Below are 55483 nucleotides of genomic sequence, written 5' to 3'. Positions count from 1 at the left end.
CTGGACTACGCCGAGCACGCGCTGAGCGAGGGCGGCGACGCCCAGGCCGCCGCGTACGTGGAGTGCGCGGTGGACGGCAAGGTGCTGTGGGGCGTGGGCATCGACGGCAACACCGTGCTGGCCTCGCTGAAGGCCATGATCAGCGCCGTCAACCGCTCGCAGCGCGGCTAATTCGAACGGGTGGTGTGCGAAGGGCCGTCCCGCGGGGCGGCCCTTCGCCGTGCCGGCCTGGGGTTGTGTCCTGCGCCACATTTTTTCGAATCGGAAGCCGTTCGAGGTACTGACACGTGCCGGTAACCGTGGCAACATCGATCCACCGGAAAGCCGGGTCGGTGGGACGGCCTCGGTGTCCGGTCGCGTGACCTGCCCATTGTCGAGCAGGCCGCCTGCCATGTCTGGGGAGTGGCGCCGTGACCAGGTTGTGGGGTGTTCGCCCGCGGTGGCGGACTGACGTTCTCGGTGACTTCTTCTGCCCGGGTTGTGGCGGGGACCGCAACTACCGCCGGCAGCACGGCCGGCGGTGGCTGCGGTTGCTGGGGACCCCGGTGGTCCCGCTCGGTCCGGTGATCGGCAGTGTGCAGTGCACCAGCTGCCACGGCCGGTACGGCGTCGAGAGCCTGGAGCAGCCCACCAGCGTGCGCCTCGGCGCGATGCTGCGGGACGCCCAGTACACCATCGCGCTGGCCCTGCTCGCGGCCGGCGGCACCGCCCACCGGGCGGCCCGCGACGCGGCCTGCGCGGCGGTCCGCGAGGCCGGGTTCGAGGACTGCGGCGAGGCCCAGGTGCTGGCCGCGCTCGCCGCGCTCTCCGGGCTCGGCGGCGAACTCCACGACGCCCGGGGGATGTCCGGCGGACTGGCCGTCGAACTGCACGCGGTGCTCGAACCGCTCACCCCGCACCTGGCCCACCACGGCCGCGAGCGGCTGCTGCTGCAGGGCGCGGCGATCGCCCTGGCGGACGGGCGCTACCTGCCGCAGGAGCGCGACGCGCTCGCCGCGGTCGGGGGCTGCCTGGACCTGCCGAAGTCCCGGGTCGGGGCGCTGCTGGAGGCGGCGACCAGGACCCCGTACAAGTAGCGCCGCCCGCAGGCCCGCCCGAGGCGCTGCTCGCCGACCACCTCTCACCGCTCACGATCACCGCTCACGATCACCGCTCACGATCACTGCTCGCGATCACCGGCCACCACCACCGCCCGCCGAGCGCCGTCCGGACCTCCGGAACCCGCAGACCATCTCCGAATCCCCCACAACGGGCCTTGGACTCCCCACCCCGGGCCCGCCGTGACCCGCACCGCATGGCCTCCCCCACGGCCGCCGGTGCGGGCAACACGGCTGTCCGGCGCCGGGGGGCGGTGGGGGAGAATGGTCCCCATGAGTCTTTTCCGGGACGACGGCGTCGTGCTGCGGGCGCAGAAGCTCGGCGAGGCCGATCGGATCATCACCCTGCTGACCCGCAAGTACGGCAAGGTGCGGGCGGTGGCGCGCGGGGTGCGGAAGACCAAGTCCAAGTTCGGTGCCCGCCTGGAGCCGTTCTCGCACGTGGACGTGCAGTTCTTCAGCCGGGGGAGTGAGCTGATCGGCCGCGGATTGCCGCTCTGCACCCAGGTGGAGACCATCGCGCCGTACGGCGGCCCGATCGTCGCCGACTACGGCCGCTACACGGCCGGCACCGCGATGCTGGAGACCGCCGAGCGGTTCGCCGAGAACGAGGGCGAGCCGGCCGTCCAGCAGTACCTGCTGCTGGTCGGCGGGCTGCGCACGCTGGCGGCCGGGCTGCACGAGTCGCACCTGGTACTGGACGCCTTCCTGCTGCGCTCGCTCGCGGTGAACGGGTACGGCGCGAGCTTCACCGACTGCGCCAAATGCGGCCTGGAAGGGCCGAACCGTTTCTTCTCCCTCCCCGCGGGCGGGGTGCTCTGCGGGGACTGCCGAGTGCCCGGATGTGCCGTACCCTCCCCTGAGACACTGGTACTGCTCGGGGCGCTGCTGTCAGGGGACTGGCAGACGGCCGACGCCTGCGAGCCGCGGTACTGGCGGGAGGGCAGCGGCCTGGTCGCGGCCTATCTGCAGTGGCACCTGGAGCGGGGCATCCGCTCGATGAGATACGTGGAGAAGTGAGCACATGGCAGCGCGACGGCTCTTCGGCGGCGGCAAGCAGCGGACGTACGTCCCCCCGACCCCGCACCCCAGCGGCGCACAGCCCCCGAAGATCCCCGGCGAGCTGGTCCCCGAGCACGTCGCGATCGTGATGGACGGCAACGGCCGCTGGGCCAAGGAGCGCGGGCTGCCCCGCACCGAGGGCCACAAGGTCGGCGAGTCCGTGGTGCTGGACGTCCTCAAGGGCGCCATCGAGCTCGGCGTCAAGAACATCTCGCTGTACGCGTTCTCCACCGAGAACTGGAAGCGCTCGCCCGACGAGGTGAAGTTCCTGATGAACTTCAACCGGGACGTCATCGCCCGCCGCCGCGACGAGATGGACGCGATGGGCGTGCGGATCCGCTGGGCGGGCCGGATGCCCAAGCTGTGGAAGAGCGTCGTCCAGGAGCTCCAGGTCGCCGAGGAGCAGACCAAGGACAACGACGCCGTCACGCTCTACATGTGCGTCAACTACGGCGGCCGCGCCGAACTCGCCGACGCGGCTCAGGCGATCGCCCAGGACGTCGCGGCCGGGAAGCTCGACCCGAAGAAGGTCAACGAGAAGACCCTGGCCAAGTACATGTACCACCCGGACATGCCGGACGTGGACCTCTTCCTGCGCCCCAGCGGCGAGCAGCGCACCTCCAACTTCCTTCTCTGGCAGTCGGCTTACGCCGAGTTCGTGTTCCAGGACGTGCTCTGGCCGGACTTCGACCGCCGTGACCTGTGGCGCGCCTGCGAGCAGTACGCGATGCGCGACCGGCGCTTCGGCGGGGCGATCCCCAACGAGGTCGGCGCGCCGGTGCCGTCGCAGCGCTGACGGGCGTACGGTCCCGAGGGCCGTGCCGGACGCGACGGCCGTACCGGACGCGACGGCCGTGCCGGACGAAAAGGAGAGGACCCGCCGGGATCTGCCCGGCGGGTCCTCTCCTTCGTGTCGGCGGCTCAGGCCTTCTTGGCGCACTCCGCACAGGTCCCGAAGATCTCCAGGGTGTGCGCGATGTCGCTGAAGCCGTGCTCGGCGGCGACCGAGTTGGCCCAGCGCTCCACCGCGGGCCCCTCCACCTCGACGGTCGCGCCGCAGTGCCGGCAGACCAGGTGGTGGTGGTGCCCGCTGCTGCACCGGCGGTAGACCGCCTCGCCGTCGGCGGTGCGCAGCACGTCCACCTCACCGGCGTCCGCGAGCGACTGGAGCGTGCGGTAGACCGTGGTCAGACCGACGGAGTCCCCGCGGTGCTTGAGCAGGTCGTGGAGCTCCTGCGCGCTGCGGAAGTCCGCGATCTCGTCCAGGGCTGCCGAGACGGCGGCACGCTGCCGGGTCGAGCGGGCGCGCGGCGACGGGCCTGCGGTGGTCACCGTGGGTCCTCCTGGGGTCGTGGGCGTCTCGCACATCATTGTGCCAGCCCGGCCCGCCGCTCAGGGGTGGTCGTGCCGGACGGCCCGGAGACGGCCTGCCCCGGCAGTTCGACGTCGCACACCTTCGGTCCGTTCTCGCCCGTGCCGCGGTGGCGCCGCCGGGCCAGTGGCGCGGCGAGCAGGCTGAACACCGCGAAGACCGCGATGGCGAGCAGCACGATGGCCGGGCCGGAGGGCACGTCGAGCTGGTAGGAGCCCGTGACGCCGGCCAGCGAGACGACCACGCCGAGCGCGATCGAGGCGGCCTGGGTGGCGGCGAAGGAGCGGGTGAGCTGCTGGGCGGCGACCACCGGGACCACCATCAGCGCGCTGACCAGCAGCAGCCCGACCACCCGCATGGCGACCGTGACGGTGACCGCGGCCATCACCGCGAGCAGCAGGTTGAGGGTGCGCACCGGCACGCCGGTGACCCGGGCGAAGTCCTCGTCCTGGCAGATCGCGAAGAGCTGGCGGCGCAGGCCGACGGTGACCGCGATGACCACCGCGCCGAGCACCGCGATGGTGGCCAGGTCCGCGGGGGCGACGGTGAGGATCGAGCCCCACAGGTAGCTCTCCAGCGAGCCGGCCCCGGCCTGGGCGGACATCGAGACCAGCAGCTTGCCGCAGGCCATGCCGCCGTAGAAGAGCATCGCGAGGGCGATGTCGCCGCGCTGGTTGCCGCGCGAGCGGACCAGCTCCATGGTGACGGCGCCGAGCACGCAGACCAGCACGGCCATCCAGACCGGGCTGGTCTGGAAGATGAAGCCGAGGCCGACGCCGGTCATCGCGACGTGGCCCATGCCGTCGCCCATCAGGGCCTGGCGGCGCTGCACCAGGTAGATGCCGACGGCCGGGGCGGTGATCCCGACCAGGACGGCGGCGAGCAGGGCCCGCTGCATGAAGTCGTAGGACAGCATCTCGGTCATGCGAGCAGCCTCGGCGGGGTCAGGTCGGCGTGCGGGTGGACGTGGTCGTGGCCGGGCAGCGCGTGCAGGCCGGTGTTGGGCACGGGCGGGCCGTCGTGGGCGACGCAGCCGTCCCGCAGCACCACGGCGCGGTCGATCAGCGGTTCCAGCGGTCCGAGTTCGTGCAGCACGAGGAGGACGGAGGCGCCGCGGCCGACCTCGGTGCGCAGGGTGTCGGCGAGCACCTGCTGGCTGGCGGCGTCGACGCCGGCCATCGGCTCGTCCATGATCAGCAGGTCGGGGGAGCCGACCAGGGCGCGGGCGATCAGCACCCGCTGCTGCTGGCCGCCGGACAGGTCGGCCACGCCGTCCGAGGCCCGCTCCAGCATGCCGACGGCGGCCAGCGCGCGGTCCACCGCCTCGCGGTCCTTGCGGCGGAAGGGCAGCAGCCGGTGCTGCGGCAGCCGTCCGGTGGAGACCACCTCCCGCACGGTGGCGGGGACGCCGGAGGCGGCGGTGGTGCGCTGCGGGACGTACCCGATCCGGTGCCAGGCGCGGAAGGAGCGGAACGGGGTGCCGAACAGCTCCAGGGTGCCGTGCTCCAGCGGGACGGAGCCGATCACGGCCTTGACGGTGGTCGACTTGCCGGAGCCGTTGGCGCCCAGCAGGGCGACGACCTCTCCGGGCCGGACGGTGAGGTCGACGCCGCGCAGCACCGGCCGGCCGCCGCGCGAGGCGACGGCGTCACGGAGGCGGACGGCCGGGGGTATCGGGTCGGTCATGGTGCTCGGTCCCGTCAGTTCGCGGGGGCGGGGGTGGCGGCGTCGGTCCCGGCGGGGGCGGCCGGGGCGGTGCCGGCCGGGGCGCCGAGGGCGGCCCGGAGGTTGGCCAGGTTCTGCTTCATCACGGTCAGGTAGTCGTCCTTGGACGGGTCCTTGACGCCCTCCAGCGGATCCAGGACGGCGGTCCTGAGGCCGAGGTCCTTGGCGACGGTCTCGGCGAGCTTGGGGCTGACCAGGGTCTCGAAGAAGACGGTGGAGACGCCGTTGTCCTTGGCGGCCTTCTGCACCGCGGCGAGGCGGGCCGGGGTGGGCTCGGACTCCGGGTCGACGCCGTTGATGGCGACCTGGGTGAGGCCGTAGTGGTCGGCGAGGTAGCCGAACGCGGCGTGGCTGGTGACGAAGGTCCGGGTGCTGGCGTCCTTCAGCCCGTCCCGGAACTCCTGGTCGAGCGCGGTGAGCCTGGTGACCAGCTCGTCGGTGTTCTTCCGGTAGTCCTCGGCGTGGGCCGGGTCGGCCTTGGCGAACTCGTCGCCGACGCTCTTGGCGATCGCCGCGTAGCGGGTCGGGTCGAGCCAGATGTGCGGGTCGCCGGCCGGGTCCTCGTGCTTGTGGCCGTCGGTCCCGTGGCCGTCGCCGCCGTGGTCGGCGTCCGCGGTGTCCTCGTCGAGGTGGTGGTCGACCAGCGGGCTGGCGGCGGTGGCGTCGATCTTGTGCTTGCTGGACGACTGCGCGACGGCCTGGTCGACGGTGGGCTGGAGGCCCTTGAGGTAGATGATCGCGTCGGCCTTCTGGACCGTGCCGACCTGCTTGGCGGTGAGCTCCAGGTCGTGCGGCTCGACGCCGGCGGCGGTCAGGTCGGTGACCGCGACGTGCTCCTTGCCGATCTGCTGGGCCAGGTACTCCATCGGGTAGAAGGAGGCGACGACCTTCAGCTTGCCCGTGCCGCTGTCGGCGCTGCTGCTGCCTCCGCAGGCGGTGAGGACGAGGGTGGCGGCGAGGGCGGTGGTGCCGAGCGCCATGGAGCGGCGGGTCCGGCGAGACAGTCCGAGTCGAGGCAGTCCGATCATCATGACAATCATTCTCATCCCAAATGGAAATGATTGTCAAATCACTCGGGCGGGTGAACGGAAGGTGACGGAGGGTGGGGGCGGCCGGACGATACCGATTTGAATCACGTACCCGTATGGCCGGTAACCTGAGGTATTCGGGTACGCGCAACCAGCCGTGCCCTGACCGTGCCGTACGTACTGAAGAGAGCACTGTGGCCGCCGACAAGATCGACACGATCGTCAGCCTGAGCAAGCGCCGTGGCTTCGTCTACCCCTGCAGCGAGATCTACGGCGGCACGCGTGCCGCCTGGGACTACGGGCCGCTGGGTGTCGAGCTCAAGGAGAACATCAAGCGCCAGTGGTGGCGCGCGATGGTCCAGGCCCGTGAGGACGTCGTCGGACTCGACTCGTCGGTGATCCTCGCCCGCGAGGTGTGGGAGGCCTCCGGTCACGTCGCCACCTTCAACGACCCGCTGACCGAGTGCCTCTCCTGCCACAAGCGCCACCGGGCCGACCACCTGGAGGAGAAGTACGAGGCCAAGCACGGCTTCCCGCCGCCGAACGGTCTCCAGGACGTCAACTGCCCCGACTGCGGCACCAAGGGCCAGTTCACCGAGCCCAAGGACTTCTCGGGCATGCTGAAGACCCACCTCGGTGTCACCGAGGAGGCGAGCGGCCTGGCGTTCCTGCGCCCGGAGACCGCCCAGGGCATCTTCACCAACTTCAAGGCCGTCCAGACCACTTCGCGCAAGAAGCCGCCGTTCGGCATCGCCCAGACGGGCAAGAGCTTCCGCAACGAGATCACCCCCGGCAACTTCATCTTCCGCACCCGCGAGTTCGAGCAGATGGAGATGGAGTTCTTCGTCAAGCCGGGCGAGGACGAGCAGTGGCACGAGTACTGGCTCCAGCAGCGCTGGGACTGGTACGTCGGCCTCGGCCTGCGCACCGAGAACATGCGCTTCTTCGAGCACCCGAAGGAGAAGCTCTCCCACTACGCCAAGCGCACGGTGGACATCGAGTACCGCTTCAACTTCGGCGGCTCCGAGTTCTCCGAGCTGGAGGGCGTCGCCAACCGCACCGACTACGACCTGCGGGTGCACAGCGAGGCCTCCGGCCAGGACCTGAAGTACTTCGACCAGGAGTCCGGCGAGCGGTACTTCCCGTACGTCATCGAGCCGGCGGCCGGCCTCAACCGCGCCATGCTGGCCTTCCTGATCGACGCCTACTTCGAGGACGAGGCGCCGAACGCCAAGGGCGTCATGGAGAAGCGCGTCGGCATGCGGCTCGACCCGCGCCTGGCCCCGGTCAAGGTCGCCGTCCTGCCGCTGTCGCGCAACGCCGAGCTGTCCCCGAAGGCCCGCGGCCTGGCCGCCGACCTGCGCACCGCGTGGAACGTCGAGTTCGACGACGCCGGCGCCATCGGCAAGCGCTACCGCCGCCAGGACGAGATCGGCACGCCGTTCTGCGTCACCGTCGACTTCGACACCCTTGAGGACAACGCGGTGACCGTCCGCGACCGCGACACCATGTCGCAGGAGCGCGTCTCGCTGGACCAGGTCAAGGCGTACCTGGGCGCGCGGCTGATCGGCTGCTAGCAGCCTCCGGCACGGCCCGGGAGCCCTCGTCCGCCCTGGTGGGGCGGACGGGGGCTCCTTGCTGTCCGGGGCAGGGGGCCGCGTGCGGCCGCCGCTACCGCCGTCCCCAGCGCGAGCGCGGGGCCGCGGGCGGGCGGGTCGGGAGGCCGGCGGTGCGCAGGGCCGCGAGCGTGGTGCGGTGGCGGGCCTCGTCGGCTAGCAGCGCGGCCAGCAGCTGCGCGTAGAGCCCGGAACTGCCGGCGCCGTCCAGGGCGGCGGCCAGCCGGACCACCTCGGCGGGCGGGCGCAGGACGGCCAGCTCGCTCAGCAGGAGGGCGGCGAGCGCCGGCGGCAGCCCGGCCGCGAGGTCGGCGAGGTCGGCGGTGGAGCGGCCCGCGGCCTGCCGCAGCAGGGTCCTGACGTCGGCGGACCGGCCGTGCTGCTGGAGGCAGGCGGCCAGGGAGGTCAGCTCGGGCATCGGCGCGGACCCCCACTCCCAGAGCAGCGTCGCGCTGTCGGCGGCCAGCCCGGCCCGGTCCAGCGCGGAGAGCAGGCCGGGGACGGAGGCGGCCGGGTAGCCCCAGAAGGCGTGGAACACCTCGGCCGCCTCCTCGGCCAGGCCCAGTTCGCGCAACTCGGCGAGCACGGTGACGGAATGGTCGGGTGCGGACCGGGCGATGCTGCGGGCGAGGAGGAGCGAGCCGCCGGTCGGACCGTACCTGGCCAGCATGCCGACCAGCAGCGCGGCGTCGGAGGGGGTGAGACGGGCGGCGGCCGCGTCTATCACCCCGGTGGCCTCGGCGAGGGAGCCGGCCCGGTGGAGGGCGGTGATCCGCTCGGTGAGAGCGCCGAGGTCGGGGCGGGCGGGCGCCGGCGGCTGCTGCTGAGGTGGCCGCTGCTGTCGCGGTGGCTGCTGTGCGGGCCGCTGATGGGCCGGTGCCTGTTGGTGCGGCGGTGGCGGCGGTGGCTGCTGCCGCTGTCTGATCCGGCTCTCCAACGCCTCCAGCTGGTCGCTGAGTTGGAGGCAGCGGGCGCCCAGTCCCTCGCGGAGCATGCGGGCCTGGGCGAGCTGGCGCAGCAGCTCCCCGTCCGGCCGCTGGCGGCCCGGGGTGGCCCCGATCGCCTCGTTCAGGCGCCGTTCACGTTGGCCCGCGTAGCGGCTCGCACGGAGTAACTCGTCCAGTTCTGCGCGGAGTTCCTCGGCCTGTTGCTCGCCTTCCGGCCGCTGGCCTGCGGATTGTGCCGTCGGCCGCATGCGCATGATCGCCCCAACCTGTCCATCTGCACCCTGACTGTGTGACATCCTGGCGTCAGTATGTGGCGTGGGAGTTAAGAGTGCACGACCAGTCGTGTCCGAGTGGTGTCAAGGAGCGCGCAGACGGCGGTCGTTGCGAGGAGTGCGCCGGTCGCGCTCCGGAGGAGGGTCGCCTCGTAGTACGGGCCGGGAGCGAGCACCGCGACGGCGTATCCGACCAGCGCGCCCACGAGCGCGGGCGGCAGGAGGAGCAGCGCGGCCCGGCGGACCGCCGCCCCGATCACCAGGAGCCCGGCCAGGGCGGAGAGTTCGGGCGTGCCGAAGGACTGCGCGTAGCGGATCGACAGGGCGGGGACGAGGAACAGCGCCAGTGCCCGGCCGACCGTCCCGGAGAGCGCGGCGGTGTACGGGCCGGGCCGCCCGCGCGGAATCCGGCGCGGAAGGGTACGGGTGGCGACGAGCACCGCCAACGCGGCCGCGGCGGACGGGAGATGGTCCCCGAGCCGGGCGAGGTTGTAGAGCAGCGCGGTGTCGTACAGCACCAGCATCAGCTGGCCGTACGCCCACAGGTCGAGCGCGAAGCGGAACGGGCCGCGGGCGGGCTCGGCGTCCGCTTCGGGTTCGCGTCGGGCCAGCCGGGCGATCATCGGCGGCGTGAGGCAGGCCGCGAGCACCCGCAGGACGAGGTCGTCCACGGTGTACGGGTTCCGCAGGTCCCACTCCACCGCGCAGAACGCCACCGTGTACGAGACGGCGGCGAGCGGGATCAACGGCGAGCGGGCCAGCCGGACGTACAGCGCGCGGTCCAGCCGCCGGACGACGGCGACGAACGCCAGCAGCACCAGCGGCAGTTCGAGGAACGCCTGCACCCGGAGCACCGACGGCGCCAGGAGCTCCGGGGCCGGGAAGCGGGCGGCGAGCGAGTCCAGGCGGGGCACGTCGAACCAGCCGGGCGGCAGGTGGCGGGCGATGAAGGAGACGTCCCCGTGGTGCACCCGGTTCACGTAGACCGCGACGAGCACCTGGTTGAGGTGGATCAGCGCGACGACGGCCGCCAGCAGCGGCTCCGGCCCGTACGTTCCTTCTCGCCGCGGGGGCCGGGCCTTCCGCCGCAACACCCCCGGCGCCAGGAGCAGGGCGGCGGCGGCCGAGGCCACCACCGTCCCGTCCAGCAGCGCAGCGATCGCGCTCATGCGGCCAACCGCGCCCGCGCCTCCATCAGGGCGAAGCCGAGCAGGTTCAACCCGCGCCACTCGGCGGGCTGTTGGGCCCGGATGTCGTCGGCGGCGAGCCCGATGCCCCAGATCCGGTCCAGCGGGCTGGCCTCGACCAGCACCCGGTCGCCCGTGCCCAGGAGGTAGTCGCGCAGCGCCTCGTCCTGTCCGAACTTCGCGACGTTGCCCGCCACCACCAGCTCGAACCGGCCGGCCGTCCAGACCTTCTCGTCGAAGTCCTTGACCAGCCGCCCCAGCTTCTTCGCCTCGGCGGGGGTCCGGGCCGCGAGCACCCGCCGTGCGATCTCCTCGTCACCGAACATCCGGGCCTTGCCGGCCATCATCCAGTGCTCGGCGGAGGTGTAGGTGAGCCCGTCGACGGTGAACTCGCCGGGCCACCACTGGCTCAGGCACTCCTGTCGGGTGCCACCGCCCTTGCGCTCGGTGTGCCCCCAGAACATCACCCACTTCGGCCGCAGCCCGTCGGCCATCAGCGCGGTCAGCTCCTCGCGGCTGCGGACGGCGGCCAGGTCCCCCACGTGCATCTCGCTCATATCGTCAGTCTGACACAAAGGGGTGGTGGCCGCGAACCCGTTCGACCGCGGCGCTCCTCGCGGGATCCCCGCCGTCAGCCCCTGGCCGCCAGCTCCAGGAAGCGCAGCCCGACCTCCGTCACCTCCTCCGCCGTCCACGCCTGCGCCGGCTCGCCGAGGCTGACCTCGGCCACGGCGAGGCCGGGGGCGGCGTCCTCCCAGTGCGGGACGAACCAGACGCCCTCCTGCTCGGCCAGGGCCAGATGGGCGGCGTTCAGGGCCTCGGCCGGGTGCGGGAGCCAGAGTTGGTACTCGTGGGTGGGCGGCACCTCGGGATACAGGCGGGCGCCGGGGAGCGCGGCCAGGGCCGGGGTGAGGGTGGACGCGGCGTGGCGGATCAGGCCGGGGATGCGCGGCAGGGCGGTGTCCAGGCCGTGGAGGGCGGCGATGGCGGCCGGCCACTGCTGGGAGAGCTGGCCGCCGTAGCGGTGGCGCCAGGTGCGGGCGTAGGAGACGAGGGCGGCATCGCCGGCGAGGGCGGCCCCGCTGATCCCGCCGAGGTCCTTGTAGTAGGAGACGTAGACGCTGTCGGCGAGGGCGGCGATCTCGTCGAGCCGCTTGCCGAAGTGGGCCGTGGTGTTCCAGAGCCGGGCGCCGTCGAAGTGCACCCGGGCGCCGGCCTCGCGGGCGGCGGCGACGAGGGCGGTCAGCTCGTCCCAGTCGGGGAGCAGGTAGCCGGGGTCGCGCAGCGGGAGTTCGACCGTCAGGGTGCCGAACGGCTCGCCCAGCGCGCCGAGTTCGCCGGGCGTCGGCTGGCGCTGCTCGGTGGTGGGCCAGAGGCCGCGCAGGCCGGTGAGCTGGGTGTAGGCGTGCCGCTCGTGCCGCTCGATGTGGCTGAGCGGATGCAGGGCCACCGCCGTGTTGCCGGTGCGCTCGGCGTGGTGGCGCAGGGCCACCTGCTGGGCCATCGTCCCGGTGGGGAAGAAGACCGCGTCCTCCTTCCCGAGCAGTGCGGCGGTCCGTTCCTCCAGCTGCCGCACGGGCCCGTCGCTGCCGTAGAAGTCGTGGGGGACGTCCAGGCCGTCCAGGGCGGAGAGTTGGGCGAGGCGCTCGCGGATGCTGAGGACGCGGTCGCCGGAGAGGAAGCGCTTGCAGGTCATGCGGGCCGCGCGGCGCCGCTGGACCGCGCTCTGGTCATCGGTCATCCGACGATTGTCGAACTCGTGGCGCGGTCGGACCAACTGCTTTTCCCCAGGACGGGTCGGGCGCCGGAGAGGCGGTCCGGGCCGGGGCTATCGGGGCTGCCCGTCCGTGTCGCCCTCGTCGGGCCAACGGCCCTCCAGGTGGAGCCGGATGAGCGCGGCGTGGGAGAGCGGGCTGGTGGGGTCGGCGACGTCGCCGTTGGTGGTGTAGTCCAGGAGCACGACCTCGTCCTTCTCCCGGAGCCGCTCGACCAGATCGGCGACGCGGTGTTCGAGGACCCAGCGGTAGGCCGGGAGGTAGACGCGGCGGCGGGCCGTCTCGTAGGGCAGGAGCCGGTCGCCGTGCAGGCCGGTCCGGTGGCCCTGGACGGGGCCGTACCGGCGTACCGTCCGCTTGAGGCCCTTCATCGAGGTGACGCGCAGCTTCGCGGGGTCGACGTCGGCGTCCCGGAAGACCTTGAGGGCCTGCCAGACGCCTTCCGCGGACTCGCTGGTCACGCCGTCGCTCCAGGGGACCGGGATGCCGCCGTGCGGATGGAACGGGCTCAGCCGGACCCACGGGTCCGGCGCCCTGGAGGTGACGTCGATGATCTCCGCGCCGGGGAAGGCGGCGGTCAGCGAGGCCGTCGTGCGGCGGCGGCTCGCGACGTGGATCGGCATCGGTGGTTCCCTCCGGTCGGTGACGTGATCCGCCGAGCTTTCCCGATGCCACTGACACTCGCCCTGTTGGGTTGAACGTGCGTGCATGTCGGCCGGGAGGGGAGACCATGGCGGTGCCTGCGAGTGCCCGGGGGCTCGTCGGAGTGGCGATCTCGGTGTTCACCCTGCCGGTGGTGCTCTTGCTCAGCGCGGACCGTAGTAGGCCGTGATCGGGGCCCGGGCCTCGTCGGGCAGGGCCGGGCCGTCCGTCGGTACCGGCCTCCAGGCGCCCGAGTCGGGGTTGAGCTCGACGAGTTGCGCCGTGGAGAGCGCGTACACGACCCGGCCGAGGCCGGAGCGGAGGATGCCTCCTTCGCACATGCCGCAGGGCTGGCAGCTGGTGTACATCGTGGTGCGCGCGGCGGTGCCGGGGGCCAGTTCGCGGGCGGCCCAGCGGGCGAGCTTCAGTTCGGGGTGGGCCGTGATGTCGTCGTCGCGCCGTACGGTGTTGTGGGCCTCGGCGAGGATCCCGCCGTCCGGGCCGGCGAGCAGGGAGCCGTAGGGGGCGTCGCCCAGGGTGATCGCGTGGGCGGCGATGGCGAGGGCGCGGCGGAGCAGGGCCCGGTCGGCGTCGGTGATCACACGGCCCTCCACCGGGTGGCCACGGTGGTGAGGTCCTGCCAGGCCCGCTGCGGGCGGCGGGTTTCCTCCGGATCGCCGTGGTAGGGGTCGAGGACGACGGTCTCCGCGCCGAGATCGCGCAGGTGGCGGAGGTCGTCGAGGATCTGGTCGACGGTGCCGACGCCGGCGGGCCGCTCGGGGTCGTCGACCGGCGTGCCGGTCGGCCGCAGGGCGATGCGGGGCGCGAACCCCGGCATCGGGTGCTCGGCCAGGATCGACCGCATCCGGGCGAGGGGCAGCCGCAGCGGGTGCCAGGCGTCGCCGAACCGGCGTGCCCGCCGGAGCGCGGCCTCGCTGTGGCCGCCGACCCAGACCGGTACCGACCGGCGGTCGGGCTCCTCGGCCCGGGCGTCGCGCAGGGTGCTCAGGTACTCGTCGGTCAGTCTGCCGCGCTCGCCGAACGGCACGCCGAGGGCGGCGAACTCCCGGCGGGCCCAGCCGACTCCCACGCCGAGGACGAACCGGCCGCCGCTGAGCCGGTCGAGGGTGTCCGTCATCCGCGCCACCAGCAGCGGGTTCCGGTAGGGCAGGATCAGCACGGTCGTGCCCAGCCGCAGGTTCGGGGCGACTCCGGCGAGCCAGGACAGCGTGGTGAAGGGCTCGTAGAAGGGTTCCGGGTACCGCTCGGCGACGTCCGGGGTCACCGCCACGTGGTCCGACACCATGAGGAGGTCGAAGTCGAGGCCCTCCGCGGTCCGGGCCCACTCGCGCAGCACGCCGGGGTCGGTTCCCGGGCCGAAGTTCGGTACGTTGACGCCAAGTTGCATGCTTCGAGGCTATCCCCGCGATCATGGCGGACGGAACGGGGTTCTCCCGCTGTGACCGGCGGATCGCCGTGGTTCTCCCGGTAGATTCGCGTCATGGCCGTGAATCTTGACGACACCGACTGGGCGATCATCGAGCAGCTGCAACGGGAGGCCCGCATCTCGCTCAGCGAGCTGGGACGGCGGGTGTCGCTGAGCGCGTCGGCGACCACCGAACGGGTGCGGAACCTGGAATCGCTGGGCGTCATCACCGGCTACCGCGCGACGGTGGACCTGGCGAAGGTCGGCTACCCGGTGCTCGCCGTCGTCCGGCTGAAGTACCCGGGCAACCGGCACGAGCCGCTGCGGCGGCTGCTCGACGAGCGGCGGGAGATCCTGGAGTGCCTGCGCACCACCGGCGACGACTGCTACACCCTGAAGGTGGCGGCGACGTCCATGGAACACCTGGAAACCCTGGTGGACGAACTGGCCGGCTTCGGCAGCACCACCACGAGCGTCGTCTACAGCCGGACACTGCCCCTGCGGGGACCCGGCCGGCCCTGACGCCTGCGGAGGTGCTCCCTCGATCGGGGGAGGCCGGCCGTCCGCCGCGCGGCCAGACTGGCGATCGTGACCGGGAGCTGTTCCCGATCCCCACGATCCCACAGGAGTTGACCCGTGTGTCCTTCGCGTGTCCGCCACATGGCACTCGCCCTCGCCCTCTCGACCGCCGCGGCCGTCGGGGCGCTGACACCGCCCGCGGCGTCGGCCGCGTCCGCCGCTGCCCCGCCGGACGTCGTGCAGCAGGGCCTGAACGCGCTGGTGCGGACGGACGGGGTGCCCGCCGCGCTCGCGACCGTCCGGGACGGGCGGGGCCGGACCCGCGACTACACGGCAGGGGTGGGGGACCTGGCCACCGGCGCGAAGGTCCCCGTCGACGGACAGGTGCGGATCGGCAGCAACACCAAGACCTTCACCGCCGTCGCCGTGCTCCAGCTGGTGGGGGAGGGGAAGGTCGACCTCGACGCCTTCGTCGACACCTACCTCCCCGGCCTGGTCCGCGGCGAGGGCGGGGACGGACGCGGCATCACCGTCCGGCAGCTCCTCCAGCACACCAGCGGCCTGCCCGACTACGAGGGGCTGCTGGACGAAGCCTCCCTCCGGCACCGGTACTTCGAGCCCCGCGAGCTGCTGGACCTCGCCCTCGGGCAGAAGTCCGTCTCCGCGCCCGGGGAGAAGTTCGGCTACAGCAGCACCAACTACGTGCTGGCCGGCCTGATCGTCCAGCGGGTGACCGGCCGGCCGCTCGCCGAGGAGATCGACCGGCGGATCGTCCGGCGCATCGGGCTGCGGCACACCTACTTCCCGGCCGCCGGCGACCGGACCATCCGGGAAGCCCACCCCAAGGGGTACCGCAAGGACTCCGCCGACGGGCCGCTGACCGACTTCACCGAGCTGGACCCGTCGGCGGGCTGGGCGGCCGGGCAGATGATCTCCACCAACGCGGACCTCGACCGCTTCTTCACCGAACTGCTGGTCCCGGACCGCCTGCTGCCCGCCGCCCAGCTCGCCCAGATGCGCGCCACCGTCCCGGTCGGGGACAGCGGCATGGGCTCCGGGCTGGGCGTCTTCAGCCGGCCGCTCTCCTGCGGCGGGGTCTACTGGGGGCACGGCGGCGACATTCCGGGCTACGAGACCCGGGGCGGCGCCACCGACGACGGGCGCGCCGTGAACATCGCGGTGACCACCGTTCCGGCCGACTACGCCGTCACCCGGCACCTGGAGGACGTGGTGGACGCCGCCCTGTGCCGCTGAGCCGGCCGCCGGGCCGCGAGCCGTCAGGAGCGGTAGTGGTTCCCCTCGTCGCCGATCACGCCGGTGCCGTGGTGGACCGAGATGCTGGAGTACGTCGCCCGCATGCGCGTGGCCTGGGCGGTCCGCTGCTGTTCGATCAGCAGGCCCTCGGCGTCGTCGAACTGGTGCCGGCGAGCGCGTTCCCGGAGCACCAGGTAGAGCGTGGCACCGACGACCGTGCCGACGAGCACGAGCAGGAACACCAGGACGAGAGCCATGACGTCATCTTCCCCCGGTTCGAGTGCGTCTGACTTTTATCTCATGGGCGTTCGGCGGTCGCACTCGAATCGTCCGAAGTCGCCGTACGGCTGTGCGGAACACCGGGCGCGGGCGGCGCGGGGGCGGCGATCGGCCGACCGCTCCGGGTGATCGCGACGCGCTCGCCGGCCCCGCGGGCCGGGGTTCAGCCGATGGAGCGGGGGAGGCGGGTGGTCAGGTGGAGGATGGTGAAGGAGCCGAGGAGCTGGATGCCCAGGCACAGGGCGAGGGCGCGGTCCATGCCGAGGACGGGGGAGAGGGAGAGGTAGAGGGTGCCGAGGGTGGCGACGCCGAGGGCGAGGCTGGACTGCTGCCCGGTGGCGAGGACGCCGCTGCCGACGCCGGCCCGGGCGGCGGGCACCTTGGAGAGGACGACCCGGAACAGCGGGGTGCCGATCAAGCCCTGCCCGATGCCGGCGAGGGCGACGCCCGGGGCCATCCGCAGTGGCGAGAAGTGCGACCAGTCGGCCAGGACGGTCAGGGCGAGGGTGGCGAGGCCGGTGGCCTGGACGACGGCGCCGGCGCTGAGCACCCGGCTGCCCCAGCGGCCGATCAGCCGCGGGCCGGCCAGCGAGGCGCAGAAGTAGCCGACGGCCATCGGGACGAGCGCCCAGCCGGCCGCGACCGGGCCGAGCCCGAGGCCCTGCTGGAGGGCGACCGCGATGACGAACATGAAGCCGCCGAAGCCCGCGAAGTAGGGGAGCGCGATGCCGAGGCCGCGCCGCATCTCCGGGATGCGCAGCAGGGACGGCGGCACCAGCGGGGTGTCCCCGCGCCGCTCGGCGCGGCGTTCGACGGTGCCGAAGGCGACGGCGAGGACGGGGAACAGGGCCAGCAGCACCCAGGACCAGAGCGGCCAGCCGGCGGCACGGCCCTCCATCAGCGGGATGAGCAGGGAGAGCAGCGTGGCGGTGAGCAGGACGGTGCCGGGGACGTCGACCCGGGCGGCCGTGGCGGCCCTGTTCTCCGGGACGTAGCGGACCGCGAGCACCACGGCGAGCAGGGCGAACGGCACGTTCAGCAGGAACACCGAGCGCCAGCCGGTGCCGAACAGGTCGGCGGCGACCAGCATGCCGCCGAGCACCTGCCCGATCACCACCGAGATCCCGCCGACCGCGCCGTAGACGCTGAGCGCGCGGCCGCGCCGGGCGCCCCCGGTGGCGGCGGTGATGGTGCCGAGCACCTGCGGGATCAGCAGTGCGGCCGAGGCGCCCTGGGCGGCCCGGGCGGCGACCAGGGACCACGCGCCGGGGGCGAGGCCGCAGGCCAGTGAGGTGAGGGCGAAGGCGACGGCGCCGACGACGAAGAGCCGGCGGCGGCCGTAGTTGTCGCCGAGGCGTCCGCCGAGGACGAGCAGCACGGCGAAGGCGATGCCGTAGCCGGCGGCGACCAGTTCGAGGACGGCGGGCCCGGCGGCCAGGTCGTGGTCGATGGTGGGCAGGGCGACGTTGACGATGAAGAAGTCGAGCATCGGCAGGAAGGCGCCGAGCAGGACGGTGACCAGCCCGGCGGTGCCGAGGGTGGCGGCGGGGCCGGTGGGAGCGGTGGCGGGGCCGGCCGGTCCCGGGGCGGAGGTACGGGCGGCCGCGGTGCCGGGGGTGGTGGCGGTGCGGCTCGATGCGGGGGCGGCGGCGAGTTGTCGGGTCACGGGTCCTACGATCCGCCGGGTCGTACCCTGGTACCAGAGTGTGGTTATCCGGGTATAAGAAGTACCTGGCAACAGGTTGACGGCTGTCGCATGCTGGGGAGCATGAGCCTCGCCACACCTCCCGCGCAAGCCCGTACCGGTTCGGCCGGTCCGCGCCCGGCCACTCCCGACGAAGCCCGCCGGCACGAGCTGGCCGCGTTCCTGCGCAGCCGCCGCGAGCGCCTGACGCCCGAGCAGGTGGGCCTGCCGATGACCGGGCGCCGCAGGACGCCGGGGCTGCGCCGGGAGGAGGTCGCGCAGCTCGCCGCGGTCGGGGTGACCTGGTACACGTGGTTGGAGCAGGGGCGGGACATCCAGGTGTCCGCCCAGGTGCTGGACTCGGTGGCCCGGGCGCTGCTGCTGGACCCGAGCGAGCGGGCCCACCTGTTCACCCTGGCCGGCACGGACGACCCGGTGCCGGTGCGGGAGTGCCCCTCGGTGACCCCGAGCGTGCGGCTGCTGCTGGAGCGGCTGGCGCCGTACCCGGCGGTGGTGCTCAACTCCCGCTACGACGTGCTGGCGTACAACGCCCAGTACACCGCGATCGTCGGTGACCTCGACCGGCTGGCTCCGGAGGACCGGAACCTGATGTGGATGGCGTTCACGCCCTCGCAGTTCCGCGACGTGCTGATCGACTACCGCACCGAGCGCCTCGGCATGGTGGCCCGGTTCCGCTCGGCGATGGCCGACCACAGCTCGGAGCCGGCCTGGAAGGCGCTGGTGGCCCGGGTGCTCAAGGCCTCGCCGGACTTCGCGGAGCTCTGGCAGCGGCACGACGTGATGCGGCCGGGCAACGGGATCAAGCGGTTCCAGGTGCCCGGGGTCGGGCTGTTGCGCTGCGAGTACACCAACTTCTGGCTCAGTCCGCAGCTGGGGACACGGATGATCACGTACACCCCGCTGGACGACGGGACCCGCGCGCTGATGGACGAGCTGCCGACGCCCTAGGCGGTCCGCAGCGCCGCGTCCCGGCCGAGCCACAGGCACACCACGGCGAGCGGCAGTTCGATGCAGGTGGCCATGACCAGCGCGGCGAGCACCGGGAGGCCCGGCCCGGCGCAGGCGATGTCGGCCAGGGCGTCCCCGGCGAGCAGCAGGGCCACCGCCGCGCCGGCCCAGAGCGCGGCGGGGCTGCGCCGGCGCAGCAGCGCGTCCAGCGAGAGCAGGGCGGCGAACTCGGTGAGGTCGAGCACGACCCAGGGGGTCTCGTGGCAGACGGCGAGGACCGCCAGCCAGGGCAGCAGCGCGACCGCGGCCATGACCGGGAGCCGGCCGAGGCGCGCGGGCGGGGTGTACGAGGAGGTGGGGCGGACGGAGAGGACGGCGGTACTCATGCGATGCCCCGCACCCGCTCCAGCGGCAGCCGCTCGGCCGTCCCGCCCGCCGAGTGCTCGACCCGCACCGCGTCGAACGGGCCCTCGGCCCAGGCGATCCAGAACCGGTCGGCCACCACGGCCACCTCGGCCGTCGACCGCGCCCGGCGGAACGGCCGCCGCCCGGTGAACACCACCGCGGGCGCGGCGCCGTCGGCCGCCAGCCGGCCCCAGGCCAGCACGTGCCGGTTCCGCCCGGTGGACGGGCAGTGCCGGGCCCCGCGCAGCAGGTGCGGGGTGAGCCGGGCGGCGACCAGGACGTCGGTCAACTCCCCGTACTGGTACAGCTCCAGCGCGGCCCGGCCGCGGCCGGACCCGGCGCTGCGGACCGACCAGGGCCCGGCTCCGGCCGGCAGCGCCCCCTCCGGGGCTGCGGAGGCACCTCCGGGGCCGGGCCGCCCGTTCGGCGCAGTGGCGGAGTGCGATGCGGTGCTCGTCATGACCTCAAGCTTTCCGCCGGGACCCCGGTCCTGTCGGTGGTGCTCCACACCGAATCGGGGGTGTATCCAGCTACACCCCCCACCCGGAACCCCCCTTCATGGCGGCCCGTGATCACCGGGCCCTACGCTGTTCGGCATGTCCTCCACCACGTTGCGCCGAGCGCTCGTCAGGAGCCTCCGGCGCCCACCGTGGTCGCCCGAGGTCTGGCGGGACGTCCGCTTCACCGCCGCCGGAATACCCATGGCGCTGCCGGTCTGGCTGGCCGTCACCGAGTCGACGCTGCTCTTCCCGGTGCTCGCCGCCGTCCTGCTCTGCGCCCGCCCGCTGACCGCCCTCCAGCGCGGCCGGCTGCGCGCCCTGCACGGGGTGGAGGTGCCGCCGCTGCGCCCGCCGACGGGGCGTCGGGCCTGGCTGCTGGGGATGACCTGGCGCCAGGCCCTCCACCACTTGGTGGCCGGTCCGCTGCTGGCGGCGGGCGCGTTGGCGGTGCTGTACGCCTGGGCGGCCGCCGTGGTGCTGGCCACCGTGTACGGCTGGATGTGGCTGCTGCCCGCCGGCACGGCGGTGCGCTCCGGCCTGGCCGGGGAGGACGTCCTGCTCACCCTCGGCGGGTTGCTGCTGCTGGCGGTCCTCCCGCCGGCGGGCACCCAGCTGGCCCGGCTGGAGGTGTGGGTGGCCCGGCGGCTGCTCGGCCCGGACCGGACGGAGGCGCTGGAGCGGCGGGTCGAGGAGATCGCCGAGAGCCGGGCCGGGCTGGTCGACGCGGTGGACGCCGAGCGCCGCCGGATCGAGCGGGACCTGCACGACGGCGCCCAGCAGCGGCTCACCTCCCTCGCGATGAACCTGGGCCTGGCCCGGCGCACCCTCAAGGACGTGCCGCCCGAGGTGATGCAGGTGATCGTCGACGCGCACGAGGAGGCCCAGGCGGCCATCGACGAGCTGCGTGACCTGGTCCGGGGCCTGCACCCGGCCGTCCTGGAGGACCGCGGCCTGGACGCGGCGCTGTCCGGCATCGCCGCCCGCGCCCCGCTGCCGGTGCGCCTGGACGTGGCACTCTCCGAGCAGGTCGCCCCGACCGTGGAGGCGGTCGCCTACTTCACCGTCTCCGAGGCGCTCACCAACGTGGCCAAGCACGCCAGGGCCCACCGGGTCGACCTCTCGGTGCGGACGGTCGGCGGCCGGCTGCGGCTGGTCATCAGCGACGACGGCGTCGGCGGCGCGGACGCCTCGCGCGGCACCGGGCTCACCGGTCTGCGCAAGCGCGCCGCCTCGGTCGACGGCACGCTGTCCGTTCTCAGCCCCCTCGGGGGCCCCACCACCATCACCGTGGAGTTGCCGTGCGTGCTGTGATCGCCGAGGACTCGGTCCTGCTGAGGGTCGGCCTGGTCAAGGTCCTGGAGGCGGTGGGCTTCGAGGTCGTGGCCGCCGTCGGGGACGCCACCGAACTGCTGGCCGCCGTCGAGGAGCACCGCCCGAAGGTGGTGGTGGCCGACGTCCGGATGCCCCCGGGCTTCAGCGACGAGGGGGTGAAGGCGGCGATGGTGATCCGCCGGCAGTGGCCGGACACCGCCGTCCTGCTGCTCTCCCAGTTCGTGGAGGAGCGCTACGCCGCGGACCTGCTGGCGACGAACACCAGCGGCGTCGGCTACCTGCTCAAGCAGCGGGTGGCCAATGTCGACGACTTCGTGGACGCGCTCCAGCGGGTCGCCGAGGGCGGTACCGCGCTGGACCCGGAGGTGGTCGCCCAGCTGCTGGTGCGCCGCCACCGGGACCCGCTGGAGAAGCTGACCCCGCGCGAGCGCGACGTGCTCGCCCTGATGGCGGAGGGCCGTTCCAACGCCGCGATCGCGGGCTCGCTGGTGGTCAGCGACAGCGCGGTGGCCAAGCACATCAACTCGATCTTCACCAAGCTCGACCTGCCGCCGGTCGCGGACAGCCACCGCCGGGTGATGGCGGTGCTGCGCTTCCTGGAGGTCGGGTAGCGGTGAAGGGGGCGAAGCGCTGGCGGGCCGCCGGGACGGTCGTGATCGTGCTGGTCATGATCGGGGCCGGACTGCAGACCTGGTCGATGGCGGTGCAGCAGCGGACCAGCACCAGCCGGCCGTACGACGTGGCGATCCACCGGCTCCAGTTGGAGACCGGCAACGCCTCGGTCAAGGTGCGGGCCGGCCGGGAGGGCCACGTGGTGGTCCGGCAGAGCCTGGACTGGCTGGTGCGCAAACCGGTGGTGTCCACCGTCTTCGACGGCGACGTGCTGACGGTCGGGATGCACTGTCGGCTGGTCCTGCCGTTCGTGGACGTCGGCTGCGGCGCCGAGATCGAACTGGAGGTGCCGGCGGCGACCGAGGTGTCCGGCTCGGTGGGCTCCGGCTCCGTCCAGGTGGAGGGGCTGAGCGGGGACGTGCGGATGGAGCTGACCTCCGGCCAGCTGCTGCTGTTCGACACCTCCGGGAACGTGTCCGCGCACGCCACCTCCGGTCAGGTGCGGGGCACCAACCTGAGCACCCGGCGGGTGACGGCGCGGGTCGGCTCGGGTTCCGTGCAGCTGGGCTTCGCGAAGGCCCCGCGCGAGGTGGACGCCACGGCCACCTCCGGCTCGGTGGAGCTGACCGTGCCGAAGGACAGCCGGTACGCCGTCTCCAGTGAGATCGGCAGCGGCAGCGGCCGGATCGACACGGGGCTGGCGGACTCGTCGAGTCCGAACCGGCTGCACGCCGCGGTCACCTCCGGGTCGATCACCGTCGTCCCGGCGAGCTCGGAGCCGCCGGAGCCCGCGGAACCGGCGGACCCGGCGGAGCCCGCGCAGTCCGCGGCGCCGTCGGTGCCGCCGTCGGCTCCGTAACGGGAGCGCCTCGGAGCGGGCGGCGGCCGCTCACCCGGGCGGCGGACGGGTGGGGGACAATGGAGAGTCCCGTCCCCATCACCCGAGGTCAGCCGCGCATGACAGCCACGCCCGCACCCACCGCGTCCGACACCGAGTTCGCGCCGCTCGACATCGGCCCGATCCGGGTGTGGCCGCCCGTCGTGCTGGCGCCGATGGCCGGCATCACCAACGCGCCGTTCCGCACCCTGTGCCGTGAGCAGAGCGGCGGCCGGGGCCTGTACGTCTCGGAGATGATCACCACCCGGGCGCTGGTCGAGCGCAACGCCAAGACCATGCAGCTGATCAAGTTCGACCCGAGCGAGAAGCCGCGCTCCATCCAGCTGTACGGGGTGGACCCGGTGACCGTCGGCAAGGCCGCCCGGATGATCTCCGACGAGGGCCTGGCCGACCACATCGACCTCAACTTCGGCTGCCCCGTCCCCAAGGTCACCCGCAAGGGCGGCGGCTCGGCGCTGCCGTACAAGCGCAACCTGCTGCGCGAGATCCTGCGCGAGGCCGTCGCCAACGCCGGCGAGCTGCCGGTGACCATGAAGATGCGCAAGGGCATCGACGACGACCACCTCACCTACCTGGACGCCGGCCGGATCGGCGCGGAGGAGGGCGTGGCGGCGATCGCCCTGCACGGGCGCACCGCCGCCCAGCACTACGGCGGGACGGCCGACTGGTCGGCGATCGCCCGGCTGCGCGAGTCCGTCCCGGCGCACATCCCGGTGCTGGGCAACGGGGACATCTGGTCGGCCGACGATGCGCTGCGGATGATGCGCGAGACCGGCTGCGACGGCGTGGTGGTGGGCCGGGGCTGCCTGGGCCGGCCGTGGCTGTTCAGGGACCTGGTCGCGATCTTCGAGGGCGACGTGGACTACGCCCGCCCCGACTTCGGCTACGTGGCCGCGGCGATGGTGCGGCACGCGCAGCTGCTCGGCGAGTGGCTGGGCGACGAGGCGCGCGGCGTGGTCGACTTCCGCAAGCACGTCGCCTGGTACACCAAGGGCTTCTCGGTCGGCTCGGAGCTGCGGGTGAAGCTGGCCGGCTCCTCCTCGTTGGCCGAACTGGCCGAAACCCTCTCCCAGGTGGAGCAGTCCCAGGGCTGGCCGGACGGTGCGGACGGCCCGCGCGGACGGACCAGCGGCAACAACCGGGTGGTCCTGCCGGAGGGCTGGTTGGACGATCCGTACGACTGCGCCCGACCGGGTGTGGACGCCGAATCGGACACCTCTGGCGGATGATCTGTACGGACCGGCAAAAACGGCCCGATGGGGCCGACTGCCACTAGGTCCCAGCCCTCTTGTCCATCCTGGACAAGAGGGCTCCTTTTCGTCGTCCGAATGTCACGGAGAGAGCACATTTCTGGACGGTGTGCGACGATCGGCGGAGTCGCTCTACGTTCGACCCGTGAGATGCGCTGGTGACGCTTGCCACATGCGGTGGGGGCTGACGGCCGGTCAGTGGACGAAATGGACAGGTCGGCTGTGAATCGCTTCCCGAAGTCGGTCGACCGGTGATCGGGCGATCCGGGTGCAGGAAATCAAGCCGGGGCAACGCCATCGACCCGCGGTCGCTACCGTGCGTCCGGATCGTGCGATCTTCGGGTTTGCTTGTGTTCAAGAATTGAACGCTTGCTCGCGTCAGGCGGACGATTTCACCAACAGAGGTGAACGCCTTTATGTGCTTTCGATCTAGCGGGTTACCGCTGGGTACCAGCCTCGGGTGGCCTATTCAGGGCAGAGAAGTGCCTTCGAAATGGGTATGTTCTCCGGCGTCAGGGCAACCGCGTACGAGGAGACCGACCCGTGCCGTCCCAGCAGAAGTTTGTTTACTCCTTCACCGAAGGAAACAAGGACCTCAAGGACCTTCTCGGCGGCAAGGGCGCGAACCTGGCCGAGATGACCAACCTGGGCCTCCCCGTCCCTCCGGGGTTCACCATCACCACCGAGGCCTGCAAGGTCTTCCTGGAGACCGGCAGCGAGCCGTCCTCCCTGCACGAGGAGATCAGCGCCCACCTGGACGCCCTCGAAGAGCGGATGGGCAAGAAGCTCGGCCAGGCCGACAACCCCCTCCTGGTCTCGGTGCGCTCCGGCGCGAAGTTCTCCATGCCCGGCATGATGGACACCGTCCTCAACATCGGCCTCTCCGACGTCTCGGTGGCCGGCCTCGTCGCCCAGTCCGGCAACGAGCGCTTCGCCTGGGACTCCTACCGCCGCCTGGTCCAGATGTTCGGCAAGACCGTGCTGGGCGTCGACGGCGAGCTGTTCGAGGAGGCCCTGGACGAGGCCAAGCACGCCAAGGGCACCGTCAACGACCTGGACCTGGACGCCGCCGACCTGCGGGGCCTGGTCGAGGTGTTCAAGGGCATCGTCGAGCGCGAGACCGGCCGGGCCTTCCCGCAGGACCCGCGCGAGCAGATGGACCTCGCGATCCACGCCGTCTTCCACTCCTGGAACGGCGACCGCGCCCGGCTGTACCGCCGCCAGGAGCGCATCCCGAACGACCTGGGCACCGCGGTCAACGTCTGCAGCATGGTCTTCGGCAACCTCGGCGAGGACTCCGGCACCGGCGTCGCCTTCACCCGCGACCCCTCCACCGGCACCCAGGGCGTCTACGGCGACTACCTGTCCAACGCCCAGGGCGAGGACGTCGTCGCCGGCATCCGCAACACCCTGCCGCTCTCCGAGCTGGAGAAGCTCGACAAGAAGTCGTACGACGAGCTGATGGCGATCATGCAGAAGCTCGAGAACCACTACCGCGACCTCTGCGACATCGAGTTCACCATCGAGCGCGGCAAGCTCTGGATGCTGCAGACCCGCGTGGGCAAGCGCACCGCCGCGGCCGCCTTCCGGATCGCCGTCCAGCTCGTCGACCAGGGCCTGATCGACCTGGACGAGGCCCTGATGCGGGTCACCGGCGGCCAGCTCTCGCAGCTGATGTTCCCCCGCTTCGCCCCCGACTCCGAGTCGCAGCAGATCGCCAGGGGCCTGGCCGCCTCGCCCGGCGCCGCGATCGGCAAGGTCGTCTTCGACTCGTACACCGCCGTCAAGTGGTCCCGCTCCGGCGAGAAGGTCATCCTGGTCCGCCGCGAGACCAACCCGGACGACCTGGACGGCATGATCGCCGCCGAGGGCATCCTCACCTCGCGCGGCGGCAAGACCTCGCACGCCGCCGTCGTCGCCCGCGGCATGGGCAAGACCTGTGTCTGCGGCGCCGAGGAGCTGGAGGTCGACACCAAGCGCCGCCGGATGACCACCGCCGACGGCCTGGTGCTGGAGGAGGGCGACGTCGTCTCGATCGACGGCGCGACCGGCAAGGTCTACCTCGGCGAGGTACCCGTGCTCCCCTCCGCGGTGGTGGAGTACTTCGAGGGCACCCTGCACGCCGGCGCCGACGTCCAGGGCGGTCTGGTCCAGGCCGTGCACCGGCTGATGTCCCACGCCGACGGCCGCCGCCGCCTCGCGGTGCGCGCCAACGCCGACAACGCCGAGGACGGCTCGCGCGCCCGCCGCTACGGCGCCCAGGGCATCGGCCTGTGCCGCACCGAGCACATGTTCCTCGGCGAGGAGCGCCGCAAGGAGGTCGAGCACCTGATCCTGGCGGACAACGACAAGGACCGCGAGGCCGCGCTCTCCACCCTGCTGCCGCTGCAGAAGGGCGACTTCCTGGAGCTCTTCCAGGCGATGGACGGCCTGCCCGTCACCGTCCGCCTGCTCGACCCGCCGCTGCACGAGTTCCTGCCGGACATCACCGAGCTGTCGGTGCGCGTCGCCCTCGCCGAGGCCCGCAAGGACCCGAACGAGAACGACCTGCGCCTGCTCCAGGCGGTGCACAAGCTGCACGAGCAGAACCCGATGCTCGGCCTGCGCGGTGTGCGCCTCGGCCTGGTCATCCCCGGCCTGTTCGGCATGCAGGTCCGGGCCATCGCCGAGGCCGCCGCCGAGCGCAAGCTGGCCGGGGCGGACCCGCGTCCCGAGGTGATGATCCCGCTGGTCGGCACCGTCCAGGAGCTGGAGCTGGTCCGCGACGAGTGCGAGCGGGTGCTCGCCGAGGTCGCCCGGTCCACCGGAGTCCAGCTGGACATCAAGCTCGGCACCATGATCGAGCTGCCGCGCGCCGCGGTGACCGCCGGGCAGATCGCCGAGGCCGCCGAGTTCTTCTCCTTCGGCACCAACGACCTGACCCAGACGGTCTGGGGCTTCTCCCGGGACGACGTGGAGGCCTCGTTCTTCACCGCCTACCTGGAGAAGGGCATCTTCGGGGTCTCCCCGTTCGAGACCATCGACCGCGACGGCGTCGGCTCGCTGGTCAAGCACGCCGTCGAGGCCGGCCGGGCCACCCGCCCCGACCTCAAGCTCGGCGTCTGCGGCGAGCACGGCGGCGACCCGGACTCGGTCCACTTCTTCCACGAGGTGGGGCTGGACTACGTCTCCTGCTCCCCCTTCCGGATCCCGGTGGCGCGCCTGGAGGCCGGCCGCGCCGCCATCGAGACGGCGGGCAGCGACTCGCGCTGAGGAGGGTAGGCATCCCCTCCGCACGCGCGGGTACGACTGACCGCTCTCCCTCCCGTCGGGAGGGCGTACACCGGAGCTCGGCGCAGGAGAACCGGCGTACGTGACACGGCCGGGCGGGAACGGACAACGGCGTCCGTTCCCGCCCGGCCGTACGTCGTGCGCCGGCCCGCCGCGCGGGCCGGTGTGGCGGCGGCCACGTGTGCGGTTCCCCCGGGGCGGCCCGGCCGCCTGCCAAGCTGGACCGCATGACCAACCGCAGAAACCCGCTCGTCGTCGTGGCCGTGCTGATCCTGGCGCTCCTGGCCGGGGCCGGGTACCTCCTCGCCAACCGGGGGAGCGGCCACCCCAAGGCCGCCGCGAGCGCCACCGGGAGTGCCGGCGCGGCCGCCGGCACCGGTGCCACGACGTCCGGGTCCGCGGCGCCCAAGCCCTCGGCCCCCAAGCCGACCCCGCCCGCCGGGGGCGCCGGCAGCACCCCGGCCCCGGCCGGCTCCTGGGTCCCGACCGACCCGGCCATGGCCGACGTCTGCCGCACCAAGCTCCCCGGCCAGGCCCAGGACACCCTCGGTCTGATCGCCAAGGGCGGGCCCTACCCGTACAACCGCGACGGCATCGTCTTCGAGAACCGGGAGAGCCGCCTCCCCAAGAAGACCGGCGGCTACTACCACGAGTACACCGTGGTCACCCCGGGCTCCAACGACCGCGGCACCCGCCGGGTGGTGACCGGCGACTCCGGCGAGCAGTACTGGTCCGCCGACCACTACGCCACCTTCCAGGAGATCGACTCCCGCTGCTGAGCGGGGCCGGCCGGGCCGCCCGCACCGCGCCGTCGGCCCGCCTCACCGCGCGGGCCCGCCTCACCTCGCCCGCCGCCAGGTGATCCGGGGGTGCGGTGCGTGCGGGCCGGTGGTGACCAGGGCCGTCAGCTCGTGGAGCACCGGGGCCGGGTCGCGGCGGAGCTGGGCCGGGGTGGTGCGTACCACCGGGAGGCCGGCGGCGGTGAGGCGGTTGGCGCGGGCCAGGCCCCGTTCGTGCTCGGCCGGGCGCAGGTGCCAGGCGCGGGAGTCGATCTCCAGGGCCACGCAGGCGTGCGGCCAGTAGGCGTCCGGGACGGCGAGGAAGCGGCCGTCCAGGAAGAGCACCGGGTTCCACAGCGGGTCCGGCAGCCCGGCGTGCGCCAGCAGTTCGCGGGCCTCGCCCTCCACCACCGACCGCACCCCGACCGTCAGCTCCTCCACCACCCCGGCCACCTGGGGCAGCCCGAGCGCACCCGGGCGGGACAGCAACTGGTCGAGCAGTTCGCCGAGTTCGCAGTGCCGCCGCTGGACGGCCTCCGCGCACAGCGCCCGGAACCGGCGCTGCCCGGTCTCCCTCGGCGCGAGGTCCGCCAGGGCCCGGGCGACCGTGGTGCTCCACAGTCCGTCGGCGCGCTCGAAGCCGCCCGGCATCGCCCCGGACGCCCGGTGGATCCGGACGAACTCCCGGTCCCCGACCCGTCGTTGGCCGGGGATCAGGATGTCGACCGCGTTCAGGTCGGACGGGTGGCCGGCGCTCGGCAGTCCGGCCTCGGCCAGGACCGCCAGGCCGGTCAGCAGCACCTCCCCGGTCCGTGGTTCGCGCCCCTTCGGCGTCGCGTACGCCAGGGCGGCCCGCAGCCGCTGATGGAACGTCAGTCTTCCGCTCTGCAGGCAGATCACCCGGGGCAGCACCTGCTGCCACGGCCCGCCCGGCCGCAGCCGGTGGGCGATGGTGCCGGAGGGCACCCCGAGCCGGCGCAGCTGCGCGCGGGTGGCGATGTGCTGCTGGTCGGCGCCGAGCAGGGCGACCGGATCGAGGGGATTCGCGCGGGTCATGCCCCGGTGCCTGCCCGCCGGAATCGGAGGTATGCGAAACATCCCCCGTCGGTGGGGCCGGCGGTCACGGGTGTTGACGCGACGGCGGCCGAGCCGCTGAGCTGGATGCCATATGACCATTCCATTCACGCACGCCGGCCCCGCGCTGGACGCGCTCCTCGGCCTCCGCACGGGCGACGCCCTCGGAGCCCAGTTCTTCGTCCCGGAGACCGCCCGGACCCACCTCGCCGCCCGCACCGAACCGCCCGGTTCCTGGCCCTGGACCGACGACACCGAGATGGCCTGCTCGGTCCACGCCGCGCACACCGAGCGCGGCGCGATCGACACCTTCGACCTCACCTACGCCTTCGCCCTGCGCCACGACTTCGACCGCGGCTACGGCCCGGCCGCCAACCGGCTGCTCCGGCTGATCCGCGAGGGCGGCGACGCCCGGCAGCTGGCCGCCGAACTCTTCGACGGCCAGGGCTCCTACGGCAACGGCGCCGCGATGCGGGTCGCCCCGCTGGGGGCGGCGTACGCCGAGGACCCGGCCGCCGTCGTCCGGCCCGCCGCCGACACCGCCCTGATCACCCACACCCATCCGCAGGCCGTGGACGGCGCGATCGCGGTCGCGGTGGCGGCCGCGTACGCGGTGCGGGCCCGCACCCGGCCGATGACACCGGAGCGCTTCCTGGAGTCGGTGGCCGGCCTCACCCCGAACGGGGCGGTCAGGGACGGCCTGGTGGAGGCCCGCGGACTGCTCGCCCGGCCGGACTTCCGGCTCGCCGCGCAGGTGCTCGGCAACGGCAGCCGGACGTCCGCGGCGGACACCGTCCCGTACGCGCTGTGGTGCGCCGCCCGGAACCTGGCCGACTACCGCGCCGCCGTGTGGGACGTGATCGCGGCCGGCGGCGACATGGACACCGTCGCGGCGATCACCGGCGGGGTGGTGGCCGCGCACACCGGCACCGGCGGCATCCCGCGGACCTGGCTGGCCGCCTGCGAGCCGCTGCCCGACTGGGCGTTCCCGGAGCCGGGCGGCGTCCGCGCGGCCGGCGAGCCGCACCTGACGCCGATCGGCCTGCCCCGCCCGCACCCCGTGCCCGACCTGCTCTGGTCGGACGCCGACTGGGAGCGGATCAGGCGCGGCCTGCGGGCCCGGGAGGCGGACGAGCGCTGGGCCTCCGTGGTCTCCGAGGGCGTGCTGCACCTGCACCGCGGCGTGGGTGGCGCGGAGGTCTACCGGGTCCGGGTGGCCCGGGTGCGGGGCGGCTGGCGGCCGGTGGAGGCCCTGGTCGAGGCGCACCCGGGACGCCACCGGGCCTGGGACGACCGCACCACCCTGCCGGCCGTCCTGGGGCGTGTCTGACCATTCGCGTCGGGCCAGGACCCGCGAGCCTCGGCCACGAGCCGTTCCGGGACGGCCTCAGGCGGTGATCATCAGCTGCCCGGCGCCGCTGCCGCCCTGTCTAAGGCACTCCTGGTTGATCGCCGGATCCGGGGCGCTCGGCGAGGTGGCGGCGGCGATCCGCAGCTCGATGATGTCCCGGACGGCCGGCCACTCGTCGTCGAGGATCGAGTAGAACGCGGTGGAGCGCACCACGCCGTCCAGCCCGCGCGAGTGCGCCCGGCGGACGCCCTCGGAGGTCGCACCGAGCCGTTCGATGGCGGCGCGCGAGCGCAGGTTGCGGGCGTCCGCGCGCAGCGAGATCCGCTGCACGCCCCAGGTCTCGAAGGCGTGGCGCAGCATCAGCAGCTTGGCCTCGGTGTTGATGCCGGTGCCCTGGGCACGCGGCGAGAGCCAGGTGTTGCCGATCTCGGCCGCGTCCGGGACGGCCGTGGCCGGATCGCCGAACGGGACCCCGGGCGCGGGCGGCCACACCATCGGGCCCTGCCAGTAGTCGAGTTCCAGGAACCGGGTGGAGCCGACCACCCGGCCGTCGGCGAGGTTCACCGTCGCGAACGGCAGTGACCGGCCCGCGGCCTGGTCGGCGAGCGCCCGCGCGACGTAGTCGCGGGCGGCCTCCCGGCCGTGCGGGACGGGGGTGAAGGCGTAGGTCGTACGGTCCTCGGCGCCGGCCTCGGCGATGGCCTCGGCATGGTGCGCGGCGAGTGGCTCCAGCCGCACGGTGCGGCCGGTGAGGATGACAGGTACGGGCACGGAACCTTGGTCCTTCATCGGTCGGAGGGTGCCTCCCGCGCCGGGGTACGGCTCGGGGTGCTCTGGGCTGGGTACGCCTGGGCCCGGGTCCGCCGGCCGGGTACCCGCGCACGCCGGAGGTCCGGTCGGACGGGGTGGGGGCGGCGGCCCGGAACGGGCGGCGCGGGGTGCCGGAACGGACACGGATCCTCGGACCGGTCCGGCGGGAAGAGCGACGGGACAGTGTGCGTCCGCGAGATGGCCGAGGAGGGTACGAGAGCGCGAAGGGAAGCAGGCGGCCAGGTGAAGGCAAGATGCGTCGTGGGTGGCTGGCCGAGCACCGGACCGGGACGTGGCCGACGGCGTTACGGACGACGTGGCGACGACGCGACGATGCGAGGCAGCGAGAGGACGATACCCGCCAGAAGGCGGTGCGTCACTTCGCGGCACGCGAATGGCCGCGCGGGCCGTTCGAGTGCCCTGCGGACCGACCCCTCGCAGGGCCCTGACCAGGGAGTCTTCGGCCGGGTGCGATCATGGTCCGGAGCGCTCGTCCGAGGCCGTCGGGCGAGCCCCCCGGGGAGCCGTCGGACGCGCCCCGCGGGGCGCGCGGACGGGAGGTCCGCAGGACGGGGGCCGGGCGCGGGAATTCCGGCGGCGCCCGGCGCGCTGGACAGGACGAGAAGCCGGTCGACCGGGACGAGCAGGGAACGGGGTTGGGTGCGCGGTGCGTGACTTCCAGGCGTTGTACGAGCTGGATCAGCAGGGCGTGGCCGCCGTTGCCGCGGCCAACGAGCAGTTGCGCGACACCGGTGCCGGCTTGGTGCTGCTCCAGCACTTCGAGGGCTTCATGGACGCCGGGGAGGCCGGCGGCCAGGTGGTGGCCCACCTGCTGGAGACGGGCGCGCCGCAGGTGGTGGCCCGCTTCGACCACGACCGTCTGGTGGACTACCGGGCCCGTCGCCCGGCGATGGTCTTCGACCACGACCACTGGACGTCCTACGACCCGCCGGAGATCCTGCTCCAGCTCGTCCACGACGCCGCCGGTGCGCCGTTCCTGCTGCTCACCGGCCCCGAGCCGGACGTCGAGTGGGAGCGCTTCGCGCGTGCCGTCCGCGAGCTGGTGGACCGCTTCGAGGTGCGGCTCTCCATCGACTTCCACGGCATCCCGATGGGCGTGCCGCACACCCGCCCGGTCGGCCTGACGCCGCACGGCAACCGGCTGGACCTCGCCCCGGGCTACCCGCAGTGGTTCGAGCAGGCGCAGGTCCCGGGCAGTGCCCAGGCGCTGGTGGAGTACCGCCTGGGCGAGGCCGGGCACGACGTCCTGGGCTTCGCCGTGCACGTCCCGCACTACGTGGCCCGCTCCGCCTACCCGGCGGCGGCCGTGCAGGTCCTGGAGGCGGTGCAGTCCGCCACCGGGCTGGTGCTGCCCGGCACCGGGCTGCGCGAGCGGGTCCCCGAGGTCTACGCCGACATCGAGGAGCAGCTGGCCCAGGGGGACGGCGAGTTGCGCTCGGCGATCCGCGGCATGGAGGGCCAGTACGACGCCGTGGCGGGCGCGGAGGGCCGGGAGAGCCTGCTGGCCGAGCCGGCGGACCTGCCCTCGGCGGACGAACTGGGGCGGCGCTTCGAGCAGTTCCTGGCCGAGCACGAGCGCGGCGCGGAGTAGCCGGGGCAGCCGGAGCGGGCGGGCGGAACCGGGCGGCCGGACGGGGTCCGAGGGGCGGATTCCGGCCGGATCCGGCTCGTCGCGCGGCGATCGGGCGCGGGTGGGAGTGATCGGCCGCGATCGTTCGTTGGCCCCTGGTGTGCCCGGGGGACGGGCCGCCGTAAGGAGCCGACCGTGACCCGTATCCCCGGGGGGAGACCATGCCGAGGACCGCACGCCCGACCATCGCCCTGACCGTCGGACTGGCCGCAGTACTGCTGGCCGGCTGCACCGACAACGCCGGTACCGACCAGCAGGGGAGCGCCGCCGCGGGCGCGACGCCCGCCCGCGCGCAGGCCGGCGGGAACCCGTCGCCGACCGCCGCCCCGCCGCCGACCGGCCCGTACGTCGCGCTCGGCGACTCGTACACGGCCGGGATGAAGCTCCCGCCGCAGGTCGGCGAGCCGGGCGCCTGCTACCGCTCCGGGGCCAACTACCCGTCCCTGGTGGCGAAGGAGCTCTCGCTCGCCGCCGGGCAGTTCAAGGACGTCAGCTGCAGCGGCGCCCGCACCGGGGACCTGACCGGTCCGCAGAAGGTCGCGGACGGCACCAACCCGGCCCAGCTGGACGCGCTGACCGCGGACACCCGGCTGGTCACCCTGGGGATCGGCGGCAACGACGCCGGCTTCATGGAGGTCGTGACCGAGTGCGCCAAGGCCAACCTGGTGGACATCGTCAAGGGCGTGATCACCGACAGTGCCGACCGGATCAGCGAGTCGCCCTGCCGGGACCACTACGCGGCCGGCAGCGGCACCGACGACGTCCAGCGCAAGGTGGAGGCGGCCGGCGACCGGATCGGCCAGGTGCTCCAGGACGTCAAGAAGCGCTCCCCGAAGGCCAGGGTGTACGTGATCGGGTACCCGGGGCTGCTCCCGGCCGACCCGGCGAGCTGCCTGCCGGTGCTCGGCAACGCCGTGGCCGCCTCCGACCTGGGCTTCCTGGTGGAGAAGCAGCAGCAGCTGAACGGCATGCTCAAGAAGCGCGCGGAGGCCGCCGGAGCGGTGTTCGTGGACCTCGCCGGGCCCTCGGCCGGGCACGACATGTGCGCGGGGGAGGACAAGCGCTGGGTGGAGCCGCCCCTGCCGGCCCAGGGGCTGGTGCCGATCCACCCCAACGCCAAGGGGCAGGAGGCGGTGTCCGGCGTGGTCCTGAAGGCGATCAGGGGCTGAGGCCGCCCGGGCCGGTGGAGGTTCGGGACGCAGGGACTCAGGGCGTAGGGGCGTAGACGCGGGGGCGCAGGGGGCGCGCGGGGCTGCGCCGTCCGGGTGGGGTCGACTCGCCGGGGCGGGCACCCGCGCGCCGCGCACCGTTCACGCCCCGGCCCGCGCTCCTTCGCGCGCGGCACACCCCGCGTGTCGGGGGCCCGGCGTACGGTGAAGGGCATATGGACGACACCACGCACCGCCTCGCCGCCCCGATCCCGTACGACCACGCTGCCGAGGCCCGCTGGGTCCCCGAACCCGACAAGCGCCCGGGCCGTACGGCCTTCCAGCGCGACCGTGCCCGGGTGCTGCACTCGGCCGCGCTGCGCCGGCTGGCCGGCACCACCCAGGTGGTCGCCCCGATGCGCAGCGACTTCCCGCGCACCCGGCTCACCCACTCCCTCGAATGCGCCCAGGTCGGGCGGGAGTTGGGGGCCGCCCTGGGCTGCGACCCGGACCTCGTGGAGACCGGTTGCCTGGCCCACGACATCGGCCACCCGCCGTTCGGCCACACCGGCGAGGAGGCCCTCGACCAGGCCGCCGAGGCCTGCGGCGGCTTCGAGGGCAACGCCCAGTCGCTGCGCATCCTGACCCGGCTCGAACCCAAGCGCTTCGCGCCCCAGGAGGAGCAGCCCGCCACCCGGCTCGCCCCCTGGCCGGGCCGCAGCGTCGGCCTCAACCTGAGCCGGGCCGCCCTCGACGCCGCCACCAAGTACCCGTGGACCAAGGGCGCCCACCCCACCGACCCGGCCTCGCCCAAGTACGGCGTCTACGCCGACGACCTGCCGGTCTTCCGCTGGCTGCGGGCCGGCTCCCCGACCGGGCGCAAGTGCTTCGAGGCCACCGTGATGGACTGGTCCGACGACGTGGCCTACTCCACCCACGACGTCGAGGACGGCCTCCAGGCCGGCCACATCGACCCGGCCGCCCTGCGCGCCCCCGGTGAGCGCGCCGAGCTCTTCAAGGTCGCCGAGCGCTACGCCCGGGACGCCGAGCCCCAGGAGCTGTCCGACGCCCTGGACCGGCTGCTCGCCCAGGAGTGGTGGCCTCACTCCTACGACGGCACCGCCCGCGCCCGGGGCGGGCTCAAGGACCTCACCAGCCAGCTGATCGGCCGCTTCTGCCTGGCCGCCGAGCAGGCCACCCGCGCCCGCTACGGCCCCGGCCGGCTCACCCGCTACACCGCCGAGCTGGTGGTGCCGAGGGACGTCCGGCTGGAGTGCGCGGTGCTCAAGGCGGTCGCCGTCCGCTACGTCATGCAGCGCGACGAGCAGGCCCAGCTGCGGGCCCGCCAGCGGATCGTGATCGCCGAGCTGGCGTACGTCCTCACCCAGCGCGCCCCCGAGGGGCTGGACCCGGTGTTCGCCGCCATGTACCGCGAGGCCGAGGACGACCGCGCCGCCCTGCGCACGGTCATCGACCAGATCGCCACCCTCACGGACGCCTCGGCCCTGGCCCTGCACGCCAAGCTGGTCGGCGCCGCCTGGGCGTAGCCGCCCGGAGGCGGCCGCCACGGATCGAATGCCCGGCCGTCCCAGTAGACTTCCGGGGTGGCCGGGCGGATCAGGGACGAAGACGTGCAGGCGGTGCGCAGCGCACTGCCGATCGACGCGGTGGTCGGCGACTACGTACAGCTGACCAACGGTGGCGGTGGCGAGTACAAGGGCGTCTGCCCCTTCCACGACGAGAAGTCCGCCTCCTTCTACGTGAACCCCGCCAAGGGCGTCTTCCACTGCTTCGGCTGCCAGGAGAACGGCGACACCATCGCCTTCCTGATGAAGATCGAGCACTTCACCTTCGCCGAGGCCGTCGAGCGGATGGCCGCCCAGGCCGGCATCACCCTGCGCTACGAGGAGGGCGGCTACAGCCCCCGCCACCAGCAGGGCGAGCGCACCCGGCTGGTCGAGGCGCACAAGGTGGCCGCCGCCTACTACCGGGAGCAGCTGGCCTCGCCGGAGGCGGAGATCGGCCGCCGCTTCCTGGCCGAGCGCGGCTTCGACGAGGAGGCCGCCACGGTCTTCGGCGTCGGCTACGCCCCCGTGGGGTGGGAGCACCTGGTCCGCTACCTGCGCGGCAAGGGCTTCACGGACAAGGAGATCCTGCTGGGCGGCCTCGCCTCGCAGGGCCAGCGCGGCGGCCTGATCGACCGCTTCCGGGGCCGGCTGGTCTGGCCGATCCGGGACATCGCCGGCGAGGTGGTCGGCTTCGGCGCCCGCCGCCTGCGCGAGGACGACAACGGTCCGAAGTACCTCAACACGCCCGAGACCCCGATCTACAAGAAGTCCCACGTGCTGTACGGCATCGACCTGGCGAAGAAGGAGATCGCCAAGTCGGGCCGCGCGGTGGTGGTCGAGGGCTACACCGACGTGATGGCCTGCCACCTGGCCGGGGTCACCTCGGCGGTGGCCACCTGCGGCACCGCCTTCGCCGAGGACCACATCAAGATCATCCGCCGGCTGCTGATGGACACCTCGCAGTACCGGGGCGAGACCGTCTTCACCTTCGACGGCGACGCGGCCGGCCAGAAGGCCGCCCTGCGCGCCTTCGAGGACGACCAGAAGTTCGCCGCCAAGACCTCCATCGCGGTCAGCCCGGGCGGCATGGACCCGTGCGAGCTGCGCCTGGCCCAGGGCGACGAGGCGGTCAAGCACCTGATCGACAACCCGGTCCCGCTCTTCGAGTTCGCGCTGAACTCGGTGGTGGCCCGGCACCGGGTGGACACCCCGGAGGGGCGTTCGGCGGCACTGGAGGAGTCGGCCCCGATCGTCGCCAAGATCAAGGACCGCTCGATCCAGCACGAGTACGCCGTCCGCCTGGCCGGCATGCTCGGCATCCTGGACGAGCAGTTCGTCGTCCGCCGGATCTCCCAGCTGGCCCGCTGGGACCGCGAGCGCCAGCAGAACCCGCGCGGCGCGGCCGCCCAGCGCCGCCCGGAGCAGGCCCAGCCGCAGCGCCCGGCGCAGCCCGCCTTCCGGCTCAACCCGCGCGACCCGGCCCAGTTTGTCGAGCGCGAGCTGCTCAAGCTGGCGCTCCAGCACCCGGACCTGGTCAGTCCGGCCTTCGACCACTACGGCGAGGACGAGTTCCCGACCCCGCCGTACACCGCCGTCCGGCAGGCCATCGCCAAGGCCGGCGGCGCCGCGCACGGGGCCGGCCTGCCCGACTTCACCAGCGCGGTGCGCGAGGCGTCCCCGGACGACCGGGTGCGCTCGCTGGTCACCGAGCTGACCGTCGAGCCGGTGCGCTCGCGCCGCAAGGTGGACGCGATCTACGCGGGGGAGTTCCTGGTCAAGCTGCGCATGCTGGCGGTGGACCGGCGGATCACCGAGGTCCGCGGCTACCTCCAGCGGCTCGGCCCCCGGGCCGAGGCCGAACAGCTTCACGCGGTGCAGACCGAGCTGTGGCAGCTCCAGCAGTACGGGCAGGAGCTGCGCAGCCGGGGTGCGGCCGCTCTCTAGCGTTCGCTCCACAGAAAGTCGGCGCACGAGTCTCGGCCACGGAGCGTGGCGTACCGCACACTGGAGGACGTCCCACCTCCGTACAGCGCGGGTCCGCCAGAGTCGCGCCCGCCCCGAGGGGATGCCCGTGGAGCAAGGCCTCGTCGCAGCGACCACCACCAGTACGGGAACGACGCCCGCCGGACCGGCCGGACCGGCCGGACCGGCCGGTCCGCAGGAGACCGGGGAGCAGGAGACCCATCACGGCCGGGCCCGGGCCGCGCCCCCGGACGGTGCCCGGATCCCCGCCCAGGGCCTGCCGGAGGGCCACCCGGACAGCCCGGTCCCCGAGGCCGTCCCCGAGGCCGTCCCCGAGGCCGAGTTCGGGGCCGGGTCCGGGTCCGAGCCCTCGCCCCTGGCGCGGGCCGGGGCCGAGGACCGGCGGGAGCGCCGGGGGCCCGTCGAGGACACCGGCCCGGCCGCCGACCTGCTGCGCCAGTACCTGCGCGAGATCGGCCGGATCCGCCTGCTCACCGCCGCGGAGGAGGTCGAGCTGGCCCGCCGGGTGGAGGCCGGCATCTTCGCCGAGGAGCGGCTGAACGGCGATCCGCCGCCGCCCGACCCGCTGGCCGGCGAGCTGGACTCCCTGGTGGTGCGGGGCCGGATCGCCAAGCGGCGGCTGATCGAGGCGAACCTGCGGCTGGTGGTCTCCGTCGCCAAGCGCTACGTCGGCCGCGGACTGACCCTGCTGGACCTGGTCCAGGAGGGCAACCTGGGACTGATCCGGGCGGTGGAGAAGTTCGACTACACCCGCGGCTTCAAGTTCTCCACGTACGCGACCTGGTGGATCCGGCAGGCGATGAGCCGGGCGCTGGCCGACCAGGCCCGGACGATCCGGGTGCCGGTGCACGTGGTCGAGCTGATCAACCGGGTGGTCCGGGCCAAGCGCGGCCTGCTCCAGGAGCGCGGCCTGGAACCGACGGCGGCCGAGATCGCCGCCGCCCTGGAGCTGACCGAGGAGCGGGTGCGCGAGCTGCTGCGGCTGGCCCAGGAGCCGATCTCGCTGCACACGCCGGTCGGCGAGGAGGAGGACGTCGCGCTCGGGGACCTGATCGAGGACGCCGACGCCGCCTCGCCCGCCGAGTCCGCGACCTTCCTGCTGCTGCGCCAGCACCTGGAGGCGGTCCTGGCCACCCTGGGGGAGCGGGAGCGCCAGGTGGTCCAGCTCCGCTACGGGCTGGACGACGGCCGCCCGCGCACGCTGGAGGAGATCGGCGCGGTGTTCGGTGTGACCCGGGAGCGGATCCGCCAGATCGAGTCGAAGACCCTGGTCAAGCTCCGCGACCACGCCGGCGCGGAGCAGCTGCGCGGCTACCTCGACTAGCGGCCGGTCGTGGTCAGGACGGACCGGCCGACTCGGTCGGAGCGGCGGCCGGTGCTGCCGGCCCGGTCGGTGCCGTCGGTGCCGGCGGGTCGACGGGTGCCGGCGGGTCGACGGGTGCCGACGGGTCGGCCGGTGTGGCCGGGGCCGGAGTCGTGGGCGCTCCCGCGCCGGTGCCCGGCGGGGGAGAGGCGGGACCGATCGGGATCGGGGTGGAGGCCACCACCATGGCCAGGTCGGAGACCACCCCGGTGCAGTCGTGGCCGGCCGGCTGGTAGCCGCAGACCTGGAAGGTGACGGTCGGGTCCGCCGCGTTCAGCATCGCCGAGTAGTTGTCGTAGCCCCAGTGGATGAGCGCCGTCTCGGCGTCGCCGGCGCTGTCGCTGATCGTCGCGTAGTCCTTCGGCTCGCCCTCGGTGATGGCCGCCCAGGCCGCCCGGCAGGTCTGGCTGTACCGGAGGTAGACGACCACCTTGCCGATCACCTGGGTCTGCAGGGTCCGGGCGTCCTTGCCGCAGCCGGTGGTCTTCGGGTCCTTGTGCGCGCAGCCGACGGCCTGACAGGCCGGGGCGCCCGGGGCGGGCTTGGCGCTGGGGGAGGTGCCGGCGTCGGCCGTCGCGGCGGGCCGGTCGGCCGCCGAGGCCTGCCCGTCGTGCCGGCTGATCCGCAGGCCCACCAGCACCAGCAGCAGCGCCAGCACGGCCGCGCCGGAGAGCAGCGCCGCCGGACGCCGCCACCAGACGAGGGGGGCGGGCCCGGACTCCTGCCCGGTCACCGGCGCCTCGCCGGCGGCCGGTTCAGGGGCGGTGGTCTCCTCGGGGGCGGGGCTTTCGGCCGCGGGCTCCTCGGGGCCCGGGGGTTCGTCAGCGACGGCCGGCCGCTGCGGGCCCCGGCCGTCGCGCTCCTCGGCGACCGCCGCGCCCGCGCCCGCGTTCGCGCCCGCGCCGGAGCCCGCGTCCGGGCCGGAGCCCGCGTCCGGGCCCGTGACCGGCGCCGCGGCCTCCGGCCCCGCCACCGCCCGCCGCCACAGCGCCCGCAGCGCGGCCGCGTCGCAGTCGACCGTCCCGACCAGCGCGTCCAGCGCCTGCTCGGTGACGACCCGTTTGCCGTTGAGCCAGCGCTCCCAGGAGGCGCGGCTGTAGTGGGTCCGGGCGGCCAGTTCGGACAGTGACAGTCCGGCGGTGTCCTTGATGGCCCGGAGCTCCTCCGCCAGGCGTCTGGCGGGCTCGGACAGCTCCTCGGGCAGCTGCTTCCAGGCGGAACCCAACGCGGGCGCTCCAAACTCGAGAAACGGGGACGGGGAACGGGTGAGCGGCAGGTCCCGGCCCGGGCCGTTCGGCGTCTCCGCTTCTCCAACCTGATCGGCCTGGCGTCCCAAACCCCAGGTCATGGCGCTGAGACGGACGGAAGTGTCTCACAACCCCCGGAGACGCTCGAACATTCACGTGGTCATCGTGCAGAGTTCTCTGGCCGGTGCGGTTCACCCGTCGGTGGAACCGTTCGGACGCCGATCGATCACCCGTCGGTCCGCACCCGTTCCCGGCCCCCACCGGACCGGGGCAGCCTCGCGGGGGGAGGCTGCCCCGGCCCGCCGGGATGCTCCGGCGGGGAGGGCGCTTCGCTGCGCCCTCCCCGCCGTGACGTTCTCCCGGGTGTGCGGAGGGTCAGTGGTGGAAGCCCGAGCGGGGCGGCACCCCGAGCTGCTGGAGCGGGACGGGCTGGCGCCGCAGTTCCGGCAGCAGCCGGTCGAGGTCGGCCAGCAGCAGGTCGGCGAGGTCCCGCGAGAAGCCGTTGCGGCAGACCACCCGGAGCACCGACAGGTCCTCCCGGTTGGCCGGGAAGGCGTACGCGGGCACCTGCCAGCCGCGTTCGCGCAGCCGCCGCGAGACGTCGAACACGTCGAACGGGACGTCCCCTTCGGTGGTGAAGGCGAACACCGGCAGCTGGTCGCCCCGGGTCAGCAGCCGGAAGCCGTCCAGCTTCCCGATCCGCCCGGAGAGGTAGGTGGCGACCTCGCGGCAGGCGCCCTGGACGGCCCGGAAGCCCTCCCGGCCGAGCCGCAGGAAGATGTAGTACTGGGCGACCACCTCGGCGCCGGGCCGGGAGAAGTTGAGGGCGAAGGTCGGCATCTCGCCGCCCAGGTAGTTGACCCGGAAGACCAGTTCCTCCGGCAGTGCCTCCTTGTCGCGCCAGAGCGCCCAGCCCACCCCGGGGTACACCAGGCCGTACTTGTGGCCGGAGGTGTTGATCGAGGCGACCCGGGGCAGCCGGAAGTCCCAGGACAGGTCCGGGTCGAGGAAGGGCGCCACCATGCCGCCGGAGGCGCCGTCCACGTGCACCGGGACGTCGGCGCCGGTGCGCTCCTGGAGGGCGTCCAGGGCCGCGCAGATCTCCGCGACCGGCTCGTACGAGCCGTCGAAGGTGGAGCCGAGCACGGCGACCACACCGATGGTGTTCTCGTCGCACAGCGCGACCGCCCGCTCGGCGTCCAGGTGGAAGCGGTCGCCCTCCATCGGCGCGGTGCGGGTCTCGACCTCCCAGAAGTTGCAGAACTTCTCCCAGCAGACCTGCACGTTGACGCCCATCACCAGGTTGGGCCGGGCCCCGGCGGCGTAGCGGTCGGGGTTGCGCCGCATCCAGCGGCGCTTGAGCGCCATGCCGGCCAGCATGCAGGCCTCGCTGGAGCCGGTGGTGGAGCAGCCGACGGCGGTGTCCGGGTCGGGGGCGTGCCAGAGGTCGGCGAGGATCGCCACGCAGCGCCGCTCCAGTTCGGCGGTCTGCGGGTACTCGTCCTTGTCGATCATGTTCTTGTCGAGGCACTCGGTCATCAGCCGGGTGGCCTGGGCGTCCATCGAGGTGGTGACGAAGGTCGCCAGGTTGAGCTTCGCGTTGCCGTCCAGCATCAGCTCGTCGTGGATCAGCTGGTAGGTGGTCTCGGCCGCGACCGGGCCCTCGCCGAGCCGGTGCAGCGGCGGGGCCAGTTTCATCGCGCCCAACGGGTCGGCGACGGTCGGGTACGGGCCGATGCTCAGCCGGCGGTCGCCGCCGGCTCCCTTGTGCAGCGCCATGGCGTCCTGCCGCCTTCCGCGTCGGTGGCCGTGTCCCGTTCCACGCTGCCACCGCGCGCCGGGTGCCGCATCCGCACGGCCGTCACCGCCCCCGGGCCGGGGTCAGGCCGCCGCCTCCGGGTGCATCTGGTCGCGGGCGGCCCGGTACTGCTGACGCACCGCCGAGCCGATCGCCAGGTCCTGCTCCCCGTCGGGCTCGACGGTCTCGGCGTCCGGCAGCTCCCACTCCGGCGGCTCCGGGGTGCCCGCCAGCGCCCACGCGGCCTGCCGGGCGGCCCCGCGGGCGGCGTGGGCGCCCGGTGGCGGCACCACGACCGGGACGCCGAACAGCATCGGGGCGACGTGCCGGACGGCGGGCAGCCGCCCGGCCGTGCCGAGCAGGAACACCCGCTTCACCGCGACGCCCCGGGCGCGCAGCACGTCGAGGGCGTCGGCGATGTTGCACAGCATGCCCTCGACGGCGGCCCGGGCCAGGTGCTGAGGGGTCATCGCCTCGGCCCGCAGCCCGGTCAGGGTGCCGGCCGCGTGCGGCAGCGCGGGGGTGCGTTCGCCGTCCAGGTAGGGCAGCAGCACCAGGCCGTAGGCGCCGGGGGAGGAGTGCAGGGCGAGGTCGCTCAGGCCCTCCAGGTCCCGGCCGAGCAGGGCGGCGGTGGAGCGCAGCACCTCGGCGGCGTTGAGGGTGGCGACCATCGGCAGGTGCCGGCCGCTGGCGTCGGCGAAGGAGGAGACCAGGCCGGAGGCGTCCACCACGGCCTCCTCGTGCACCGCGAAGATCGTTCCGGCGCTGCCGAGGGAGACCACCGCGTCGCCCGGGCCGAGGCCCAGGCCCAGCGCGGCGGCCATGTTGTCCCCGGTTCCGGCCGAGATCAGCAGGCCCTCGGGGGTGTGCCCGGCGGGCTCGGCCGGGGGCAGGACGTCGGGCAGCCTGAGCTCGTGGCCGAGCGCCAGCTCGACCAGGTCCTGCCGGTACTCGCCGGTGATCGGCGACCAGTAGCCGGTGCCGGAGGCGTCGCCGCGGTCGGTGGTGCGGCGCTTGGGGTGGCCGAGCAGCTGCCAGACCAGCCAGTCGTGCGGCAGCAGCACCTCGGCGATCCGACGGGCGTTGGCCGGCTCGAACTCGGCCAGCCAGCGCAGCTTGGCGATGGTGTACGTGGGGGCGGGCACGGCGCCGATCGCGGCGGTCCAGGCGGCCGGGCCGCCGAAGGCGTCCAGCAGCTTGGCGGCGGCCCCGCTGGAGCGCGGGTCGTTCCACAGGAGCGCCGGGCGTACCTGTACCCCGCCCGCGTCCAGGCCGATCATCCCGTGCTGCTGGGCGCTGACGCCGATCGCCCGGACGCCCTCCAGCAGGCCGCCGGTCGCGGCGTCGCCGAGCGAGTGCAGCCAGACCTGGGGGTCGGCCTCGCCCGGGCGCAGGTCCTGGTCCTCGGGGACGGGGTGGGGCGCCTTGCCGGAGCGCAGGACGGCGCCGGTGTCGGCGTCGCACGCGACGATCCGGGTGCGGTTGGTCGAGCTGTCTATCCCCGCGACGATGGCCATGCCGAGATCATGCCTCAGCCCGGCCCGGGACGCGTCCGGGCCGGGTGGGACGTTGCGGGTTCGCGACCGCGCGTTGGGGTTCGCTTGGGTCCGGCGTCACCGTCCCGTCACCGACGGGGGGTAGCCGCCGGGCCGTGTGCCGCGCCACACACGGCCCGGGCCAGTGGCGCACGGGGGTCACCGGCGGGCCGGCCGCCGCCCGTCACGGGCGGAAGGTGCCCCAGCCGTCGTCCTCCGCCCGGGAGCGGTTGAAGTACGGCACCCGGTCGGTGACGGCGTTCGGCAGCCGGTCGCCGACCCGGTCCGCGACCGCGCCGGCCGCCCTCCCGGCCACCGCCCCGGCCTGCTGCCGGGCCCGGTCGGTCGCGCCCTGGACCGTGGGGTTCCGGGCGACCTGCCGGGTGACCCTGGCGATCTGTTCGTAGCGCCGGCGCCCGGCTCGCGAGCCGAGGACGTAGCCGGCCGCGAAACCCGCGGCCAACGACAGCTTCCACATGGTCGGATCCACCCTCTCCTGGCGGCTTCTGCCGCATTGCCCTACCCGTCCGTCGGGACGGCGAACCGTCCGCGCCCCAGCATCCCCGGCCCCGTCGCCGGGCGCGCGCGGGGCACGCCGGGCGGCAACCCGGGGGCAAGCCGGGAAAGCGATTGGCGGACCACCCCCCCGAGTGCGCTAATGTATGTCCCGCAGCGAGCGCCGAGGAGCCCGGGAGACCGGGGGCCGAGGCGGGAGCCGATCCCCCATAGCTCAATTGGCAGAGCAGCCGACTGTTAATCGGCAGGTTATTGGTTCGAGTCCAATTGGGGGAGCTCGGGAGAAGGTCCTTCGGGTCCTGCTTCCCGTCCGTGGTATGGAAGTCGAGTACCGCGATCCCGCATAGCTCAATTGGCAGAGCAGCCGACTGTTAATCGGCAGGTTATTGGTTCGAGTCCAATTGCGGGAGCTGCACCGGGTCCGCCCGGTGACTGCTCAGAGCGAAGGCCCCTCGGTCGACCGGGGGGCCTTCGTGTTGTCGTCGTCCGGTCCCGCGGCGTGACGTACGCGACACCGCCCGGCTTCCCCCGGATCCGCCCGTGCGTCCGGTTCCGGTCCCGCGGTCGCCTTCCGGGTCAGGCGGTCGCCTTCCGGTAGAGGTCGGCGACCCGCTGGTCGAAGGTGACGCTGTACGAGGTGCCGGGGGTTTCCCCGCCCTCCTGGTAGCCGCCGATCACGCCGATCACCGTGCCGTTCGCGGCGACCCACGGGCTGCCGCTGGTGCCGTCGGTGTAGCCGCCGCAGTCGAAGCGCTCCTGGGTGGCGCTCTGCGAGCTAGTCCGGACGGCACAGGTGATCGGCTCGTCGCTCTCGTTCGGGTAGCCGGTGACGGCGACGGACAGGCCGAAGCCCTGGCCGGTGCCGATCGGATTGCCGCCGACCGCGTCCTCGACCTGCCGGCCGTCGACCGTGCCCACCGTGACGAAGGCCACGTCGTACTCGGGGTCGTCGCCGGCCGCCCAGCGCGGGTCGACGGTGATCGCCTGTACCGGCCAAGTCCCGTACGGCGTGGACCCGTTGCGGTAGCCGGGGGTGAACACCAGACCGTCCAGCAGGCCGATCCGGCGGGTCTGCACGCAGTGCGCCGCGGTGACCAGCAGATTGCGCCGGGGGCTCTGCACCACGCTCGCGGTGCAGGCGCGCGGGCCCTGGGCGGTGCGGATGGAGAGGGTGCCGATCCGGTCCCGGGCGGGGCTCTGCTGCGCGACCTCGGCGGTCGGCGCCCCGTCCTGCCCGCCGCACGCGGTGCCGGCGGCCAGCAGCAGGGCGGCCAGCGCGGCCGTTCGTGCCGTGCGCGGGGGCCGCGGCGGGCGGGAGGCCATCGGGGCTCCGTCTCGTTCCTCGGGGCGGGCACCGGGGCCGTGCGTTCCGCCGTTCGTGAGGAAGATCTACCAGGCCGTGCCCGGCGGCGCCACCGCCGCGTGTCGGGTCCGCCGCGGGTCAGCCGGTGGCGCGGTCGTACAGGGCCTGGACGCGGTCGCCGAAGTAACTGCTGTACGAGGTGTCCGGGCTGTTGCCGCCCTCCTGGTAGCCGCCGATCACGCCGACCACGGTGCCGGTCCTGGTGGCCGGGTCGAAGTCGGTGACCCACGGGCTGCCGCTGGTGCCGCCGGTGTAGTCGGGGCAGTCGATCCGCAGCTGGGTGGGGCTCTGCCGGTCGGTGGTGTTGGAGCAGGTGATCGGGACGCCGCTGCTGCTCGGGTAGCCGGTGATCTTCACCGGGAGCCGGTAGCCGCGGTTGACGCCCAGTCGGTTGGCGCCGAGCACCTGCTGGACCTGCCGGCCGTCCTGCGCCTGGACGACCGCGAAGGCGACGTCCATGTCCGGGTCGGCGTGGTCGTTCCAGTCGTCGTCCACGGTGACGGCCAGCAGCGGCCAGACGCCGCTGGGGGTGTCGCCGTCGCGGTAGCCGGGGACGAAGACCAGATCGCCGCGCCGCCCGAGCCGCGGGTCCCAGACGCAGTGGGCGGCGGTGACGACGAGGTTGAGCCCGGCACTGTCGACCACACTGGCGGTGCAGAAGTGGTCGCCGTCGGCGTTGCGGGTGAACACCGCGCCGACCAGGCCGTTGAGCACGGTGGGCTTGGCGGTGCGGGTGACCCCGGTGTGCCGGCCGGCCGCTCCCCTGAGCCGCTGCCGGTTCCAGCCGTGGCTGTCGACGGAGGCGGAGGAGGCGGTGGGAGGTGCCGAGGTGACGGTGGGGGTGCCCCCGCCCGGGCCCGCCGCGGTGGTGCAGCCGGCCGCGGCCAGCACCAGCGCGAGCGTCGCGGCCGCCGCCCCCGTCCCACGAGTCGTCATCCGCCCAGGCTGCACCGAACGGGTGCCCCGCCGCCACCCGGGCTGCGCCGCCCGGGAGGCGCGTACCGTCGCGCACCCAGCTGCGCCCCCGGCGCGCACCACGGGTGATCGACCGGCTATGCTGCCCGGGACGGCCTCGCTGGGGCCGTCTGCTGCTGCCGTGCCGACGACCGGCGCGTGCGGCGAACCGGGGCGGTAGCTCAGCCGGTTAGAGCAGGGGACTCATAATCCCTTGGTCGTGGGTTCGAGTCCCACCCGCCCCACCTTCTCGATGTGCGACGAGTGTCGTACGACCCTTCGCGGGCGGGCCGCCGAGCCGGCGCCCGCCGCCTTCCCACCGCCTGCGACGTCGCAGAGTCTAGGCCGCGGCCGCCCCCTTCCCCGTGTGGCGCGCCGGAATTCACCCACCCGTGGGCATCGGCCCGGGCCGTCCCCGACGGTCGTGCGCCGCCGCTCGGCGGCCGTTCCTTCCCCGTTCCCGTCGCCGCTGGGCGGCCGTCCGTTCCCCTGTTCCGGTCGCCGGCCCCTGGCGCGGTGCGGCAAAAAAGTGATATCACTTTGACATCGGATGCGGATGCTCGCAGAAGGAGTCGCTCCCATGACCACACCGCCTTTCGCCGTCGAGGACGGCCCCGCGCTGGACCTCCCGGTCCCCAGGATCACCGAACGGGTCATCACCGGGGCGGCCGGCCTGCCGGTGCTCGGCGGCGCACTGTTCGGCCTGCTCGCCGGGGTCGGCTCGGTCATCGCCGGCGCGGCCCAACTGTCCTCGAAGACCAGCGGGTTGGGCATCGCCCTGGTGATCGTCGGGCCGCTGCTGCTGCTCGGCTCGCTGCTGACGACGTTCGGGCTGACGGTGGTCTCGCCCGGTCAGGCCCGGGTGGTCCAGCTGCTCGGGCGCTACCGGGGCACCATCCGCGCCGAGGGCCTGACCTGGCTGAACCCGTTCACCAACCGCCGGCACATATCGCTGCGGATCCGCAACCACGAGACCGAGACCACCAAGGTCAACGACGCGGACGGCAACCCGATCGAGATCGCCGCCGTGGTGGTCTGGCAGGTCGAGGACACCGCGATGGCGCTCTTCGAGGTGGACGACTACGCCGACTTCGTCGCCATCCAGACCGAGACGGCCGTGCGGCACATCGCCACCAGCTACCCGTACGACGCCCACCACGAGGGCCAGTTGTCGCTGCGCGACGGTGCGGACGAGATCGCCCGCAAGCTCTCCGCCGAGATCTCCGCCCGGGTCGCCGCGGCCGGGGTGCGGGTCGTCGAGTCCCGGATCACCAGGCTCGCGTACGCTCCGGAGGTCGCCCAGGTGATGCTCCAGCGTCAGCAGGCCGGGGCCGTGGTGGCGGCGCGCAGGCTGATCGTCGAGGGCGCCGTCGGTATGGTCGAGGAGGCGCTGGAACGGCTCGCCGAACGCGATGTCGTGGAGCTGGACGAGGAGCGCAAGGCCGCCATGGTGAGCAACCTCCTGGTGGTGCTCTGCGGCGACCGCGGCACCCAGCCCGTCGTGAACACGGGCTCCCTCTACCAGTAAGGCGAGGCCTTGGCGACGGAACGGAAGAAGCTCCTGTTGCGACTGGACCCTTCAGTTCACGACGCGCTCGCCCGATGGGCCGCGGACGACCTGCGCAGCACCAACGCGCAGATCGAGTTCCTGCTCCGCCGCGCCCTCACCGACGCGGGGCGGATGCCCGGCGGCGCGGCCCGGCTTCCCCGGCGCGGACGCCCGCCCAAGGAGGACCCGGAGAGCGGCGGTCCCGGCGGGGACTGACCGCGGCGGCCCGGGCCACCCACAGATCCTCCAGATCCCGGGAGAACGAGATGGACCTGCCTGCCAACCTGCCCGAGAAGCTGTACCTGCTCGCCCACGACCCGCGGCGCGGGCGGACCACCCAGCACTCCTCGCTCAACCTGCTGCTGCAGGCGGCGGCGCTGACCGAGCTGTTGCGCCGGGGCCTGCTGTACGAGGAGGGCCGCAAGGCCGTCGCCCGGGTCCGCGGCGGCGCCGCCGAGGACGGCCTCGACCCGTACAGTGCCGACCTGTTGGGCCGGATCAGGGCCTCCCGGCCGCACAGCTGGAGCTCGTGGGTCGGCCGTGCCAGGAGCACCGGGCGCGACCAGCCGATCCGCCGGGTCCGGGACGGCCTGGCGGAATCCGGCCGGATCACCCTCCGGCCGCACCGGGTGGCCGGCCTGTTCCCGGTGACCCTGGTCACCGTGCACGACCCCGGGGTCCGCAAGGCGCTGGAGGCCCGCGTCACCGGGGCTCTGACGGGCCCGTTCAGCCGGGTCGACCCGGCCGACGCGGCGCTGACCGCCCTGGTGGCGGCGGGGAAGCTCCGTACGGTGCTCGGCTCCAGGGAGCGCCGGGAGCACCGCGGCCGGATCGCGAAGCTGGCCCCGGCGGCCGGCCCGGTCCCGCGCGCGCTCGGTACCGCCCTGGCCTGGCGGACGGCGGGCCACGCGGCGGAGAGCGCGGCCCTGGGCTGACGGACCGTCCACGGGGGTGACGGTCCGTCCGCGGGGCCACGGAGCCCGGCCGCCCGTCCGGCGGCCGGGCTCCCGGCCGTCCGGGCCCGTAAGCTGGCCGGATGCTCGAACCCGCCCTGCTGCCGACCCCGCTGGTGGACTGCGCCGACGAGGCCTTCGCCCGGGCCGGGGTGGAGCTGCGGCTGAAGCGGGACGACCTGCTGCACCCGACCGTCCCCGGCAACAAGTGGCGCAAGCTGGCGCCCAACCTGGCCGCCGCCGTGGAGCAGGGCCACACCCGGCTGCTGACCTTCGGCGGCGCCTACTCGACCCACCTGCGGGCCGTCGCGGCCGCCGCCGGGGCGCTCGGGCTGGAGAGCGTCGGGCTGGTGCGCGGCGAGGAACTGGCCGACCGGCCGCGCAACTGGTCCCTGCGGGCCGCCGAGGCGGCCGGGATGCGGCTGGAGTTCCTGACCCGGGCCGAGTACCGGGAGGCCACCGGCCGGGCCGAGGGGGAGCACGGCACGGACGCGCCGCTCCGTCGCTGGGGCCGCTGCCTGGTGCTCCCGGAGGGCGGCTCCAACGCCCTGGCCGCCGTCGGCGCGGCCGCGATCCCGGCCGAACTGCCCGGTCTCGGCGAGCGCGACGTGGTCTGCTGCCCGGTCGGCACCGGCGGCACCCTGGCCGGTATCGCGGCCGGTCTGCCGGCGGGCGCGCGGGCGCTCGGGGTGGCCGTGCTGCGCGGCGGCGAGGGCTACCTGGAGGCGGAGGTCGCCCGGCTGCACCGGGCCGCCTACGGGCGCGGGTTCGGCAACTGGCGGATCGACCACGGGCACCACGGCGGCGGCTACGGCAGGGTCCCGGCCGAGCTGGCCGACTTCGCCGAGCGCTTCGAGCGCCGCCACGGGATCGCGCTGGAGCGCCGTTACGTCGCCAAGCTGCTCGCCGCGCTGGCGGACCTGGCGGGGGCGGGCGCCTTCCCCCGCGGCACCCGTCTCACCGCCGTCGTCACCGGGCTGCCGGACCCGCAGTAGCGGCCGGTCGGCTCGCGGCCCACGGTCGGCAGTCGGTCGGTCAGCCGAAGGTCAGGTTGGCGCACGGGTCGGTGTCGGCGTTGCGGGTGTTCTCCGCTATGCCGGTGGGGATGCCACCCGGGACGCCGCTCGGGACTCCGCTCGGGGCGGTGCCCGGGACGCCGCTCGGGGTGGTGCCCGGGACGGTGCCGGGGGTGGCTCCCGCCGCGGCACCGGCCGGGGCACCGGGCTCCGGGCTCGGGGCGGTCACCGGGTCGATCCGGGGGCCGGCCGCGCGGAAGTCGGGGCCGAGGGTGACGGTGATCGCCTCCGAGCCGGGCTCCTCGACCGCCCTGGCGCCGGGGAAGAGCGCCACGACCTGGTCGGCGGTGGCCTTCAGCGCGGGGTCGTAGGAGATCTGGGTGGCCTGCTGGCCGGGGGTGTTCTGGCCGAGCGCGACGTTCCGGAAGCCGCGCGCCTTGAGCGTCTCGGCGCCGGAGCCGGCCAGGCCGGGCGTGCCGACCCCGTTGACCACGGTGATCGGCGCCGCGCTCTGCTCCGGGGTGAGCGGAGTGAGCGGGGTGCCGGGGGCGGTGCCCGGGTCGGTGCTGGGGGAGGAGGTCACCTGGCCCGTCCCGGAGGTGCTCTGCCCGTCCAGGGTGCGGTCCTCGCGCAGCAGCTTCCAGAGGGCGTCGGCGTCCGGCTGCACCAGCCGTATTCGGTCGCCGGCGAAGCGCCAGGGCGCGGTGACGAAGGAGACGTCGGAGAGCTTGATGTCCTGGATCGAACGGGCGAAGTCCACCAGCTTCATCGCGGTGCCCAGCCCCTCGTCCACGGTGAGCGACTTGGTGGCCGCGTCGGCCAGCGGCAGCAGGGTGGGCAGTGAGAAGCCCTGGCCCTGGACCTTCTTGATCATCGAGGAGAGGAAGGCCTGCTGACGCTTCATCCGACCGATGTCGGAGTTGTCGCCGATCCCGTGGCGCGTCCGCAGGTAGTCCACCGCGGACTGTCCGGAGAGCTTCTGGAGGCCCTTCTTGAGGTGTATGCCGTACTGGTTGACGTCGTTGGGCACGCAGGCCTCCACGCCGCCCACGGCGTCGGACATCGCGGCCGCGCCCTTGAAGTCGACCACGACGGTGTGGTCGATCCGCAGCCCGGTGAGCTTCTCCACGGTGTTCTGGGTGCAGGCCGGGTTGCCCTTCTCGGCGAGGCCCACGGTGAAGGCGGAGTTGAACATCTGGTCGGTCTTCGGCGTCGTCCAGGTGCCGTTCGGCAGCTTGCAGGACGGGATGGTGACCAGGGTGTCGCGGGGGATCGAGACGCCGACGGCGTGCTTGTGGTCGGCGTAGACGTGCACCAGGATCGCGGTGTCCGAGTGGCCGACGCCCTCGTCGCCGCCGCCCAGCGAGTCGTTGCCCTCGTCGCGGGTGTCCGAGCCGAGCAGCAGCACGTTGACCGGGACGGAGGCGCCCGGGCTGGCCGGGACGGGGGCCGGCGGGCGCTCGGTGGCGACGCCGCCGGAGTCGAAGGTGGTGATGTTGTTGTCCAGCCGGTGGTAGAACCAGGCTCCGGCGCCCACGACCGACAGCACCAGTACGGCGGCCAGGCCGATGGCGGTCCGCAGGTAGCGGCGCCGACGCGTGCTGCTGCTCATCCTCCGTGCCCCCCGTCTTCAGGTCTCTCGCGTTCGATGTTCGAACGTTAGACGTTCCGGGAGGCTTTTCGGTTACCCCCCTGGGGCCTGCGGAAGGCCCCCGGGTGCTGTGATGCTGATCACGCGCCGGGGCCGGAGGCGCCCGCGAGCATCCGCCGGAGCAGGTCGCGCAGCGCCGTCCGCTCGTCCGGGCCGAGCGCGGCCAGTGGCTCGCGGGCGAAGTTCAGCGATTCGCGCAGTTCCTCGGAGGCGGCCGAGCCGGTGCCGGTGGCGGCGACCAGCTTGACCCGGCGGTCGTGCCGGTCGGCTTCACGGGTCACGAAGCCGCGGGATTCGAGCCGGTCGACGATCCCGGTGATGTTGGAGGGCTCGCAGCTGAGCGTCTGGGCGATCTGGCGCATCGGCATCGGGCCGCGCCGCAGCAGCGCGAGCACCTTGGCCTGGGCGCCGGTGAGCGAGCGGGCGGCGGCGGCCTCCTCGTACTCGCGGTGGAACAGTGCGACCAGGTTGGCCATCAGGTCGACGACCTCGCGGGTGATCTCGTCGGGCTGCGGCGCGGCGTCCTGGATCGACTGGGTGTCCATGGTCGACAGTCTACCTGAAAAGTTGACAACGTGAACCTTTCATGCCCATCGTTACTTCAGTTGCTCAACCTTTCAGGTACCGAAACCGCACCTGAACCACACCTGAACCCGCAGCCGAACCGCAAGGAGCGCCCCCGATGGCAGAGCAGGCCGCCGCCCCCGCGACCGCCCGTGAATGGCACCTCGCCGCCCGCCCGCAGGGCTGGCCGGTGCCGACCGACTTCGCCCTGGTCGAGGCCCCGGTCCGGGCCCCCGGCCCGGGCGAGATCCTGGTCCGCAACGCCTACCTCTCGGTGGACCCGTACATGAGGGGCCGGATGAACGACGTGAAGTCGTACGTCCCGCCGTTCCAGCTGGGCCGGGCCATGGACGGCGGTGCGGTCGGCTACGTCGTCGCCTCCGGGGCCGAGGGCTTCGCCCCGGGCGACGCGGTGCTGCACGGGCTCGGCTGGCGCGAGTACGCGACCCTGGACGCCGGGCGCGCGGTCAAGGTCGACCCGGCCGCCGCCCCGCTCTCCGCCTACCTCGGCGTGCTCGGCATGCCCGGCCTGACCGCCTACGCCGGCCTGCTCGCCGTCGGCGCCCTGAAGGAGGGCGACAAGGTCTTCGTCTCCGGCGCGGCCGGCGCGGTCGGCTCGCTGGTCGGGCAGATCGCCAGGCTCAAGGGCGCCTCGCTGGTGGTCGGTTCGGCCGGCTCGGCGCAGAAGGTGGCCGGGCTGGTGGACGAGTACGGCTTCGACGCGGCCTTCAACTACAAGGACGCCCCGGTCGCCGAGCAGCTCGCCGAGGCCGCCCCGGACGGCATCGACCTCTACTTCGACAACGTCGGCGGCGACCACCTGGAGGCCGCGATCGGCGCGCTGAACGTGCACGGCCGCGCGGTGCTCTGCGGTGCCATCGCCCAGTACAACGACACCGCCGCACCCGCCGCCCCGCGCAACCTCGCGCTCGCCATCGGCAAGCGGCTGCGCCTGGAGGGCATGCTGGTGGGCGACCACGCCGGGCTCCAGCCGCAGTTCGTCGCGGAGGTGGCCGGCTGGCTGAAGTCCGGTGAACTGCGCACCGAGGAGACCGTGGTGGACGGTTTCGAGAACGCCGCCGAGGCCTTCCTCGATCTGCTGCGCGGCGTCAACACCGGCAAGATGGTCGTCCGCCTGGACGGCTGACGCGCCGTCAGGTCGTCGACCGCCCCGCCGCCCGCACCGGGCGGCGGGGCGGTCGGGCATCGGCGGTGCGCGCTCGGGCGCGGGCGTCGCGGCCGCACTACCGCATTCCGGCCGGATCCGAAAGTGCGTCATCCATCCTGTGGTGCCGCGCGGTACGGTGGTCCCGCCGGCGATGGGGCCGTTCGGGGGAGAGATCCGGCCGAGGGGTAGACCTCGTTGAGGATTCGACTAGCATTGAGCGAAAGCCTGTCCGTTTTGCTCAATTTAGTAGCTTAATGTCGGCTAACGTGAGTAACTGCGGATCAACTGCAGGCACGAGGCAGCTGGGGAAGGCGACCCTCGTCCACAGCCTGGAGGTCCCGGTGACGACACGTGGAGTTCTGTACATCCACACCGCGCCCCGCGCGCTGTGCCCGCACGTCGAGTGGGCCGTCGCGGGGGTGCTCGGTGTGCGGGTGAGCCTGGACTGGATCCGCCAGCCGGCCGCACCCGGGCATTGGCGTGCCGAGCTCTCCTGGCAGGGGGAGCCCGGTACGGCTTCGAAGCTCGCCTCCGCGCTGCGCGGCTGGCAGCTGATGCGGTACGAGGTGACCAGCGAGCCCTGCGCCACGGCGGAGGGGGAGCGGTACAGCAGCACGCCCTCGCTCGGCATCTTCCACGCCGTCACGGGCATCCACGGCGACATCCTGATCCCCGAGGACCGGTTGCGCGCCGTCCTGCTGCGCGCCCGCAGCGAGGGGGCCGACCTGGAGGCCGAGATCGCCCGGCTGCTCGGCAAGCCCTGGGACGACGAGCTTGAGCCGTTCCGGTACGCGGGCGAGGGCGCGCCGGTGCGCTGGCTGCACCAGGTGGTCTGAGGCCGCCCCGCACGGACCGGACGGGCACGACGAAGGGGCCGGCGGCCACGGCGGTGAACGAGACCGACGACCACGGTTACCCCGTGACGAAGGGGCCGGCGCTCTCCTTGAGCGCCGGCCCCTTCGTCGTGGGCGTCAGCGGGTGCGGAAGGCCAGCACCACGTTGTGGCCGCCGAAGCCGAACGAGTTGTTCAGCGCGGCGATCCGGCCCTCGGGCAGCTTGCGGGCCTCGTCGCGGACGATGTCGGCGTCCACGTCGTCGTCCAGCTCGTCCACGTTGATGGTCGGCGGGGCGATCCGGTGGTACAGGGCCAGCACGGTGGCGACGGTCTCGATGCCGCCGGCGCCGCCCAGCAGGTGGCCGGTCATCGACTTGGTGGCCGAGACCGCGATGTGGTCGAGGTCGTCGCCCAGCTCCTTGCGCAGCGCCTTCAGCTCGGCGGTGTCGCCCTGGGGGGTCGAGGTGGCGTGCGCGTTGACGTGCACGATCTCGGCCTTGTCCAGCTCGTTGCGCTCGAACAGGTCGGCCAGCGCGCGGGCCACGCCGGCGCCGGTCGGCTCGGGCTGCGCGATGTGGTGGGCGTCCGAGGACAGGCCCTGGCCCACGGCCTCGCAGTAGATCCGGGCGCCGCGCGCCTCGGCGTGCTCGACCGACTCCAGCACGACCACGCCGGCACCCTCGCCCAGCACGAAGCCGTCGCGGGCCTTGTCGTAGGGGCGGGACGCGCGCTGGGGGTCGTCGTTCTTCTTGGACATCGCCATCATGTTGGCGAACGCGGCGATCGGCAGCGGGTGGATCGCCGCCTCGGTGCCGCCGGCCACCACGACGTCGGCGCGGCCGGTACGGATCATCTCGATCGCGTAGCCGATCGCCTCGGCGCCGGAGGCACAGGCGGAGACGGGGGTGTGCACGCCCGCGCGGGCGCCGACCTCCAGACCGACGTTGGCCGCCGGGGAGTTGGGCATCAGCATCGGGACGGTGTGCGGGGAGACCTTGCGGGCGCCCTTCTCCTTCAGCACGTCGTACTGGTCGAGGAGCGTGGTCACGCCGCCGATGCCGGAGGCGATCACGGCGCCCAGGCGCTCGGGGGCGAGCTTGGAGGACTCGTCGGTGGCGGGGGTCTCGTAGCCGGCGTCGGCCCAGGCCTCGCGGGCGGCGATCAGCGCGAACTGCGCCGAGCGGTCCAGCTTGCGGGCCAGCGGGCGGGGCAGGATCTCGCCCGGCTCGACGGCGGTCCTCGCCGCGATCTTCACCGGCAGGTCCTCGGCCCACTCCTCGGTCAGGGCCGCCACGCCGGACCGACCGGCGACCAGGTTCTCCCAGGTGCTGGCGGCGTCGGCGCCCAGCGGCGTGAAGGCGCCGATACCCGTGACGACCACGGTGCGGTTTTCAGCGGTCACTGGTTTCTTCTTCTCTCACGTGTGCGGGGGGTCGGCGGCGTGCCGAGGAAGGGCCCGGCCGGGCGCCCCGAGTGGGGGCGTCCC

The 55483-nt window shown here is 73.6% G+C and carries 52 protein-coding genes and 3 tRNA genes (1 of these 55 cut by a window edge); 29 read left to right on the top strand and 26 right to left on the bottom strand.

Translation table 11 applies throughout. The features are described from left to right. The 4 genes from leuA to ACFVHV_RS01290 form a co-directional block, all read left to right on the top strand. Window positions 1–171 carry the final stretch of a 2-isopropylmalate synthase gene (gene leuA / locus ACFVHV_RS01305; protein ID WP_359903005.1) on the top strand. 1626 nt of this gene lie to the left of the window's left edge, so the window shows 171 of its 1797 coding nt (coding positions 1627–1797); the start codon falls outside the window, past its left edge; the stop codon is at window positions 169–171. Between the two features lie 359 nt (window positions 172–530). Continuing rightward, complete coding sequence (locus tag ACFVHV_RS01300; protein WP_359903002.1) at window positions 531–1076, top strand: TerB family tellurite resistance protein; 546 nt, start codon at window positions 531–533, stop codon at window positions 1074–1076. A gap of 294 nt (window positions 1077–1370) precedes the next feature. After that, window positions 1371–2117 carry a DNA repair protein RecO gene (gene recO, locus ACFVHV_RS01295; RefSeq protein WP_359903000.1) on the top strand — a complete coding sequence of 249 codons (747 nt, stop codon included), beginning with the start codon at window positions 1371–1373 and terminating at the stop codon, window positions 2115–2117. Window positions 2118–2121: 4 nt separating this feature from the next. Continuing rightward, window positions 2122–2955 (top strand): isoprenyl transferase, encoded by an 834-nt coding sequence (locus ACFVHV_RS01290; RefSeq protein WP_359902997.1) that lies wholly within the window; start codon window positions 2122–2124, stop codon window positions 2953–2955. A 125-nt stretch (window positions 2956–3080) separates the two neighbouring features. Here the strand turns inward: ACFVHV_RS01290 and ACFVHV_RS01285 are convergent, their stop codons facing one another. From ACFVHV_RS01285 to ACFVHV_RS01270, 4 genes are read right to left on the bottom strand one after another with little or no spacing between them, the layout of a single operon-like run. Next, window positions 3081–3491: a Fur family transcriptional regulator gene (locus ACFVHV_RS01285; RefSeq protein WP_189918013.1), complete on the bottom strand. Its 411-nt coding sequence runs from the start codon at window positions 3489–3491 to the stop codon at window positions 3081–3083. 35 nt (window positions 3492–3526) lie between these two features. Further along, on the bottom strand, window positions 3527–4456 hold the full coding sequence (locus ACFVHV_RS01280) for a metal ABC transporter permease (protein ID WP_359902994.1): 930 nt from the start codon (window positions 4454–4456) through the stop codon (window positions 3527–3529). Further along, complete coding sequence (locus ACFVHV_RS01275; RefSeq protein ID WP_380348007.1) at window positions 4453–5217, bottom strand: metal ABC transporter ATP-binding protein; 765 nt, start codon at window positions 5215–5217, stop codon at window positions 4453–4455. The genes ACFVHV_RS01280 and ACFVHV_RS01275 overlap by 4 nt, the downstream gene beginning before the upstream one ends. 14 nt (window positions 5218–5231) lie before the next feature. Further along, window positions 5232–6287, bottom strand: a complete 1056-nt coding sequence (locus ACFVHV_RS01270; RefSeq protein WP_380348005.1) for a metal ABC transporter substrate-binding protein — start codon at window positions 6285–6287, stop codon at window positions 5232–5234. Between the two features lie 191 nt (window positions 6288–6478). On the opposite strand from ACFVHV_RS01270, the gene ACFVHV_RS01265 reads away from it, so the two are divergent. Beyond that, window positions 6479–7861, top strand: a complete 1383-nt coding sequence (locus ACFVHV_RS01265; RefSeq protein ID WP_359902988.1) for a glycine--tRNA ligase — start codon at window positions 6479–6481, stop codon at window positions 7859–7861. A 94-nt stretch (window positions 7862–7955) separates the two neighbouring features. Here the strand turns inward: ACFVHV_RS01265 and ACFVHV_RS01260 are convergent, their stop codons facing one another. The 7 genes from ACFVHV_RS01260 to ACFVHV_RS01230 all read right to left on the bottom strand — a co-directional run bounded on the left by ACFVHV_RS01260 (window position 7956) and on the right by ACFVHV_RS01230 (window position 14131). Beyond that, window positions 7956–9101 carry a hypothetical protein gene (locus tag ACFVHV_RS01260; protein WP_380348003.1) on the bottom strand — a complete coding sequence of 382 codons (1146 nt, stop codon included), beginning with the start codon at window positions 9099–9101 and terminating at the stop codon, window positions 7956–7958. 68 nt (window positions 9102–9169) lie between these two features. Then, on the bottom strand, window positions 9170–10288 hold the full coding sequence (locus tag ACFVHV_RS01255) for a hypothetical protein (protein ID WP_380348002.1): 1119 nt from the start codon (window positions 10286–10288) through the stop codon (window positions 9170–9172). Continuing rightward, window positions 10285–10863: an NADAR family protein gene (locus ACFVHV_RS01250; protein WP_380348000.1), complete on the bottom strand. Its 579-nt coding sequence runs from the start codon at window positions 10861–10863 to the stop codon at window positions 10285–10287. The genes ACFVHV_RS01255 and ACFVHV_RS01250 overlap by 4 nt, the downstream gene beginning before the upstream one ends. 74 nt (window positions 10864–10937) lie before the next feature. Continuing rightward, window positions 10938–12047: a threonine aldolase family protein gene (locus tag ACFVHV_RS01245; protein ID WP_380347999.1), complete on the bottom strand. Its 1110-nt coding sequence runs from the start codon at window positions 12045–12047 to the stop codon at window positions 10938–10940. Between the two features lie 87 nt (window positions 12048–12134). Beyond that, window positions 12135–12704: a DUF6939 family protein gene (locus ACFVHV_RS01240; RefSeq protein WP_380347997.1), complete on the bottom strand. Its 570-nt coding sequence runs from the start codon at window positions 12702–12704 to the stop codon at window positions 12135–12137. A 183-nt stretch (window positions 12705–12887) separates the two neighbouring features. Further along, on the bottom strand, window positions 12888–13325 hold the full coding sequence (locus ACFVHV_RS01235; protein WP_359902974.1) for a nucleoside deaminase: 438 nt from the start codon (window positions 13323–13325) through the stop codon (window positions 12888–12890). Then, window positions 13322–14131: an LLM class flavin-dependent oxidoreductase gene (locus ACFVHV_RS01230; protein ID WP_380347995.1), complete on the bottom strand. Its 810-nt coding sequence runs from the start codon at window positions 14129–14131 to the stop codon at window positions 13322–13324. Before ACFVHV_RS01230 ends, ACFVHV_RS01235 begins: the two co-directional genes overlap by 4 nt. Window positions 14132–14224: 93 nt before the next feature. Here ACFVHV_RS01230 and ACFVHV_RS01225 point away from each other — a divergent pair, with 93 nt between their 5' ends. Together ACFVHV_RS01225 and ACFVHV_RS01220 are read left to right on the top strand one after the other, a co-directional pair. Further along, complete coding sequence (locus ACFVHV_RS01225) at window positions 14225–14671, top strand: Lrp/AsnC family transcriptional regulator (RefSeq protein WP_359902968.1); 447 nt, start codon at window positions 14225–14227, stop codon at window positions 14669–14671. Between the two features lie 138 nt (window positions 14672–14809). After that, window positions 14810–15922, top strand: coding sequence for a serine hydrolase domain-containing protein (locus ACFVHV_RS01220; protein ID WP_380347993.1), 1113 nt, complete (start codon window positions 14810–14812; stop codon window positions 15920–15922). Window positions 15923–15945: 23 nt separating this feature from the next. On the opposite strand, the gene ACFVHV_RS01215 is transcribed toward ACFVHV_RS01220, so the two are convergent. Next, window positions 15946–16179, bottom strand: a complete 234-nt coding sequence (locus ACFVHV_RS01215; RefSeq protein ID WP_359902966.1) for a hypothetical protein — start codon at window positions 16177–16179, stop codon at window positions 15946–15948. Between the two features lie 185 nt (window positions 16180–16364). After that, entirely contained in the window at window positions 16365–17867 is a 1503-nt protein-coding gene (locus ACFVHV_RS01210) for an MFS transporter (RefSeq protein WP_380347991.1), read from the bottom strand. A 102-nt stretch (window positions 17868–17969) separates the two neighbouring features. Between ACFVHV_RS01210 and ACFVHV_RS01205 the strand changes: the two genes are divergently transcribed. Continuing rightward, entirely contained in the window at window positions 17970–18854 is an 885-nt protein-coding gene (locus ACFVHV_RS01205) for a helix-turn-helix transcriptional regulator (RefSeq protein WP_380347989.1), read from the top strand. Here ACFVHV_RS01205 and ACFVHV_RS01200 read toward each other — a convergent pair. Together ACFVHV_RS01200 and ACFVHV_RS01195 are read right to left on the bottom strand one after the other, a co-directional pair. After that, a complete protein-coding gene (locus tag ACFVHV_RS01200) occupies window positions 18851–19240 on the bottom strand; it encodes a hypothetical protein (protein ID WP_380347987.1) in 390 nt (129 codons plus the stop codon). The genes ACFVHV_RS01205 and ACFVHV_RS01200 overlap by 4 nt on opposite strands. Continuing rightward, entirely contained in the window at window positions 19237–19719 is a 483-nt protein-coding gene (locus tag ACFVHV_RS01195; protein ID WP_359902956.1) for a hypothetical protein, read from the bottom strand. The genes ACFVHV_RS01200 and ACFVHV_RS01195 overlap by 4 nt, the downstream gene beginning before the upstream one ends. Before the next feature lie 136 nt (window positions 19720–19855). Here ACFVHV_RS01195 and ACFVHV_RS01190 point away from each other — a divergent pair, with 136 nt between their 5' ends. The 6 genes from ACFVHV_RS01190 (at window position 19856) to ACFVHV_RS01165 (ending at window position 27900) form a co-directional block, all read left to right on the top strand. Beyond that, the gene (locus ACFVHV_RS01190) at window positions 19856–21070 is read left to right on the top strand and encodes a histidine kinase (RefSeq protein ID WP_359902953.1); all 1215 of its coding nucleotides are present in this window, start codon (window positions 19856–19858) and stop codon (window positions 21068–21070) included. Continuing rightward, entirely contained in the window at window positions 21058–21702 is a 645-nt protein-coding gene (locus ACFVHV_RS01185) for a response regulator transcription factor (RefSeq protein WP_359902950.1), read from the top strand. The genes ACFVHV_RS01190 and ACFVHV_RS01185 overlap by 13 nt, the downstream gene beginning before the upstream one ends. Window positions 21703–21704: 2 nt before the next feature. Continuing rightward, on the top strand, window positions 21705–22562 hold the full coding sequence (locus tag ACFVHV_RS01180; RefSeq protein ID WP_380347984.1) for a DUF4097 family beta strand repeat-containing protein: 858 nt from the start codon (window positions 21705–21707) through the stop codon (window positions 22560–22562). A gap of 98 nt (window positions 22563–22660) precedes the next feature. After that, window positions 22661–23830 (top strand): tRNA dihydrouridine synthase DusB, encoded by a 1170-nt coding sequence (gene dusB / locus ACFVHV_RS01175; protein WP_380347982.1) that lies wholly within the window; start codon window positions 22661–22663, stop codon window positions 23828–23830. A 564-nt stretch (window positions 23831–24394) separates the two neighbouring features. Further along, window positions 24395–27103, top strand: coding sequence for a pyruvate, phosphate dikinase (ppdK, locus tag ACFVHV_RS01170; RefSeq protein ID WP_359902941.1), 2709 nt, complete (start codon window positions 24395–24397; stop codon window positions 27101–27103). Between the two features lie 245 nt (window positions 27104–27348). Continuing rightward, window positions 27349–27900, top strand: a complete 552-nt coding sequence (locus ACFVHV_RS01165; protein WP_380347980.1) for a ribonuclease — start codon at window positions 27349–27351, stop codon at window positions 27898–27900. A 60-nt stretch (window positions 27901–27960) separates the two neighbouring features. Here the strand turns inward: ACFVHV_RS01165 and ACFVHV_RS01160 are convergent, their stop codons facing one another. Continuing rightward, window positions 27961–28956 (bottom strand): hypothetical protein, encoded by a 996-nt coding sequence (locus ACFVHV_RS01160; protein ID WP_359902935.1) that lies wholly within the window; start codon window positions 28954–28956, stop codon window positions 27961–27963. Window positions 28957–29068: 112 nt separating this feature from the next. Here ACFVHV_RS01160 and ACFVHV_RS01155 point away from each other — a divergent pair, with 112 nt between their 5' ends. Continuing rightward, a complete protein-coding gene (locus tag ACFVHV_RS01155) occupies window positions 29069–30304 on the top strand; it encodes an ADP-ribosylglycohydrolase family protein (RefSeq protein ID WP_380347978.1) in 1236 nt (411 codons plus the stop codon). Window positions 30305–30361: 57 nt separating this feature from the next. Here ACFVHV_RS01155 and ACFVHV_RS01150 read toward each other — a convergent pair whose 3' ends face one another. Beyond that, window positions 30362–31096 (bottom strand): GNAT family protein, encoded by a 735-nt coding sequence (locus tag ACFVHV_RS01150; protein ID WP_359902930.1) that lies wholly within the window; start codon window positions 31094–31096, stop codon window positions 30362–30364. A gap of 706 nt (window positions 31097–31802) precedes the next feature. On the opposite strand from ACFVHV_RS01150, the gene ACFVHV_RS01145 reads away from it, so the two are divergent. From ACFVHV_RS01145 to ACFVHV_RS01125, 5 genes are all read left to right on the top strand, one after another. After that, a complete protein-coding gene (locus ACFVHV_RS01145) occupies window positions 31803–32747 on the top strand; it encodes a PAC2 family protein (protein ID WP_359902927.1) in 945 nt (314 codons plus the stop codon). Between the two features lie 200 nt (window positions 32748–32947). After that, window positions 32948–33955 (top strand): SGNH/GDSL hydrolase family protein, encoded by a 1008-nt coding sequence (locus ACFVHV_RS01140; protein WP_359902924.1) that lies wholly within the window; start codon window positions 32948–32950, stop codon window positions 33953–33955. 215 nt (window positions 33956–34170) lie between these two features. Further along, complete coding sequence (locus tag ACFVHV_RS01135; protein ID WP_380347976.1) at window positions 34171–35481, top strand: deoxyguanosinetriphosphate triphosphohydrolase; 1311 nt, start codon at window positions 34171–34173, stop codon at window positions 35479–35481. Window positions 35482–35538: 57 nt separating this feature from the next. Continuing rightward, complete coding sequence (gene dnaG, locus ACFVHV_RS01130; protein WP_359902919.1) at window positions 35539–37446, top strand: DNA primase; 1908 nt, start codon at window positions 35539–35541, stop codon at window positions 37444–37446. Between the two features lie 121 nt (window positions 37447–37567). Further along, entirely contained in the window at window positions 37568–38809 is a 1242-nt protein-coding gene (locus tag ACFVHV_RS01125) for an RNA polymerase sigma factor (RefSeq protein WP_380347974.1), read from the top strand. Window positions 38810–38822: 13 nt separating this feature from the next. Here the strand turns inward: ACFVHV_RS01125 and ACFVHV_RS01120 are convergent, their stop codons facing one another. The 4 genes from ACFVHV_RS01120 to ACFVHV_RS01105 form a co-directional block, all read right to left on the bottom strand. Beyond that, window positions 38823–40073: a DUF2690 domain-containing protein gene (locus tag ACFVHV_RS01120; protein WP_380347972.1), complete on the bottom strand. Its 1251-nt coding sequence runs from the start codon at window positions 40071–40073 to the stop codon at window positions 38823–38825. Between the two features lie 397 nt (window positions 40074–40470). Continuing rightward, window positions 40471–41874, bottom strand: a complete 1404-nt coding sequence (locus ACFVHV_RS01115) for a glutamate decarboxylase (protein WP_380347970.1) — start codon at window positions 41872–41874, stop codon at window positions 40471–40473. Window positions 41875–41976: 102 nt separating this feature from the next. Next, window positions 41977–43410, bottom strand: coding sequence for an FGGY family carbohydrate kinase (locus tag ACFVHV_RS01110; RefSeq protein WP_359915602.1), 1434 nt, complete (start codon window positions 43408–43410; stop codon window positions 41977–41979). Window positions 43411–43612: 202 nt separating this feature from the next. Next, the gene (locus tag ACFVHV_RS01105; RefSeq protein ID WP_380347968.1) at window positions 43613–43918 is read right to left on the bottom strand and encodes a hypothetical protein; all 306 of its coding nucleotides are present in this window, start codon (window positions 43916–43918) and stop codon (window positions 43613–43615) included. A gap of 229 nt (window positions 43919–44147) precedes the next feature. On the opposite strand from ACFVHV_RS01105, the gene ACFVHV_RS01100 reads away from it, so the two are divergent. Both ACFVHV_RS01100 and ACFVHV_RS01095 read left to right on the top strand, forming a co-directional pair. Next, window positions 44148–44220, top strand: a tRNA-Asn gene (locus ACFVHV_RS01100). 61 nt (window positions 44221–44281) lie between these two features. Further along, window positions 44282–44354 (top strand) — tRNA-Asn (locus ACFVHV_RS01095). Between the two features lie 166 nt (window positions 44355–44520). On the opposite strand, the gene ACFVHV_RS01090 is transcribed toward ACFVHV_RS01095, so the two are convergent. Together ACFVHV_RS01090 and ACFVHV_RS01085 are read right to left on the bottom strand one after the other, a co-directional pair. Next, window positions 44521–45267, bottom strand: coding sequence for a trypsin-like peptidase domain-containing protein (locus tag ACFVHV_RS01090; protein WP_359915246.1), 747 nt, complete (start codon window positions 45265–45267; stop codon window positions 44521–44523). A 118-nt stretch (window positions 45268–45385) separates the two neighbouring features. Continuing rightward, window positions 45386–46243, bottom strand: coding sequence for a trypsin-like serine peptidase (locus tag ACFVHV_RS01085; RefSeq protein ID WP_380347966.1), 858 nt, complete (start codon window positions 46241–46243; stop codon window positions 45386–45388). Between the two features lie 189 nt (window positions 46244–46432). Between ACFVHV_RS01085 and ACFVHV_RS01080 the strand changes: the two genes are divergently transcribed. The 5 genes from ACFVHV_RS01080 to ACFVHV_RS01060 all read left to right on the top strand — a co-directional run bounded on the left by ACFVHV_RS01080 (window position 46433) and on the right by ACFVHV_RS01060 (window position 49758). Beyond that, window positions 46433–46506, top strand: a tRNA-Ile gene (locus ACFVHV_RS01080). Between the two features lie 335 nt (window positions 46507–46841). Then, complete coding sequence (locus tag ACFVHV_RS01075) at window positions 46842–47789, top strand: SPFH domain-containing protein (RefSeq protein WP_359915250.1); 948 nt, start codon at window positions 46842–46844, stop codon at window positions 47787–47789. A gap of 9 nt (window positions 47790–47798) precedes the next feature. Then, window positions 47799–48026, top strand: a complete 228-nt coding sequence (locus ACFVHV_RS01070; RefSeq protein ID WP_359915252.1) for a hypothetical protein — start codon at window positions 47799–47801, stop codon at window positions 48024–48026. 50 nt (window positions 48027–48076) lie between these two features. Then, entirely contained in the window at window positions 48077–48745 is a 669-nt protein-coding gene (locus ACFVHV_RS01065; RefSeq protein ID WP_380347964.1) for a GPP34 family phosphoprotein, read from the top strand. 101 nt (window positions 48746–48846) lie between these two features. Then, the gene (locus tag ACFVHV_RS01060; protein WP_380347962.1) at window positions 48847–49758 is read left to right on the top strand and encodes a 1-aminocyclopropane-1-carboxylate deaminase/D-cysteine desulfhydrase; all 912 of its coding nucleotides are present in this window, start codon (window positions 48847–48849) and stop codon (window positions 49756–49758) included. A 40-nt stretch (window positions 49759–49798) separates the two neighbouring features. Here the strand turns inward: ACFVHV_RS01060 and ACFVHV_RS01055 are convergent, their stop codons facing one another. Continuing rightward, window positions 49799–51391 (bottom strand): LCP family protein, encoded by a 1593-nt coding sequence (locus ACFVHV_RS01055; protein ID WP_380347960.1) that lies wholly within the window; start codon window positions 51389–51391, stop codon window positions 49799–49801. A gap of 119 nt (window positions 51392–51510) precedes the next feature. Beyond that, the gene (locus ACFVHV_RS01050; RefSeq protein WP_359915259.1) at window positions 51511–51975 is read right to left on the bottom strand and encodes a MarR family transcriptional regulator; all 465 of its coding nucleotides are present in this window, start codon (window positions 51973–51975) and stop codon (window positions 51511–51513) included. A 137-nt stretch (window positions 51976–52112) separates the two neighbouring features. Here ACFVHV_RS01050 and ACFVHV_RS01045 point away from each other — a divergent pair, with 137 nt between their 5' ends. Then, the gene (locus tag ACFVHV_RS01045; RefSeq protein ID WP_380347958.1) at window positions 52113–53141 is read left to right on the top strand and encodes an NADP-dependent oxidoreductase; all 1029 of its coding nucleotides are present in this window, start codon (window positions 52113–52115) and stop codon (window positions 53139–53141) included. A gap of 362 nt (window positions 53142–53503) precedes the next feature. Beyond that, complete coding sequence (locus ACFVHV_RS01040; RefSeq protein ID WP_359913089.1) at window positions 53504–53998, top strand: DUF3145 domain-containing protein; 495 nt, start codon at window positions 53504–53506, stop codon at window positions 53996–53998. Window positions 53999–54133: 135 nt separating this feature from the next. On the opposite strand, the gene fabF is transcribed toward ACFVHV_RS01040, so the two are convergent. Then, window positions 54134–55399, bottom strand: coding sequence for a beta-ketoacyl-ACP synthase II (gene fabF / locus ACFVHV_RS01035; protein WP_359913086.1), 1266 nt, complete (start codon window positions 55397–55399; stop codon window positions 54134–54136). Between the last annotated feature and the right edge of the window lie 84 nt (window positions 55400–55483).

Source organism: Kitasatospora sp. NPDC127116, assembly GCF_042677365.1.
Taxonomy (GTDB): Bacteria; Actinomycetota; Actinomycetes; order Streptomycetales; family Streptomycetaceae; genus Kitasatospora; species Kitasatospora lactacystinica.
The sequence above is the reverse complement of the archived record's forward strand: the minus strand, read 5'-3'. Positions and strand labels throughout refer to the sequence as shown.

Bases quoted from the DNA above. Each gene is read 5' to 3' on its own strand.
- recO (WP_359903000.1), top strand. From the start codon at position 1,371: ATGAGTCTTTTCCGGGACGACGGCGTCGTGCTGCGGGCGCAGAAGCTC.
- ACFVHV_RS01290 (WP_359902997.1), top strand. From the start codon at position 2,122: ATGGCAGCGCGACGGCTCTTCGGCGGCGGCAAGCAGCGGACGTACGTC.
- ACFVHV_RS01280 (WP_359902994.1), bottom strand. From the start codon at position 4,456: ATGACCGAGATGCTGTCCTACGACTTCATGCAGCGGGCCCTGCTCGCC.
- ACFVHV_RS01275 (WP_380348007.1), bottom strand. From the start codon at position 5,217: ATGACCGACCCGATACCCCCGGCCGTCCGCCTCCGTGACGCCGTCGCC.
- ACFVHV_RS01270 (WP_380348005.1), bottom strand. From the start codon at position 6,287: ATGATGATCGGACTGCCTCGACTCGGACTGTCTCGCCGGACCCGCCGC.
- ACFVHV_RS01260 (WP_380348003.1), bottom strand. From the start codon at position 9,101: ATGCGCATGCGGCCGACGGCACAATCCGCAGGCCAGCGGCCGGAAGGC.
- ACFVHV_RS01255 (WP_380348002.1), bottom strand. From the start codon at position 10,288: ATGAGCGCGATCGCTGCGCTGCTGGACGGGACGGTGGTGGCCTCGGCC.
- ACFVHV_RS01250 (WP_380348000.1), bottom strand. From the start codon at position 10,863: ATGAGCGAGATGCACGTGGGGGACCTGGCCGCCGTCCGCAGCCGCGAG.
- ACFVHV_RS01245 (WP_380347999.1), bottom strand. From the start codon at position 12,047: ATGACCGATGACCAGAGCGCGGTCCAGCGGCGCCGCGCGGCCCGCATG.
- ACFVHV_RS01240 (WP_380347997.1), bottom strand. From the start codon at position 12,704: ATGCCGATCCACGTCGCGAGCCGCCGCCGCACGACGGCCTCGCTGACC.
- ACFVHV_RS01230 (WP_380347995.1), bottom strand. From the start codon at position 14,131: ATGCAACTTGGCGTCAACGTACCGAACTTCGGCCCGGGAACCGACCCC.
- ACFVHV_RS01225 (WP_359902968.1), top strand. From the start codon at position 14,225: ATGGCCGTGAATCTTGACGACACCGACTGGGCGATCATCGAGCAGCTG.
- ACFVHV_RS01220 (WP_380347993.1), top strand. From the start codon at position 14,810: ATGGCACTCGCCCTCGCCCTCTCGACCGCCGCGGCCGTCGGGGCGCTG.
- ACFVHV_RS01215 (WP_359902966.1), bottom strand. From the start codon at position 16,179: ATGGCTCTCGTCCTGGTGTTCCTGCTCGTGCTCGTCGGCACGGTCGTC.
- ACFVHV_RS01205 (WP_380347989.1), top strand. From the start codon at position 17,970: ATGAGCCTCGCCACACCTCCCGCGCAAGCCCGTACCGGTTCGGCCGGT.
- ACFVHV_RS01200 (WP_380347987.1), bottom strand. From the start codon at position 19,240: ATGAGTACCGCCGTCCTCTCCGTCCGCCCCACCTCCTCGTACACCCCG.
- ACFVHV_RS01195 (WP_359902956.1), bottom strand. From the start codon at position 19,719: ATGACGAGCACCGCATCGCACTCCGCCACTGCGCCGAACGGGCGGCCC.
- ACFVHV_RS01190 (WP_359902953.1), top strand. From the start codon at position 19,856: ATGTCCTCCACCACGTTGCGCCGAGCGCTCGTCAGGAGCCTCCGGCGC.
- dusB (WP_380347982.1), top strand. From the start codon at position 22,661: ATGACAGCCACGCCCGCACCCACCGCGTCCGACACCGAGTTCGCGCCG.
- ACFVHV_RS01165 (WP_380347980.1), top strand. From the start codon at position 27,349: ATGACCAACCGCAGAAACCCGCTCGTCGTCGTGGCCGTGCTGATCCTG.
- ACFVHV_RS01160 (WP_359902935.1), bottom strand. From the start codon at position 28,956: ATGACCCGCGCGAATCCCCTCGATCCGGTCGCCCTGCTCGGCGCCGAC.
- ACFVHV_RS01155 (WP_380347978.1), top strand. From the start codon at position 29,069: ATGACCATTCCATTCACGCACGCCGGCCCCGCGCTGGACGCGCTCCTC.
- ACFVHV_RS01140 (WP_359902924.1), top strand. From the start codon at position 32,948: ATGCCGAGGACCGCACGCCCGACCATCGCCCTGACCGTCGGACTGGCC.
- ACFVHV_RS01135 (WP_380347976.1), top strand. From the start codon at position 34,171: ATGGACGACACCACGCACCGCCTCGCCGCCCCGATCCCGTACGACCAC.
- ACFVHV_RS01125 (WP_380347974.1), top strand. From the start codon at position 37,568: ATGCCCGTGGAGCAAGGCCTCGTCGCAGCGACCACCACCAGTACGGGA.
- ACFVHV_RS01115 (WP_380347970.1), bottom strand. From the start codon at position 41,874: ATGGCGCTGCACAAGGGAGCCGGCGGCGACCGCCGGCTGAGCATCGGC.
- ACFVHV_RS01110 (WP_359915602.1), bottom strand. From the start codon at position 43,410: ATGGCCATCGTCGCGGGGATAGACAGCTCGACCAACCGCACCCGGATC.
- ACFVHV_RS01090 (WP_359915246.1), bottom strand. From the start codon at position 45,267: ATGGCCTCCCGCCCGCCGCGGCCCCCGCGCACGGCACGAACGGCCGCG.
- ACFVHV_RS01085 (WP_380347966.1), bottom strand. From the start codon at position 46,243: ATGACGACTCGTGGGACGGGGGCGGCGGCCGCGACGCTCGCGCTGGTG.
- ACFVHV_RS01075 (WP_359915250.1), top strand. From the start codon at position 46,842: ATGACCACACCGCCTTTCGCCGTCGAGGACGGCCCCGCGCTGGACCTC.
- ACFVHV_RS01065 (WP_380347964.1), top strand. From the start codon at position 48,077: ATGGACCTGCCTGCCAACCTGCCCGAGAAGCTGTACCTGCTCGCCCAC.
- ACFVHV_RS01060 (WP_380347962.1), top strand. From the start codon at position 48,847: ATGCTCGAACCCGCCCTGCTGCCGACCCCGCTGGTGGACTGCGCCGAC.
- ACFVHV_RS01055 (WP_380347960.1), bottom strand. From the start codon at position 51,391: ATGAGCAGCAGCACGCGTCGGCGCCGCTACCTGCGGACCGCCATCGGC.
- ACFVHV_RS01050 (WP_359915259.1), bottom strand. From the start codon at position 51,975: ATGGACACCCAGTCGATCCAGGACGCCGCGCCGCAGCCCGACGAGATC.
- ACFVHV_RS01045 (WP_380347958.1), top strand. From the start codon at position 52,113: ATGGCAGAGCAGGCCGCCGCCCCCGCGACCGCCCGTGAATGGCACCTC.